The following is a 55,666-nucleotide window of genomic DNA, read 5'->3' on the forward strand; positions in this document are numbered from 1 at the left end:
GCTGTTCTTCCGCGGGGTGCTGTGCAACTTCCTGGTCTGTCTGGCGGTGTGGATGGCGACCCGGACCAAGTCGGACGGTGCGAAGCTGGCGCTGATCTTCTGGTGTCTGCTCGCCTTCATCGGCTCCGGGTTCGAGCACGTCGTGGCCAACATGACGGTGTTCTCCCTGGGCCTGTTCGAAGGTGTGCCGAATGCGACCTTCGGTGCCTTCGCGCTCAACCTGGTGCTGGTCGGGCTGGGCAACCTGGTCGGTGGCGGAGTGCTCGTCGGCGCCGGGTACGGCTTCCTTGGCCGGACCCGCCGGGCCGACGCCGCCGCGTCGGCCGAGCCTGCGGAGGTACTCGAGCCGGCTTCGGCCTAGAGCCTGTTTTGATGTGCTGACCAGCGGAGCTTGTGGTCGGCGTTGTGGGGTGTGGCGTGTCTTGGGTGAGATAGACGAGGTCTCCGGTAGACCGATCAACGACCAAGCTGATCAAGTACACCGGAGACCTCGTGCCCAGCCTAGCGGCGACGGGGCGAGCCGATCTGACCGACGCGCAGTGGGCGATTCTGGAACCGCTGCTGCCTGTCGGCAAGAAGCCCGGCCGCCCGCCACTGTGGAGTAAACGCCAGCTTTTGGACGGTATCCGCTGGCGGGTTCGTGTCGGTTCGCCGTGGCGTGACGTCCCACCTGTGTATGGCTGCTGGCAAACCGTCTATGGCTTGTTCCGGCGCTGGCAGCGCGCTGGTGTGTGGGCGTTGATCTTGGCGGCGTTGCAGACTCGGGCCGACGCCGCCGGGTTGGTCACCTGGGAGGTGAGCGTGGATTCCACGATCAACCGGGCGCACCAGCATGCCGCAGGCGCCCGCATCGAGGGCGACCTGCAGAAAGAACCGCCAGGCGGTATCGGCGAGCCCGAACCGGCCGACCACGCGCTGGGCCGGTCGCGGGGAGGCTGGACGACCAAGCTGCATCTGGCCACCGAGCAAGGCCAGAAACCACTGTCGTTGCTGGTGACCGCCGGTCAACGTGGTGATTCACCGCAGTTCGAGGCGGTGCTGGCCAGGGTCCGGGTCGCCCGGGTTGGTGGTGGGCGAGCCCGGACCCGGCCGGATCGTGTCCTGGCGGACAAGGCCTACAGTTCCCGCGCCAACCGGGCCTATCTGCGGCGGCGCGGGATCGCGTGCACGATTCCCCAGCCCTCTGATCAAGTCCGGCATCGCCGCAACCGCGGCCGGGCCGGTGGGCGGCCACCAGCATTCGACCCAGAGATCTACAAGCAACGGCACGCGGTCGAGTGCGGCATCAACCGGCTCAAACGCAACCGAGGCGTCGCCACACGGTTCGACAAACTCGCGGTTCGCTACGAGGCGACCGTGCACATCGCGGCGATCAACGAGTGGCTACGACATTGAAACAGGCTCTAGTCTGCCGGCCAGGTCAACCGCGACGGGGTTCGCACGGGCCACGTTGAGTGCCGGACGCGGTGCCGGCTCACGGAGCAGAGCAGCATCCCCGTCACGGCGCCGGCGTGCCCGTCCGCGTGGTGGATCGCCGAAGGCGTGGGCCGACTCTGGTCACGGTGGCTTCGAACGGGCGGCGTGCCGTTTCGGCCCAGTCGACGTCTTCGTAGATGACCGGGTGATCGAAGTTGCCGGGAGTCTCCCAGCCGGTGACGGTCGTGACATGCGAAGGACTTCGATGCTGCGGCGGCCGTTGCGGTGAGCCGGGGCACTCAGCTGTCGGTTCTCCCGCTAAGTGTTGCGTACTGCAATGGTGTCTACAGGAAACGATATGCCGGTCGGCTGCCGGTCCCGGACCGGCAGCCGCTCGGGCGATGTGAGCGCGGTGAAAGCCTTCGCCTCGGCGCTGACCATCGGGTCCGGTGGCTCGGTCGGACGGGAAGGCCCGATCGTGCAGATCGGCTCGGCGCTCGGTTCGACGCTGGGGCGGGTGATGACCGGCTTGCCGGTCCTGGCCGGCGAACACCAGATGACCGGGTGGATCACCCACCAGTCGGTGCTGTCCGCGCTCGCCCCGGCCCGTGCGAGCCGATGACCGATGCTGGGCGATGCGGTGAAGGCCACCGCCCCGCCGCCGGGGTCGTCGGCATGCTGCTGAGTGCGGCTGTGGGGACTCGCCCTCTTCGCCGAGGTCATCCTGGTCTTCAACCCATGAGCGAACCGCCCCCGTTCCTCCCGGCACCTCGGACGCGGGCCGCCGCGAGAAGGATTCCGGGTCGCCGCCGGGGCGCCGGCCCGGCGGCGCGGTTTACCGTTGTCACGCGCCGCGCCGCACTGCTGATCTGGCCCGGAGCCGGGCAAGATTCACTTCAGAGTGCCGGGACCGGCAGACTCGCGTAGTCGACGTCGCCGGTCTTCTCGAGCAGTTCGATGTGGGTCTTGATGTAGTCGCCCGCTACTCCGGCGAACGGCCGGACCAGGGTGTTGCGGGTGTCGGCCCGGACTGTCGAGACGAGGATCAGGGCTTGGGCGTGGGCCGTCCGGAGCGTGTTCACGTAGTCGCGGTCGAAGACGTCGCCGGTCTCCGTCTGCATCCGGGTGATGCCGACCTGCATGTCGGGGCTCGGCTGGCCGGGGATGGGCAGGTTCATCCTGGTGCTGATGTCCTTGTCCCGGGTTTCCAGGTCCTTGTGCTGCTCGATGATCACGCGGGCGGCCTCGCGGACGGCCGGGTTCGCCGAGCGCTCCTGTGCCCAGATCGACGTGGTGATTTCGCGGAGGCTGGTCTGCTCGACCAAGCTGAGCAGCTTCCGGTCGACCGGACTCAGCGCTCCGAACGGTGTCTCCGACAGGGTCCCTTCGTCCGCGGCCGCGTCGGAGCGAGAGGCCGGTGCCGTCGAATTGGATCCCGGCTGTCCTTGAAGCACGCCCGGGTTCGCGGCCGGCTGTGCGTTTGGCGGCGCGCACGCTGCGAGCCCGAGTGTCAGCGAGGCGAACAGCGCGGTCGTCACCCGGCGGAGCTTTCGGTCGGTCATCTTCAGCCTCCTGGAAGGGGAACAGGCCACCCACCCGCCGCCTGGCGGCGGCTCCCACTGGGACATACGCGGGAACGAGACTGTCGGTTCATCCAAATCGGTGCCGGACAAGCAAGTTGTATCAGACAACACTTTCCTGGTGCTCGGGGACGTACCGCTCGCGGCCGTCCACAGCTCGGATTGCGTCGCGCTCGCCGAGCGGCCTGCCTCTCCACCGCTGCAGGCGTCTTCGACTGGAGCGTAAGGGCGTGCCTGGTTCAGTTGTCCGTCTTGGCGGCGCGCCAGCGGTCGATGACGGCGGGGAGTTCGCGCATCATGTATGGCATGGACGTCGCCATCGAGCTCGACCACCTCACCAAGACCGTAGACGAATGCCTGTCCTTCCTGGCCCACCTGCGTGGTGGTGTGCCCCGGGCCCGGATCGTCGCGCTCGCCGACCATCGCGCGAGACGCAGGGGATGAAGCCGGCATCCTGCGGGTCGTCGAGAGAGCCAGCGACGGCGCACGGCAACTGCTGGTCGCCGACGCGGCCCGCGCACTGGCCACGCCTGGCGTCCGCGCCCGCACTGAGCACGCGCTGCGGAAGTTCCTCCCGCTGCTGCACTCGAACCCGCGGAACGTCAAGAAGTTCCTGAACATGTATAGCGTGCTCCGGGCCGTGCGGATCCTGGAGAACAACACGGTGCCCTCCGACTCCCTCGCGCTGTGGACGATCGTCAGGGTTCGGTGGTCGGCGATGGCCGACGCCTTGGAAGCTGATCCTGATGCGGTGCGCGGCATCGTGGAGCCGCTCTGGGCATCCGAATGCTTCAGTCGGGAGCTCAAAGAGCTCGCGTCCGACCCGCACTCGCCAAGTCCGATGGCGGCCGGTTGTCGGCCGACCCGGCCTGGACGTATGCGTACAAACTGGACGGTTACCGCGCCTGCATGGCCCGCACGTGCCCGAAGTGCTGAAGCGCATCGGGGACGGATCCCTGGACCCGTACCCGATGCTGTCCGGCCCGCTGGACTACGGCGACGTGGTCGAGGTGCTGCTGAACCCACCGCCGGGCAAGCCGGTCTTCACGCGAAGCGGGCGGTGAAACCCTGCGGCTGCAGCCATTGACGCTCGCGCCTCAGTGTGCTCTAGTGATGTAACTAGTTACTGAAACTAGTTACATCAGACAAAACGGAGGTAGCCGGCGTGGTGCAGCAAGTGGTGGTGATCGGTGCCGGGGTGTACGGCGCCGCGGTCGCTTCGGAGCTGGCGCGGCGCGGGGCCGGGGTGACCGTGGTCGACTCCGGCGCACCCGCGGGCGGCACCTCGGGGGCGACGTTCTCGTGGACCAACTCCAACGGCAAGGAGCCGCGGCCCTACCACGACCTCAGCGTCGCGGCGATGGAAGCGCACCGGAAGCTCGCCGCCGCGGCCGGCGGCGACTGGTACCACGAGACCGGCAACCTGGAGTGGGCCGCGGACGAGGCGGAGCTCGAACAGCTGCGCCGGAAGGTCGACTCGGTCACCGGGTACGGCTACGGCGCACGCTGGCTCACCCGCGGCGAAGCACTGCGACTCGAGCCGGACATCGACCCGGACGGGCTGCCCGCCGACGGGATCGCGTACTTCCCGGACGAGGGCTGGATCGAGCCGGCCCGGATGATCGGGTACCTGCTGGCCGCGTCCGGGGCCGAACGCGTCTGGAACGACGCCGTCACGCAGATCGACGTCTCCGGTGACCGGGTGCGTGCCGTCCGGCTGGCCTCCGGGCGGGAGCTGCCCGCCGACGCCGTCGTGAACTGCGCCGGACCGGAGGCGGCCGACATCGCCGCGCTGGCCGGGCTGGCGCTGCCCATGCGCAACACCCGGGGTGTGCTGATCTACACCTCCCCGGTGGCGGTCGCGGTCGGCCGGGTGATCCACGCGCCGCACGTGCACCTGCGGCCCGACGGCGCGGGCCGGCTCCTGCTGCACACGCACGAGGTGGACGGCGCGGCGCACGTCTCGGACTCGGGGGAGATGAGCGTCGACCCCGCCGCCGTGGACGAGGTCGTCACCGCGGGGCGCGCGCTGTACCCGGGTCTCCACGCCGCGAGCGTGGAGAGCGTCCGCGTGGGCGTCCGGCCCATCCCCGGTGACGGCCTGCCGGTGCTGGGCCGGGCGGCCCGGCTGCCGAACTTCCACTTCGCCGTCTCGCACAGCGGCGCGACGCTCAGCGTGCACGTCGGCGCGCTCGTCGCTGCCGAGGTGCTCGGCGAAGACCATTCCGCCGAACTGGCCGCGTTCCGGTTCGAACGCTTCTGAAGGAGGACGTCGTGCGCACCACGGTTCTGCACGCCTGCGACCTCGCCGACGGCACCGGTGACCCGGTCCGGCCGTCGGTCGACGTCGTGGTCGAGGGCGACACGATCCGGGAGATCGTGCCGACCCGCCCCGCCGAGGAGTACGGCCGGGTCGACGAAGTGGTCGAAGCCGCGGGCCTGCTCGCGCTGCCCGGCCTGATCAACAACCACACCCACGGCACCGCGTACGGCCCGCTGTTCCCCAGCGGTCACGAGGCGCTGCCCGCCGCGCAGGTCCGGGCGAACCTGGACCGGCACCTGGCCGAAGGCACCACCACCGTGCTGTGCGTCGACGGATTCGTCACCGCCGACGCGGTGGCCAGGACCAACGACGACCACCCGGTGACCGTCCGGCTGGCCTCCTGCAACACGCCGGCCTGCCTGCACGCGGCGGCGACGGCCGACGGTGGCGGGCTCACCGACGAGAGCCGGGCGTTCACCGCGCCCCGTGCGGTCGAGGCCGGCGCGGTGGCGCTCGGCGAGATCGGTGCCGGCCACACCCTCGGCGGTGGTGGCGCGAGCTACATGTACATCCCGGCCGAGATCGCCCGGCGCACCGGCACGACCATCACGCCCCGGCAGGCGGACGCGCTCAAGGTCGCGGTGCTGGGCAGGCACATCGCGGCGGCGTCGTTCGACCGGGACGCCCTCGAGCAGGCGCTGGCGGACGCCGGGCTGACCGGCAAGCTGTCGGTCGACGAGGTCCGTGAGCTCGTTTCGGAGATCATCCTGCCCGCGTTCGACATCGCCCTCGACGGCCTTCGCGAGGCGGGGGAGTACGCGGCCCGCGCCGGTGTCCCGGTGCTGGTGCACAACGCGGCCGCGTCGATGACGCAGGTCGCGGCGGTCGCCCGCACCGGGGTGCCGCTGATCGCCGGGCATTCGAACCACTCCAGCTTCGAGCTGCGCGAAGCCCTGCGGCACGCCGAGCGGCTCAAGGAGCTGGGCGCGACCGTGGACGTCTCCACCCTGGACACGTTCGGCGCGCGGCGGCTGACCAGCGGGCCCGACCTGCTGTTCGCGCTGTTCGAGGCCGGGCTCGTCGACACGATCTCCACCGACTACGCCGGCGGGTTCCACGACCCGATCCTGCTGGCGATCGACCGGGCGGTCGCGGCGGGAGTGGTGACCCTGCCCGCCGCCATCGCGATGGCCACCGGCAACGTCGCCGACGCCATCCCCGGCGTGGCACCGCGGCGCGGCCGGGCCGCACCGGGCATGATCGCCGACCTGGTGCTGACCGACCCGGCGGACCTGCCGCGGGTCCGGACCGTCATCATCGGTGGCCGGACGGTCGTGCGCGACGGCGAGTGCGTCGCGGCCTGACGGCGCGGCGGGGAAGGGGCGCACGGTGAAGCGGACGACGATCGGGGACGTCGCGGCGGCGGCCGGGGTATCGGCGGCGACGGTGTCGCGGGTGCTCAACGGCGGCGCCGTCAAGGAGGACACCGCCACCCGGGTGTGGGCCGCGGCGGCCGAGCTGGACTACACACCGAACGCCCTCACGAAGAGCATCTTCGCCGGCCGGTCCAACACCATCGGCGTCATCATCGACGACCTACGCAGCCCGTTCTACCTCGACCTGATGCGCGGGATCGACGAGGTCGCCGACGCCAACGGCAGCCTGGTCATGTTCGCCAACACCTTCCACCGGTCCGGCCACGAAGCCGCCCAGGTGCAGACGATGGACGAGCAACGGGTCCGCGGGCTCGTGGTCACCACCGGCGACTCCACCGACGAGCGGACCGGGCGCATGGCCGTGGGCGGCACCCCGTGTGTGATCGTCGCCCGGCCGGCGCCTGGGACGCAGGCCAACCTGCACTCGGTCGCCCTGGACAACGTCGCGGCGGGCCGGCTGATCGCCACGCACGTGCTCGCCTGCGGGCACCGGTCCGTCGGCGTGGTCACCTCCGGCGGCCGGCTGTCCCAGCGCGACCGCACGGAAGGGTTGCGCCGCGGCCTCGCCGAGGCGGGTGTTCCGCTTCCCGCCGTCGGCGTGGTCTCCGTCGAGACCGACGACCACGCCGACGCCGCGCTGGCGACCCTGCTGCGGCAGCCGGTCGACGTCGTCGTGTGCCTGACCGGACGGCGGACGGTGGCGGTCCACACGGCACTCGTCGCGCGTGGACTGTCCATTCCGGACGACATCGGCTTCCTCACCATGGACGACTTCGCCTGGGCGCCCGCCCTCGGCATCACCGTCGTCGCGCAACCCTCCTACCGCATGGGGCAGCGGGCGGCCGAGCTCATCATCGACAACCCCGGTGAGCCCGCACGGCTGACCTTCCAGCCTGAACTGCTCGCGCGCACTTCCTGCGGCGAGCGGCACTGACCCGGGACGTCCCGGACACCAACTTCGCACAGCGCGTCACCACCCACCGGCGCACGTTCCGGTGTGGTGCGCGGCCGCGCGGAAACAGGGGTCAACGATGCCCACCTCCCCGACCCGCACCCCGCGGCAGCTCACCGTCCGCCTCGGCGGCGCGGCGGGTCAGGTCATCGAGTGGTACGACTTCACCATCTACGGCTACTTCGCGGTGTTCCTCGCTCCGCAGTTCTTCCCGGCGCACAACGAGGTGGCCGGCTTGCTGGCCACGTTCGTCGGCCTACTGTCCACGTTCGTCACCCGCCCGCTCGGCGCGGTCGTGGTCGGCCACTTCGCCGACCGGCTTGGCCGGCGCCGGATCCTCGCGGTCACGATCTTCGGCGCTTCGCTTTCGGCGGCGGTGATCGGCGTCCTGCCTTCGGCGTCGTCGATCGGCGTGGCCGCGTCGGTGCTTGTCGTGCTCTGCCGGCTGACCCAGGGCATCTTCACCGGGGGCGAGGTCCCCGCGGCCGGTTCGCTCGTGCTGGAGCACGCTCCCGCCCGCCGCCGGGCCTTCTCGGCCAGCTGGGTCCAGGTGGGCGCGGCCGCGGGCAGCGTCCTGGCGTTGCTGGTGGCCACCCTGCTGTCCACTGTGCTGCCGCACGACGCGCTGGCCGAGTGGGGCTGGCGCATCCCGTTCCTCGTCGCAGCGCCGCTGGGCGCGGTCGGCTGGTTCGTCCGGGCCCGGCTCACCGAGACTCCGGAGTTCGCCAAGCTGGCCGAGCACGGCGAGGTGGTCCGGGCACCCATCGTGGAACTGGTGACCAACCCGCGGCACCTGGGCCGGATCCTCCGGCTGCTCGGAGTGTTCCTGTGCGGCAGCTTCTTCGCGTTCTACATCTTCCTGACCTACGTGCCCACGTACCTGCTCGGCCACGCGCACCTCGGCGAGCGCGCGACCTTCGCCAGCGCGTTGATCGCGCAGTGCTTCATGATGTGCGTGATCCCGCCGGCCGGGCGGCTGGCGGACCGGATCGGCCGCCGCCCGGTGCTCTTCGCCGCCCAGATCCTGTTCGTGGTGCTCTCGGTGCCCGTGTTCCTGCTGATGGGGCTCGGGACGTTCGGGTTCGTCCTGCTGGCGCAGCTGGTCATCGTCATCCCGATCGGCTTGCACCAGGCCGTCCAGATCCCGATCATGCTCGAGCTGCTGCCGACCCGCGTCCGGGTCAGCGGCGGCGGGCTGGCGTTCGGGATCGCCTCGGCCCTGTTCGGCGGCACGGCGCCGATCTTCGCGGTGTGGCTGGTGGGCCGCACCGGAACGGGCACCAGCGTGGCGATCGCCGTCGTGGTGGCCGCGCTGATCAGCATGGCCGCCACGGTGGCGACACCCGAGACCGGGCGCCGGGAACTGGAGGCCTGAGTGGACACGCACCCCCGCGACACCGTTCCGGAAGCCGGAACCAACCGGCTGTTCGCGCGATCGCCGTGATCGACCGGGCGGGCAACAAGCTGCCGCACCGGGGCCAGAGCCGGAAGGAACCGGAACATGAGGACCGAGATTCGTCGCGGTGAGCGGGTGCTGCGGGATGTGATGGTTCGGGCAGGCGGTGTGGTGGGGCGCCCAGCGCGTTGCAGGCGAACCAGGCGTGCACGATCTCCGGTCCGTTAGGCAGCATCACCAGAACGGTGTCGCCCTCGGTGACCCCCAGTTCGCGCAACCCGCCGGCGAGGCGCGCGTTCGCTCGTGGAACTCCGCGTAGGTCACGGGCGACCCGTCCCTCCACTGGAACGGGTTGTCCGGGGTGGTCGAAGCCCAATGGTCGAGTGCGTCGAGAACGGACCACGGGCGTGTGCTCGGCTCACTCGCGCCGTCGGCGGCGCGGCCACCGCCGCCGACGTGGTGATAGGGGTTCCGCCCGGCCGGGTGTCGAGGACGGCAGTGGTTACGGTGTTTGTTCGGAACGGGCGAGCAAACGGTCGGTCAGTTCGAGCGTTGCCAGGTACCACCAGGCGATCTGGCGGCCGTGGTGGCTGCGGGCGGCGTGCAGTGGACGGTCAACACCGCACTCGTCGGCGCGGTCATCGCCTGGACGGTGACCATCGAGCACCCGCGTCAGGTGCTCGGCAGCGCATCGGACAACCTGCTCGAGGTCGCCCAGCTCGCACTCGGTGTGTTCGTTGCGCTGGCGCTGCTGATGATCGTCCCGACGTTCGCCTGCACCAGTGCGTCCAGCTCGACCAGTACAAGCTGGCCGCCCGTACCGACCAGCGCACCGGGCTGCTCAACGCCATCACCTGGCACGAGCAGGCCAGGCATGCTCTGGAACGGGCCCAGGCCACGGCGGCCCGGGTTGGCCTCCTGATGATCGATCTGGACTGGTTCAAGCGCATCAACGACAACCACGGCCATCCCGTCGGCGACGAGGTGCTCGCGAAGGTCGCCACCGTGGTCACCAAGGCGGTTCGCCAGGGTGACACTGTCGGCCGCTACGGCGGGGAAGAGTTCGCCGCCCTCCTGCCCGGCGTCGAGGAGGACGAACTCCGCGCGATCGCCGAACCCATCCGTACCCGTATCCGCGCGCTTCGCATCACCGCGCCTACCGGTGAACTCATCCCGTTGACGGTCACCGTCGGCGCTGCGCTCCATCCCGAGATTCCCGAACCCAGTCTGGATGGGCTCGTCCGAGCTGCCGACAACGCGCTTTACGCGGGCAAGCGGGCCGGTCGCGACCGGGTAGCCCTCGCCAGCTGTTGAGGCGGCCACAGCAGGTGTCCGCTGCGCGATTCGTCGTGTGACCTCTGGGGAGCAGTATTCGCTGGCCTGTATACACCGGCTACGCGGGCTGGAGCCAGGTGTTGACGTCTCCTGGCACCCGCAGCAGCTACGCCACGCGCGGCTCGTCCAGGCCATAGCGCAGAACGGGCATCAGTGCGGCTGCATCACGTCGTAGAACGCCTGGGCGATGGCTTTTACCCTGCCCTTGCAGGCTTGTGTGTCGTCTGCGGGCATTTTCCAGTCGGAGATTCCGATCTTGAACGTCGCGTTGCTGTCCAAGACGACCAGGTCGCACATCGTTCCCCGCGGAGCTGGCCCCCACGCCGCGCTCTCGCCCAGGTGCACCGCCGGGTCGAGCACGTAGCCGCCGGAGGAGGTGTAGACGTCGAATCCGGTGCGCTGGCGCTGCACGCTGTTCACCTCGAGATCGAGGTGAACCGGTCCATGGAGTCCGACCGTCACCGCCCCGTCGCTGGGCCATTCGAGTGGTCGACAGTTCGCGCAGGAACGGGCGGATCGGCGAGCCGGACACGACAAGCCTGTCGAACAGCGTAGTCAGAACTGGCCGGCGTCGGCGGCTACCAGCGGAATTGGCAGAGCTCCGCTCACGATCCTCGCTGTCTCCTCCGGCGACAGCTCATTCGCGCAGGACGCGGAGATGCTGGGAGACGGCTCGGCGTCATGACGAAGACCCGGGCCAGGCCGGTGGTCGCGGCGGGTGAGCGGCAGGGGTCAGGTCCGGTTTGCGATGTGCTGCGCGCCCAGCTGTGAACGCAGTGTGCTCAGGTCGCAGTACGCCCGCGGCGGCAGCCCGAAGCGGCGGCGGAACTCGTTGATGAAATGCGACGCGCTCGGGTAGCCGACCGCCCGGGACACCGACACGACGGTGCCGTTGCCCCGCACCAGCAGGTCCCGCGCCCTGGTCAGCCGCATCTCTTTGACGAACTGGTACGGCGACTTCCCGGTGGATTGCCGGAACAGCGCGGTCAGCGCCGACGGGCTCATCGCCACCTGCTCCGCCATGTCGGTGACGGTCAGCGGCTCGGCCAGGTTGTCCTGGATGAACGTGATGACCCGCGCGACCGGATCGTGGTTCTGCTGCGCCGCGGCGATTTCCAGCAGCCGCTCGTACTGCTCGGCCTGCAGCACGCGGTAGACCATCTCCTGCAGGTACGCGGGCGCCAGGATCCGCCGGTCCGGCCCGGTGGACAGCGCGCGCAGGAACCGGATGACCGAACTCATCAGCCCGGAGTCCAGCGCCGAGACGAACGCCTTCGACGGATCCGGCGGGCTGTCGACCAGCATTTCCGCACGCCGCTGTTCCAGCATTTCCACCGACACCCGCCGGACCACCGCGGGGTCGATCTGCAGCACGAAGGAGAGGAAGGGCTTCGTGACGGTGGCCTCGAGGATCTCGGCCTGGAAGTGCAGGTGGCTGTTCAGAACCAGGTAGTTGAACGGGTCGTACCGGTAGGGCTGCCCGTCCACCGTCACGCACTTACGACCCTGGCTGACCACGCACAGTGACAGCGATTGGACCTCTTCCCAGCTGGGCGCGGTGGGCTCGTGGAAGCGGTAGATCGTCAGCCCCGGCCACAGCCCGGTGTTGCCACCGACCTCCGGTGCGCGTCCCGCCAGCTCGGAGATCAGGTCACCGGGCGTCATCCGATCTTCCAGCGGCGGAACGGACCGCACCATGCCTGCCTCCGACGTCACGGAGCCGCCCCGACCGCACCGGCGACTCGGCCGTTTGGACCCACGAGTTTACGCTGCGCAGCCGAGCGAAGCGAGTCCTGTCCGAGCCCGCTCACCCGATGGTCTCGAACTCCCGCACGCTCCGCTCGGCCAGGTTCGGGATCGCTTCGCCGAGCACATGCTTCTGGAACGCGTCGGTGGCGCGGTGATCGGCGTACCCGGAGGCGTCGACGTACTTCTCGTACAGCACAAAGGTGTCCGGGTCGTCCCGGCTCACGTGCGCCTGGAACTCCAGCATCTTCTCCTCCGCCCGGTTGCCGGGCGTGACGGTTTCCAGGATCTGCCGAATCTTCTCCGCCTGCCCAGGCTTCGCGACCCAGGTGGCGATGACGACATAAGCCATGAATCCTCCGAAGTGCTCAGAGCTGCTCAGAATTTGCTGAAACCGATGGCGCGCAGCTGCTCTTGGCCGGCGTCGCTGATGTCCGACGGCCGCCACGACGGGGACCAGACCCACGCCACCCGGAAGTCCGCGACGACGGCGGCGTCCTCCAGCAGCGCCGTCCGGATCTGGTCCTCCATGATCCCGGTGAGCGGGCAGGCGGGTGAGGTCAGCGTCATGGTCAGCGTGGCGACGTTGTGCTCGTCCACCGTCACGCCACGCACGAACCCCAGGTCGACGACGTTGACCCCCAGGTCGGGGTCGAGCACGTCGTAAAGCGCCTCCCGCACCGGAACCGACCGCGCGTCCGCCGGCGCACTGTCGACGACGGGTTCGTCCGCGGCCACGACGGGCGCCGGTACGGCGGCGGCTTCGTACGCGCCTGCCGGTTGCAGTTCGACACGCACGTCGGCTGTCTCGCTGCTGATCCAGTCGGCCTTGCCGTGCGCCTTCCGCCGCACCCGCACGATCGGCTCCGCGGGTGTGGCGGAACCGCCGGCCACGATCAGCTGCCCGGCAGAAAGCCCGGCTCGGCCGGCGTTCGCCAGTGCCTTGTCGAGCACCCGGGCGACCGGCTCACACGTACGACCGGGCCCGCGCCGCAGCTTCGCGACCGCGTCCACCACGCTCAGCCCACGCACGCGCGCCAGCGCCGTCCGGGCGTCGGCGGCTGTCACCCGCGTCTGGGGCGCCACCGTTTCCAGCACCGCAAGGGTCGTCACGACAGTTCCTCCTCGGTGATCTCACCGGGCTCAGGCCCGGGATGCTGTCTTGGTGCGCGGCATCAGCCGTTTCAGCGGCAACGACTCGTCGGCGAGCTGCTCGGCCGTCACCTCGTGCGGTGCGAACAGCATCCGGCGGGCCGCGAGCACGTCACCGGGCCGGTTGAGCGAGATGACACCCTGAATCCGGCCGTCCACCAACGAGAACGCCGAGAAGCTGCGGTCGGCCAGGCGTCCGCGGAGCACCACCGAATCGAAGGCGCCCATGCGGCCGGTCGACTGCAGGCTGTGCTCGTACTGGTCGGACCAGAACCAGTGCGCCTCCTCGAAGGGCGTCACCTCGCCCGCCAGGTTGGCGGCGACGTTCGCGCCCTGGCGCACGGCGGTGTCGTGGTGTTCGACCCGGATCCGCGTGCCGTAACGCGGGTGGTGCTGGGCCGCGACGTCACCGGCCGCGTACACGTGCGGCGCCGACGTCCGCCCGTACTCGTCGACCGCGAGCCCGCCGTTCGCCACGGCGAGCCCGGCGTCCTGCCCCAGCTCAACGTTCGGCACTGAGCCGATACCGACCACCACCAGATCGGCCTCCACGCGGTCGCCGCGGCTGGTGGTCAGCACGAAACCGTGCCGACCGCGGTCGAGGGCCGTGACGTGCTCGCCCGGGCGGATTTCCACGCCGCGTTCGCGATGGATGTCCATCAGTACCGCGCCGATGGCCGCGCCGAGCACCCGCGCGAGCGGAGCGGGCTCGGGCTCGAACAGGGTGACCTGGGTGCCGAGCGCGGTGGCGGACGCGGCCACCTCGCACCCGATGAACCCGGCGCCCAGGATCGCGATCCGCCGCGCCGTCGCCAGTTCGGCACGCAGTCGTCCGGCGTCGGCGGCCGTGCGCAGGTAGTGGACACCCTCGCCGTCGAACCCGGAAAGGCGTCGCGGCCGCACACCCGTGGCCAGCACCAGGTCGTCGTAACCCAGACGCTCCCCTGTGGACAGTCCCACGCTCCGGCCGGCCACGTCGAGGGCCACGGCGCGCACGCCGAGCCGCAACTCGACGCCGTTGGCCGCGTACCAGTCCGGTGTCAACGGCCGCACCAGCTCCGGCGGCCCCGTCAGGAACTCCTTCGACAGCGGCGGCCGCTCGTACGGCGCCGCCGTCTCCTCGCCGACCAGCACGACGTCACCGTCGAAGCCCCGCTTGCGCAGGTGGGCGGCGGCCGACGCGGCCGCGACACCGCCGCCCACGAGCACACAACGCTTGGTCGTCATCCGACGTCCACCCGGATCGTGCCGTCCTCGTCCACCCGGCAGGGGAACGAGGTGAGCCGGCAGTTGTCCGGGTTGACCCCGGAGCCGCTGCGGGCGTCGAACACCCACAGGTGCCGGGAGCACGTGAGGGTCTCGCCGTCGAAGTCGCCCTCGTCGAGCGCCCAGGCCTGGTGCGGGCAGCGGTTCCGGTACGCCCGCACGTCGCCGTCGATGTTCATCAGCAGGACTTTCTCCCCGCCGACCTCGACGCCCGCCATCTCGCCTTCCCACAGCTCGTCGAGTTGCATGGCCTCCTGCCACTGCCCGGTCATCGCTCCGTTCACCGCGCCGCACGCATCCCTTCCGGCTCGAAGATCGGCTCGTGGAACGCCTCGCGGGCGGCCTTCGCGCCGGCGGCCACCTCGCTCGCCGGACGGCCGTGCTCCGGCCGGGTCTCGAGCAGCTCACCCAGCCCGGCCGCCGCCGCGTCCGCGATCGGCGACCAGCGGTCGATCCAGCGCCGCAGCACGTCGGCGTTCGACGGCCGCTGCTCGACGGCGAACCGCGCCAGCGCCGAACTCCACCGGTTGCGCCGGTTGTTGTCCTCCTGCAGGAACGACAGCAGCAACCAGGACTCTTCGTCGCGGTTCTCGCGCGAGACCTCTTTGAACTGCCGCACCAGCACGTCGTCGAACGTCGGCGCGAGCACCAGGTTCAACGCAACGAACGCCTCACCCCAGTCGTAGCTGACGAGCGCCTTCTCCACCGCGCGCCGGGCCGGCTGCCAGGCGTCGAGGTTCTCCCAGATCTGCCGCTCGGCGGTACCGGCCCTGCTGTCCGGGTGCGCGATCTGCAACTCGCGGGTCCGGTACGCGATCAGCGTGACCCGGCGCAGGTAGTCGGCCGTGGCGAAACCCGCCGTGTTGGTCACATACGAGGTCGGGGCCAGGTAGCCGAGGTACGCCTGGATCTGCTGACAGCCGTGCAGGAGGTAGCGCGACGGCGTGAACAGCGAGGTCAGCAGCGCCAGCTGCCCGGGCGCGAGCGCGGCGTCCGAGCCCGCGTACTCTTCGAGCACGCCACCGGTCTTCGCCTCGGCTTCGGCCTGCACCGTGACGTATGTCTTGTAAGTCAACGCGTCCGGGTCGCGGAAAGCGTCCCAGTCGTCGACCTGCAACGGCGACTTGTCGCGGTAGGTCAGGAACCACAGGTTGGCCGGCGAGGACGGGTTCTGCTCGAACGCGCCCGTGCGGTTCTTGCGCAGCGTCCAGTTCTGGGCGTGCGTGACGATCTCGTAGTCGCTCGGCATCCGGCGGATGTCGCCGAACGCGCTGAACGTCTTGCGCGGCCTTGCCTTCTTCGGCTGTGTCATGCCCTCACCTCTTCACCGGCCGACGCGGCCTTGCGCGCCGAGATCCGTTCCCACACGATCGAGCCGCTCGTGGTGATGGCACGCCCGGCGAAGGACGACATCATGGTTTCGAGCGAGCGGATCTCGAACTCGCTGCCGAGGTAGCGCCGCAGCGTCTCCTCGGTCAGCACCACCCGGTCCTCACCCTGGATCCGGACGTACGCACCCCGGTCGATGACTTCGATCTCCTGGTCCGGGTTGTCGTCCTCGATCGCCGCGATCACCTGCTCCACCTCGTCGCCCATGCGCAGGATCGGGCCCACTGGGTTCTTCACCGTGCTCCCTCCTGCAGGTCGTACTCGACGCGGACGTGGTCCAGCGGCCCGATGCCCGCCTCGGCCACGGTCAGCTCCGGCGGCAGTCGCCGTCCTTTGTGGAACACGACCTTCTCCGCGTCGCGGGCCCGCACGCGCTTGCCCTCGACGTGGTGGGCGACCGCGGCCGCCACCTCCCGGATCGTGTCCGCGGTGGTGACCGGCACCAGGATCTGCACGAAGTCGTCCGCGAAGATGGCGTTGAGCGGCACCAGCTGCGGGGCTTGGTCCTCAGGCCCCAGCTCGACGGTTCCGGCCATGGCTCAGTCCTCCCCGTGGCCGGCGGCCAGCGCCAGGCCCGTCGCGGGACGGCCGACGTAGTCCCTGGTCCAGGCCTCGTAGTCCGGGTCGTCGCCCATCACCTCGGGCGTGAGGCCCATGTGGGTGAGGATGCCGCCGACGTCCATCGGCTGGATCTGCCCGGCGAGGAACCGGTCGATCAGCGTCTCGTGGTTGACGTTGTCCCGGTCCTTCCACCAGATCTGGCGGCAGGCGTTGGTGCAGAAGTGGTGGGTCTTGCCGTCGTAGTCCAGCTGGTAGGTCGGGATGCGCCAGCGGCCGGACCGGGTCTGCTCGGCGTTGCAGCAGGGCAGGTTGCACATGCTGCACAGCCACGGCAGCGTCTCGGGGAGCGTGGCCTCGACGTTGTTGGCGTTGATGTTGTCGATGATCACGTCCCACTTGTCGCCGTAGACCTGCTCCCAGTTCGGGTACTTCTCGCGCAGCCAGTCGCGCTCGTCCTTGCTGACGGCGGCCTTCGGGCGCCACCACAGCGTCGGGCGCCAGGTCCACAGGCCCATGTGCAGCCCGTGGTGCCAGGTGTCGAGGCCGCGCATGAACTCGTCCCAGAACCACGGCTTCTTCAGCCCGTAGTCCTCGATCGTGTGGACGAACTGGTCGACGATCCATTCCTCCATGAACTCCCGGTAGGACTGCTTCCGGTGTTCCAGCGGGGTGTAGTAGTCCATCGCCGGGCCGGTGAGCGCGGCGAACGCGCGGGCCGAGCCCCAGAAGTTCTTGTCGATGATCCACTGGGCGCGCACGGGGTCGTGCTCGACGAGGATCTCCATCGTGGGGCCGCCCTGCTGCGAGTGGCGGGCCTCGTCGGTCTGGATCGAGGAGATCATGTTGGCGAAGTTGACGTCGCCGGCCTCCAGCGCGTCGGCCGAGAGCGCGATGAACTGCAGGTTGGTGAACCCGGTCTCGAAGGTGAACGGCAGCGCGATCGCCAGGTCCACCACGTTCGGTGCGATCATCATGCCGTCGAACAGGTTCCGCAGCGAGATCGGCACCCAGTTGTCCATGTGGAACGTCTTCTGGGTCCAGTCGTACTGCGGGTCCTTCTTGATGAACTCGTGCCCGAAGAACGTGGTGATCTGCGCGTGCCGCAGCTCGTCCAGCTGGCCGAAGGCGGCCATGTTGCGCCAGGCCGCGTTCAGCCCGAACCGCGCCATCTTCAGCTCGCCGAGCACGGCCGCGTACTCGACCAGCGCCACGCCGCCGAAGTGCATCTTGGTGGAGGACTTCCAGCCCTCGTCGAGGTGGTCGAACGTGGTCGAGCGCTGGAGCGCGGCCTTGACCGCGTACGCGGACTGCTCCTTGTCGCGCTGGGTCGCCACGTAGTCGGGGTAGGTGACCTTGTAGTCCTCTTCCCAGCCCAGCCAGGCTTCCCGTGGCACCTTGCCGGTTCCGCTGTGCCATTCGGGGAACACGGCTTCGTCGTCGACGTAGCTGTAGGTCCAGTCGACGTCGCGGACGAACCCCTGCCACTCTTCCCGCTTCAGCAGCGTCATCGGTGCTTCCCTTCTCAGTCGACTTCGAGGTGGCCGAGCTGGCGGTTGATGCCTGCCCCGTCCCAGTAGGCGGAGATCCGGTCGATGAGCCCGTCGCCATCGACGTGGAAGAGGAACAGGTGGGGCTCGCTGAACTTCTGTCCGCGAGGTTCGGCGGCACCCCAGGCGAGCTGTTGGGTGCCGCCGATGTCGCAGCGGACCACCACGTCGCCGGTGTCGTTCGCGTCGACGGTGTGGACGTCGGTGAACAGGTCGGGGAAGGAGGCGATCAGCCCAACCCAGATGGTCTTGCCGACCGTCTTCACCTTGCCGTCGCCGCGCAGCACGCGCTGCTTCCCCCACAACTCGAACGGCACGTAGAAGAAGTCGGCGTTGTCGGCGCACAGGTCGGTCATCGCGTCGACGTCGTGGCGCCGGTAGGCGTCGAAGAAGGCCGTGACCCGGCCGGCCGCTTCCCGGCTGCGGCTGCGCGGTTCGGTTGTCGTCATCGGATTCCCCTCACACGAGCGAGATCTGGTCGAGGCGCTTCACGGCGAGCCGCCGGTACAGCTGGTTCTGGCACCAGTACGCGTCGACGCCGGTGATGCGGTCACCGGATACGGTGAACCGCCAGGCCTGGTCCACGTCGAGGTGCTTCTCCTGGTTGATCGCGCCGAGGTAGCCCGCCGCCTGCGTGCCCTCCACCTTCAGCTCCGCGGTGACCACGGAGCCGGTCTCGATCAGGTTCTTCACCGTCACGAGCAGGTCCGGAAACGCGGTGGCGGTCTCGGTGAGGAAGGCCCGCAGATCGGCCGGTCCGCCTTCGCGCAGCCCGGTCGGGTGGATGTCCACGCGCGCGGAATCGTCCACAACGGACAGCGCGGCTTCGACGTCAAGACTGCCGAAGGCGGTCAGGAAGGCCGACACGGTCTGCGCCGGGGTCGCTTCCGCGGCGGTCTCGGCCTGAGCTTCGGCCTGGTCCCTGCGGGTGAAGAGTTTCATCGCTGTCCCACCGCCTTCAGCAGCGCATCGGCCGTCGCCTCGGTGGAGGCGGGGTTCTGGCCGGTGATCAGGTTCCGGTCCACGACCACGTGGGAGACCCACGCCGACGGCCCGTCGTCGAACACCGCGCCCGCGTTCTTCAGCGCCGTGTCGACGTACCAGGGCAGGCCCAGCTTGCCCGGCACCGTCTGGTCCTCCTCTTCGTCGGTGAAGCAGGTGAGGCGGTACCCGTCGAAGAGCCACTGCCCGTCTTCGCGTTCGGGGGCCGACAGCAGCAGCGCGGGCCCGTGGCACAGCGCGGCGATCGGGGCCTGCTTGTCGTGCAGCACCTTCAGCAGCCTTGCCACGTCGGGGTTGTCGGCGAGGTCGACCATCGGCCCGTGGCCGCCCGGGGCGAACACGGCGTCGAACTCGGCGAGCTGTGCGTCGCTCAAGCCGGCCAGCGAGGTGGGCTGCCGGAAACCCGGGATGGCGTCCAGCCTGGCCTTCCGGTCGGCGGCCAGTTGCCGGCTCGCGGCGTCCAGCTCGGCGACCGCGGCCCGGATCTCCTCCGCGGGCAGGCCGCCGTCGAGACCGTCGTCCACCATCACGTCGGCGAGCTGCCGGTCCTGGCGCCAGGCGATCTTGGCGGCCTTGCTGACCAGTGCGTGGGCCTCGGCGGGTGAAAGCCCGCGGGCCTTGAGCCGCTCGGCGATCCGCCGCGCGGCGACCAGGCCCAGCTCGGTGTTCTGGTGCAGCGTGATCCGGATGTCGTCCGGGTCGTGGTGGAACGTGCGGGCCACGGACGCGAAGAAGTCCTGGTCCTCTTCGGGGTAGTGGAAAAACGACTCCAGCCCGTAGGGATCCGCGAACGGCGGCTCGCCGTCGGGCGTCAGCACCACCACCTCGGCCCCGGCGTCGACGAACCGGTCGTACGGTTTGACGGCCTCTTCGGCGAAGTAGCCAGTGGTGTGCCGGCTGCCGTCGGCGAGTTCGATCTCCTTCGCACTCGAGACGAGGTAGGCGATGCGCGCCATGTGACCTCCAGGTGAACGTGCGGTTTCGGTGGGCGTGCCGAAACGCTAGCCGCCGGGTGATCCCGGCCGCATCGAAGATTCCTGCGGAAGATGTGCGGATTCCGGCAACCGGTGCGGGTTCCGGTCGAGGTCTGCAAGATTCGTGCACGAACCGGCTCGCAGTACGGCCGCGGCGGCTACTTTCGGGGCGGTCTTTCCGGCCGACGGCGCCGGAGTCAATCCTCATCGAGAGCGAGGTCTTCCCCATGACACGCGTACTGTTCGCGGTGTCCGGCTCGGCCCACTGGACACTGGCCGACGGCACCCGGCACCCGTGCGGCTTCTGGCCCGAGGAGCTGGCGGTGCCGCACGAGATCTTCCGCGACAACGGTTTCGACCTCGTGATCGCCACCCCGGGCGCGGTGGTCCCGACGGCCGACGAGGCCGGTTTCAGCCCCGAGATGAACGGCGGCTCGGCCGAGCCGGGACAACGGTTCCGCGCCTACCTCGAAAGCATCGCGAGCGAACTCGGCGCACCCGCCGACCTGAACGAGGCCGACCCCGCCGAGTTCGACTTCGTGTTCGTCCCGGGTGGACACGGGCCGATGGAGGACCTGGCTGCCAGCAAGGAGTTCGGCCGGCTGATCGCGGAGTTCGACGCCGCGGGCAAGCCCGTGGCCGCGGTCTGCCACGGGCCGGCGGCGCTGCTGCCGGCGACGGGCGCCGACGGCCGGTGGCTGTTCGCGGGCCGCCGGGTGACCGGCTTCAGCAACGTCGAGGAGGGGCAGGTCGGGTTCGCCGACAAGGCACCGTGGCTGCTGGAAGATCGTCTCGTCGACGGAGGCGGACGGTTCGAGAAGAGCGCCGGCGCTTGGGAACCCCACGTGGTGGTGTGCGGAAACCTTTACACCGGACAGAACCCGGCCTCGTCGGCCCCACTGGCCGAGCGGCTCGCCGAGGCGCTGAAACCGGTCGAGACCGTCCACTGAGCCGTGACGGGGGTGCCCGCGGGGTCACCCCCGTCACCCGTTCCGGACGTCGAACTCCTCGCGAAGCGCGCGAAGATCGGAATACGCGCGCGGGGTCGCCCCGAATCGCGCGCGGAACTCGTTGATGAAATGCGACGCGCTCGCGTAGCCGACCGCCTTCGACACCTGCGTGACACTCAGCCTTCCTTCGATCAACAAGTCGCGCGCGCGGTGGAGCCGCATCTCCTTCACGAACTGGTACGGCGATTTCCCCGTCACCTCACGGAAGAGGTGCGAAAACGCCGATGGGCTGAGCGAAACCCGTTCCGCCAGGTCGCTCACCGTCAGCGGCTCGGACATGTTGTCCTGCACGTAGGAGACGACCTCGCTCACCGGGTTGCGCGCCACCTCCGACGCCGCGATCTCCAGCAGCCGCGAGTACTGCTCGGCTTGCAGGATCCGGTACACCATCTCGGCCAGGTAGATCGGCGCCAGCACCCGGCGGTCCGCGCCGGTGCCCGTCGCGCGGAGAAACCGCAGGGTGGCCGACATCAGCGTGCAGTCCAGCGGGGTGACGAACGCCCGCTCGGACTGGTTGTGGGCCACCCGGTCGAACGTGGTGGCCCGCCGGTCGAGGACGTCGGCCGACACCCGCCGCACCAGCGCGGGGTCCACCTGCAGCACCAGCGAAAGAAACGGCCTGGCCGGCGTGGCTTCGAGAATCTCCGCGGTGAAGTGCTGGCGGTCGCTCAGCACCAGGTAGTTGAACGGGTCGTACGCGTGTGCGCGCCCGTCGGCGACCACGCACTTGCGCCCCTGCGCGATGATGCACAGCGACAGGGACCGCACCTCTTCCCACTGCGGGGCGACGGGCCGGGTGTAGCGGTAGAAGGTCAGGCCCGGCCAGCCACCGGGGTTGCCACCGAGTGCGGGCGCGCGGTCCGCGATTTCGGCGAGCAGGTCACCTGCCGTGTGGCGTTCTTCGAGGGGCCGGAGCATGTCCGTCACGTCGTTCGCCTCCCGTCCGTGGACCCTCGTCGGCCCAGAGCTCCACGGTAGGCCGCAGCCGATCCCGCGGGACTGCGGATTCCGGGCGGCTATCTGTGGATTCGCGTGCGGCCTGCTCGGCGGGCCGGTGAACGCGCGGGTCGTCACCACGTTCGGCGCGCTGCCCGCTCTGTCGGCCGAGCTGCCGCGCTGCACGACGCCGAGGACCCGGCGCACGTCGAGGACTACTGGAGCCCCCCGGACCGAGACTCCAGAGCAGGCTGTTGACCGCTCCCAGAGCGGAAGTACCCGCTCAGGTCGACTTCGACGGCGCGCGTCTCGACGACCAACTCCGCTCAAGAAGCAAAGGAGACACCACGACACCAAGTTGTAAGATCATCTGGTTCGGCGGCGCGGCCGTCTAACACTAAGTGGCCGACCTAGTTCGGACGCGATCAACATTTTCGTCTCCATCCGACCGCAAGGCCCTTGCTCCGCGACGACGCCCAGGGACTGCGACCTGCGGCTCAACTCGCGTGCGAAGGTCGGCGTCGTCGGATGACCTCTTCCGCGTCAGGGAAGTGGGCCACGTGGCTGGACCAGGTCAAACGCGTAGCCGCGCAGGTCGTGCGCTCTCGTTCCTTCCCGAAGGGGCGGCTTCAGCGTCATTAGTTCAGGGCGCCGTCGCCGGACGATCGCCAGGCAAATTTGGTGCTGCCAGTGCAACGCATGCTCGTAACCGCCGATCAGGTGTCGGGCGGGCTGGCGGTGACTCGACTGCGTTAACCCGAGAGTGCTTGGGTGGACCCCAATTCGGGAGACAAGCCCCGGCCGCACGGCCTGGGCTTGTTGAGTTCGGGCTGCTGATCCGAGTCGACGTGCTGCTGACGATGGAGCGTCGGACGCGGAGGAGCGCGCGGTGTGCAGGGCGGACCGGGTCGAGTCTTTGGGATGGCGCCACCTAGACTGTCCCGCCTCTGAGCGGTCGGTTTCTGCCGGTACGTTGGCCGTCGAGGGCAGTTTCCGGCTCGACGGCCAGGGTGGGCAGGCATGATGAGCGCGCCGACCTGCGGGCCGCCGGTCGAGGAACGCACCCTGAAGTCGACCGGGACGAGTCCGAAGTGGACGATTACGTCGCAGACCCGTTGTGCGGGTTCGATCCGGTGAACACGAAGGCGATGTTCGCGGGCGCCCGCTGGCTCGCCGACCCGGCCGCGGTCTCCCGGATGCACCCGGATCTGCCGATGTACCTGGCGGTGGGGGATCAGGACCCGGTGAACGGCAACCTCGCGTTGTTCGACGTGCTCGTGCAGCGGTACCGGGACGCGGGGATCAAGGACCTGACGGTACGGGTGTACCCGGGCGCCCGGCACGAGATCCTCAACGAGACGAACCGCGCCGAGATCGTCGCGGAAATGCTGGCGTGGGCCGAAAAGATCTCGCTGTACAGGCCCGCGCGCCGCTCGCGGAGCGTAGCCCGCCCAGATGCTCGCGGCAGTCGGAGGCGAGCAACCCGCTGGGCACGCCGACGTAAGTCATAGCGAGCGCGCCCCCGCCCGTGGACCAGCATCGTGAGAGCGGTCAGATGCAGGCCCGGGTGCGCCTCGGGGCACCGCCGGACAGCTGGGACGAACCGAGCTCACCGGGTGCGGCGGGCCGTGGGCACGGGGTGCACGGGATCGCCGGCGATGACGGAGTTCTCGATGGTGCCCAGCCCGGTCACCTCCATGGTCACGGTGTCGCCGATCGCCAGCGGCGGGGGTACGCGCTCGCCGCCGTTGCGGCCCCACAGTTCGACGAGGCAGCCGCTCCCGCAGGTGCCGGAGCCGACGAGGTCAGAGGCGCGCACTTCGGTGCCGCGGCTGGCGTAAGCGACCATCTCCGGGAACGACCACGCCGAGTTGGCCAGCGAGTCCTTGCCGATGGAGGTGCCGTTGACCGACACCGACATGGTCAGGTCGAACCGGTCGCCTTGGCGGTAGGGCTCGAGCTCGTCCGGGGTCACCAGGTAGGGCCCGAGCGTGGAGGCGGTGTCCTTGCCCTTGGCCGGGCCGAGGCCGATGCGCATTTCGTGGATCTGCAGGTCGCGCGCCGACCAGTCGTTGAAGATGCTGTAGCCGGCGATGTGCCCTTCCGCTTCTTCGACGCGCAGGTTGCGGCCGCCGGTGCCGATGATGGCGGCGACTTCGAGTTCGAAGTCGAAGACGGTGCAGCCTGGTGGCATCGGCACCGGGTCGGCCGGGCCGATCAGCGCGTACGGGTTGGTGAAGTAGAACGTGGGGATCTCGTACCACTCCGGGACGACCGCCGGGTCGCGGCTGCCCTTGAACGAGCCTTCGACGTGCTGCTCGAACGTGATGAAGTCGCGGATGGACCCGGCCTGGACGGGAGGCAGGAGCCGTTGCCCGGCGAGCGCGACGGGCGCAGCGCACCGGCGCACGACCTCGTCTTCGCCGGGGCGGGCGGCCAGCAGTTCGAACAGGTCGGTGCCGGGCGGGAGCGGGTGCAGCAGGTCGTCGTGCACGAGCGCTTGCCGGTACCGGCCGTCGATCTGCAGTGCGGCGAACTTCATGCGTTCTCCTCGTGGTGCGAAGGGGTGTCGTCGATGATGGCCACGGCCCTGGTCCAGCCGGCGGAGGCGGCGTGGATCTTGTGGGGGAAGCAGGAGATCCGGAACCCGCTGGCGGGCAACGCTTCCAGGTTGTGCAGCTTTTCGAGGTGGCAGTAGCCGATCTCCCGGCCTGCCTGGTGGCCTTCCCAGATGATCGAGCCGTCGCCGGTTTCGGCGAACCGGCGGGCGGTGTGGACGAACGGCGCGTCCCAGCTCCATGCGTCGGTCCCGGTGACCCGGACGCCTTGGCGGAGCAGGTGCAGCGTGGCGTCGCGGCCCATGCCGCAGCCCCGGGCGAGGTAGTCGCCCTCGCCGTAGCGCGTCCCGGCGGCCGTGTTGACGACGACGATCTCGAGGGGGCTGAGCGTGTGCCCGATCCGCTTGAGTTCGAGGTCGATGTCGTCGGGTGTCACGACGTAGCCGTCGGGCAGCGCCCGGAAGTCGAGCTTCACGCCGGGCTGGAAGCACCATTCCAGCGGTACTTCGTCGATGGTGATGGCCCGCTGTCCATTGTCCATTGTGGACGCGTAGTGGTACGGCGCGTCCAGGTGGGTGCCGCAGTGGGTGGTCAGCTGGATCCGCTCGATGGCCCAGCCCTCGCCGTCGGGCAGGACGTCGGGGCCCGCGCCGGGGAAGTGGGCGAGCATGCCGTCGACGGTGTCGCGGTGGCTGAGGTACTCGATCTGCGGGCGCGACCCGGGTGGGTCGGAGGCGATGCCGTCCCGCAGCGCGACGGAGATGTCGACGAACGTGGGCATGGGGTTCTCCCGGGGTCTCAGGTGGCCAGCGCGGGGACCGGAGCCGCGCTGCGCAGATTGGGCAGGAAGGTCATGACGACCGCCGCGCAGAGGATGATCCCGGCGCACACGAGCAGGCCGGTGCCGAGCCCGGCGCCGGTCGCCAGCGCGCCCAGTGCCAAAGGCGCCAAGGCGGACACGCCGCGCCCGACGTTGAAGCAGAACCCGGCGCCGGTCGCCCGGACCCGGGTCGGGAACAGTTCGCCCAGGTAGGCGCCGAAGATCCCGCTGAAGGCGGCGAAGAACGCGAACAGCGGGCCCAGCCAGAGCAGCGCCGTGCGGTCGGCGGCGACCACGTACAGCGGTAGCGTGAGCCCCACGCCGGCCAGGGACAGGAGCAGCGCGTACTTGCGGCCGATCCGATCGGCGATCAGGCCGAAGACGTTGTAGCCGACGAACATCCCCAGGTTCAGGACGGTCATGAACAGGGCGACGGTCGCGGCGGGGATGCCGCGGTCGGTGTGCAGGAAGGTCGGCAGCCAGGTGGAGCCGCCCCACCAGCCGAACAGGGCCAGCGCGGCCACCGCGGTGCCGAGGAGGGTTTGCCGCCGCAGCGCGGGGGGAGAAGATCTCCGCGATCTTCACCGGAGTGCTCTTCTGCTCGGCCCATTCCGCCGACTCGGTGAAGAACAGGCCGACGATCAGCATCGGTACCACCACGCCGGCGCCGGCCAGGAAGAACAGCAGGCGCCAGTCCGGCAGCAGCGCGCCGGCCAGCAGCGCCGCGATCGCCCCGCCGATCGGGAACGAGCTCAGCACGAAGGCGACCGCCCGGCCGCGCTGGGCCGCGGGCCACGTCTCGACCACGTACGTCGAGACGGCGCCCCAGACCCCGCCGAGTCCCAGTCCCGCGGCGAAGCGCAGCAGCAGGAAGACCGCGAAGTTCGGCACCAGCGGGAGCGCCGCGGTGAAAACGCCGAACACCGCGAGCGAGAGCAGCAGCGCCCGTTTGCGGCCGTGGTTGTCGGCCAGCCAGCCGACGGTCACGCTGCTCACCCCGATGCCGAGCAGTGTCGCGGTCGCGAGCAAGCCGCCCTGGGCCGCGGTGAGCCCGAACGTCGCGCGGATGTCCGGCAGCGCGTAGGACAGCAGCAGGATCTCGAGCGCGTCGAACATGTAGGCCACGAACGCCCCGGCGAGCACGACCCCTCTGATGGAAGTCCTCATAACGGACCAGTCCCTTCGGTGAACTTCTTCGTCCCCGTTGGCGACTGACTGTACGTACGTACAGTAGGATGGGGCAAGAGCGGGTTTCGGCGATCGGTAAGGATGTGCCCGGTGACGAGTGACGGCGGACGCCGTGCGGCGATCCTGCGAGCGGCCGAAAAGGTGTTCGCGCGAGAAGGCTACGACGGGGCGACGATGCGTCAGATCGCCGCGGAGGCGGACGCCAAGCTCTCCCTGGTGGTCTACCACTTCACCTCGAAGCTCGGCCTCTACGTGGCGATCTTCGAGAACCGGCAGTACGTCAACGAGGAGCGGCTCGCCCGCCTCGCAGCGATTCCGGACCTGCGTGCCGAGGACGCGGTGGAGCAGATCGTGCACGCCTTCGCCGACCCCGTGCTGGCCCTGCACGACGACCCGGACGACATCTGGTTCGCCCGGCTCGTGATGCGCGAGGCCTCCGACCCCTCGAGTCAGGAGCGGCCGGTCATCGCGGAGTTGTTCGACCCGATGGCACGCGAGTTCATCAAGGCCCTACGCGCAGCGCTGCCCGGCAAGCCGGACGGCTTCCACCACTGGGCCTACCTGTTCGCCGTGGGCGCGCTGACCAAGTCTTCCTACGAAGTCAGGGTGAGCAACCTGACCGACAAGCCCTTGATCGACCGGAAGCAGGACATCCTGCGCTCGTTCATCGTCGCCGCCCTGCGCTACGGCTGAGCTACCGCCTCAAGGCGTCACGAGGGGAGCGCGGTGCAGCGCTTCGCGCATCGTCTCTTCGGATTCGAAGCTGATCTGGACGATCGCGTCGATCGGCGGTTCGTAGGCCGGCCCGTAGACGTTCTTCAGGAAATACCGGAAGTCCTCGGTCGTCACGGTCGATTTCTTCCGGACCACCCCGGCTGACGGAAACCAACGTTTTCGTTTAGACTGGGCGAATGCCCCGCCTGAGCGAAGAACTCCGGGAGGAGCGCCGCCGGCACATCCTGGTCAGCGCTTGGAGCTGCTTCTCCCGCAACGGTTTTCACGTGACCTCGATGGACGACATCATCGCGGCGACCGGAATGTCCTCGAGCGCGGTCTACCGGTACTTCCGCAGCAAGGACGAGCTCATCGACGCCGCGGCCGACGAGGCGCTCGTGCTCGTCCGGGACATGTTCGACCGGCTGCTGGAGCGGCGTCCGACGCCGACGCCGGCGGAGGTCATCGAGGCGATGCTGGTGGGGGTCGCCTCGCGGACGGCCAATTCCGACTACGACCTGACCCGGATCGCGATCCAGGCCTGGGGCGAGGCGCTGCGCCGCCCGGCGCACGGGGAACGTACCCGGTCGTTCTATCTGAGTGTGCAGCAGAAACTCGCCGAGTTGTCCGCTCGGTGGCGAGCGGAAGGCGTCGTGCCGGAGGGGACGGACGACGCGCAGCTCGCGACCGTCCTGATGAGCTTGATGCCGGGGATCCTGGTCGGGCACAACCTGGTGGCGGAGGTGTCCGCGGATCACCTGATCGGTGGGTTGGCTTCGCTAGGGGTGGCACTGGCGAAAGGCTGAACCCGCGGGGTTCGGTCGACGGGGGTGAGCCATCGGTCGAGCGCGGGCAGGTCGGCCACCTTCGCCGGTGCGGCCGGGAGACGGCGATCTTGCGGCTTCCGGAGAAGGGGTCCTGACGTTCGCCTTGACCGACGACCCAGACGCGGAGGTCCCGGCCGGCCTGGCGGCGTAGCCGATTGCGTCGCCAGGCCGCAGCCCGGCGTCGATGAGCCCGGCCGGCCGGGAGTGCGCGGATCCTGATCGCGGCGAGCGTGATGCCTGCGGGACCGCGGCGATCGGCGTGCGAGTGTCGGCGCCGTGGGCGCGGCGGCTTGCCACGGGAAATTCCGGGGACGCGCCGCTGTCCCGGACTCCGTCTTCGGCGGAACGGCCGGCATCGAGGGCCCTTCTCTTGACTGTTCCGGAGTCAAACGAAAACGAGCGTTGCGCTATGGCGAACCGGGCAGTAGTGTCCTGGTTACGAAAACGTACGTTTTCGTTTGTGCTGTACGGGCTGATCGGGGCCGGTGCCGACAGGAGGGCTTCAGTGGAGTTCAAGACAGTCAACCCGCAGGTGATCGAGCAGTTCCGCGGTGGCGGTGAGATCGTGGCCGCGCCCGGCGTCGGCCGGGAGAACCACATCCTGCTGACCACGGTCGGCCGCAAGAGCGGTCGCGAGCGGACGACCCCGGTGAAGGTGTTCCTCAAGCAGGACGACCGGGTGATCGTGGTGGCGGGCAACGGCGGCCGGGCGTCGAATCCGGCCTGGTACCTCAACCTGGTGGCCGAACCGCGGGTGCGGATCGAAGACGCCCAGGGATCCTACGTCGCCGTGGCGACGGTGCTCAGCGGGGACGAGCGGGACGATCTGTGGGGTGTGATCCAGGAGCAGAACCCCGGCCTGGTGGGTTATCTGGCCGGTGCCGGCCGTGAAATCCCCATCGTCGCCTTCACCGGGGAAGGGGCGTCGAAATGACCGGAAAAGTCGTTTTGATCACCGGGGGAGGGTCCGGCATCGGCCAGGCTGCCGCGGACCTGTTCACCGAGCGCGGCTGGCGGGTGATGATCGGCGGCCGGCGCGAGGCCCCGCTCGCCGAAGCCGCCGCGCACAACGGGGCCAACTACTTCGTCGGTGATATTTCCGAGCCGGGGCAGGCGAAAGCACTGGTCGAACGCACCATCGCGGTCTTCGGGCGGCTGGACGCCGTCGTCAACAACGCAGGATTGCTCGCCGTCGCGACCCTCGAGGACGCCGATCCCGACGACGTCGCCGGGTTGTTCCGGACCAATGTGCTCGCGCCGACCCAGCTGGTGCGCGCCGCGCTCCCGTATCTCAAGGCGGCAGGCGGATCCGTCGTCAACGTCACCAGTGCCGTCGCACAACGCCCACACGGTAAGGGGGCGGCGTTCTACGGTGCGTCCAAGGCCGCTCTCGACTACTTGTCGAAATCCTGGGCCGCCGAATTGGCGGGAGACAAGATCCGCGTCAACGCCGTCGCGCCCGGCCCGACCGACACGCCCATCCAGAACAACGCCGGGTCGCCGGAGGGTGTGGCGCTGAGCAAGAAGATCCAGGCCGAGCGGCTCCCGCTGAAGCGGATGGGCGAGCCGGGCGAAGTGGCGCGCTGGATCTATCTGCTGGCCGAGCCGGCGTCGAACTGGGTGACCGGACAGATCGTCGCGGTGGACGGCGGAATGGCCGTAGCGTGACGCGTTTTCTCGGTAATACCAAGGAAAATCACTATCAAGGGGTGGATTCGAAATGCGTATTCTCATTATCGGCGGCGGTTTGACGGGGTTGGCTCTGGCGAACGGGCTTCGCCACTACGGGGTGGACCCGGTGGTGGTCGAGCAGGCGCCGATCATCACCGAAGCGGGCTGGGCGATCGGGCTGAGCCCACGCCATCTCGCGGCGTTGGACCGGCTCGGCGTCACCGACCGCACCGCCTGGCCCGCTTACCAGGCCAAGCGGTACCTGATGTTCGACGCCAAGGCGGGACTGCTCGACGGGATCGTGACGGAGGCTCCGCTCATGTTCAGCCGGTCGGCGCTGCAGCTGGCTTTGCTGGACGGGGTTTCCGACCTGGTGCGAACCGGCGTCCGGCCCAGCGACCTGAACGACCACGGTGACCGCGTCGACGTCGAATTCGACAACGGCACCAGCGGGACCTTCGACGCGGTCATCGGCACCGACGGTATCCACTCGTGGACCCGCCACCACGTGTTCGGCGGACCGGAAGCCACCTACACCGGAACCTCGGTGGTGCGGTTCCAGGCGCCGTCTCCGGACTCCTCGCTGTCGGTGGCGGCGATGGCCGCGGGCGGGGACGACGCGACCATCGCGTATTTCCTGGTGGACGGCGGGAAGAAGATGCACGGCATCGTGTTCCTGCACGGCGAGGAGGGCAACCGGGCCGAACTCACCCCCGCGGAACTGGCGACGCTGTTCCCCGAGCTGCCCGGTCCGTTGAGCCTGCTGACCGAGGTGATGCGCACCAACCCGGAGAGCTACTTCACCGGGATCAACCAGGCCGTGGTGGACACCTGGGCCCGCAACCGGGTCGCGCTCGCGGGCGATGCCGCGCACGCCATGTCCCCGGTGCTGGGGCAGGGCGCGGGCGCCGGGTTCGAGGACGCCGCGATGCTGGCGGAGCTGCTGACCACGCCGGGGATGGCCGTGGCGACCGCGCTCGCCAGTTTCGAACGGATGCGCAAGCCGGAGGCGCAGGCGCTGCAGCGGCTTTCCTACGAGACCAGCCGGATGATGACCACGACGTCGGCCCCGAGCGTGATCTACGCCCAGCGCGGGAACATGCCCGGCGGGGTCCAACCGCGTCCGACGACAAGGTGAACTGGCCACCGCGAGCGTTGTGGCTCGCGGTGCCCGGCTTGGTCACGGCAAGGTTACCGGTGCGCTCCGGGGATCCCAGCAGGTCAGGCTGTTCCGAGAAGAACTCGACGTACCTCTTGCGGGAACTAATCATGCATGTTTAATATATCGACTATGCCCGTTCGGGGGTCGGGTCCAACGTCGGGCCGAACCCGTCCGGAGAAGGTGGCAACCATGAAGTCTCGCCGCACCGCCGCGGTCGTAGTCGCCGTATCAGCACTGACAGCCGCCGGATGCACGGCGGCAGGGGAGGCGTCGAACCCGAGTGGGGGCGGCGGGTCGCTCACCGTCCTGGTGGCCGCCGACGGCGGGCAGAACTACGACCCGCAGACGAACGCCGCCCCGTCCAGCGGCGAGTTCATGATGCCGGTGTTCGACACCCTGCTGAAGGAAGACGCCCAGGGCGCTCTGTCGGCGGGGCTGGCCACCGCCTGGAAGTACTCCCCGGACGGCACCACGCTCACCCTGACCCTGCGTGGCGGGGTGACGTTCCAGGACAGAACTCCCTTCGACGCCGCCGCGGTCAAGAGCAACATCGAGCGGGGCAAGACCAACCCGAAGTCGGTGATCGGCGGCCAGCTGGGTGCCATCGGCTCGGTCGACGTCCCGGATCCGGCCACGGTCGTGCTGCACCTGAAGTCGGCCGCCGGTTCGCTGCTCGGCTTCTTCGCCGGCCCCGCCGGGATGATGGGCAGCCCCAAGGCCTGGCCGAACGCGAACTACGCAACTCATCCGGTCGGGACCGGGCCCTGGCAGGTGTCGGACAGCTCCCAGCCGGGCAGCGACATGGTCTACACGGCGTACCAGGGCTACTGGAACCCGTCGGTGCAGAAGGTGCCGACCATCCACGTCCGCGTCGGTGCCGAGTCGACCTTCGTCCCGGGCCTGACCGGGCAGAGCGTCCAGGCCGTGATGCTGACCGGCGCGCCCACCGACGGCAAGACGCTGTCCGCGGCGGGCCTGCCCGTCGCCGACTCCGGCCTCAGCTACCTGCATCTGTTGTACCTCAACAAGTCCGGGGTGTTCGCCGACCCGAAGGTCCGTGAGGCCGTCTCGCTGGCCGTCGACCGCAAGACGATCTGCGACTCGCTGCTGGGCGGCGCGTGCACTGTCACCGCGCAGCCGGTGCAACCGAAGTCGTGGGCCTACGACTCCGCACTGGCCGCGCCGACGCCGGACGTCAACCGGGCCAAGGCGCTGCTCGCCGAGGCCGGGCATCCCGGCGGGATCTCTTTCACCGCAGTGGTCTCCTCCGCCGGGACCCAGCTGCAGACCGAGCTCACGGCCATCCAGCAGATGCTGGCCAAGGCGGGTATCACGATGACCATCTCCCCGATGCCGGTCGCGCAGCTGCTCCCGACCCTCGACGCTGGTAAAGCGCAGGCGTACTACTCGGTGAACACCGGCGGGGCCGACCCGGCCATCCCACTGGCGACGATGTCCGCGCCCGCCTACAACCCGGGCGGCTACCACGACCCGGCCCTGACGAGCGCACTGGCCGCCGCCGACGCGGCCACCACCCCAGCGGCCCGGGCCACGGCTTACCAAAAGGTATCCGCGGCCTACCAGGACTCGGCGTTCAACGTGGTGATCCTGAACCAGAACCTGCAGTACGCCACGGCCAAGGGCGTCTCCGGGGTCAGCGCGCGCGACCCGCTCGTGCTGGACACCAGCGCGGCGAGCGTGTCATGAACGCGGTCGCGCTGGTGACCGGGGCCTCCTGCGGGAGGCACCCATGGTGAAGATGATCGGCCGCCGGGTCGCCATCGCGGTGCCGCTGCTGTTCGTCGTCAGCTTCCTGGTGTTCGCCCTGACCGCGGTGTCACCGACCGATCCGGCGCGAGCCATCCTCGGGGAAGGTGCGACGCCGGACTCGGTCGCCCGGCTGCGTCACCAGCTCGGCCTCGACCAGCCGACCCTGCAGCGATACGGGCACTGGCTGGCGCAGCTGTTCCACGGCGACCTCGGTCAATCGTGGTACGGCAACGTCCCGGTCACCACGAAGATCGCCCAGGGGCTGCCGGTCACGGCGGCGCTGGTGCTGGCGTCCCTGGTGGTCACCGCGGCGTTCGCCGTGCCGCTCGGCCTGTACGCCGGGATGCGGCCCGGTGGCCGCGTGGACCGGGTCGCCGGTGCGGCCGCGGGGTTCCTGCTTGCCATGCCGGAGTTCTGGGTCGCCCTGCTGCTGGTGCTGATCCTCAGCCAGAAGCTGCACCTGCTGCCCGGCACCGGCACCACGGTGATCACCGCGGACGTCTGGCGGGACAGCCAGTTCCTGGCCATCCCGGTGATCGCGATCAGCCTGCCCCAGATCTGCGCGCTGTACCGGCAGACCAGGGCGTCGGCGGCGACCGTGGCGCGGCAGGACTACGTGCGGACCGCGCGCGCCGGGGGCATCGGCGAGGGCGAACTGCTCCGGACGCGGGTGGCCAAGAACGCGCTCGTGCCCTCGGTGACTCTGCTGGGCCTGCAGCTCGGCCGGATGATCGGCATCGCGGCGGTGGTCGAGTCGGTCTACGGCATGCAGGGCATCGGCTCGATGGCGGTGCAGGCCGCGCTGAGCTCCGATCTGCCGACCGTGCTCGGCATCGTGCTGGTCACCGCGGGCGTGGTGATGGCGGCCAATCTGCTGGCCGACGTCGCCTGCCACTACCTGGCTCCGAAGGCGAGGAAAGCATGATCGACAACGCAGTCGGTCCGTCCGCCCTGGTGACGACGTCGACGCCGGCCGGCGCCTGGCGCGCCTTCGGGCGCCATCGGCTGGCCGCGACCGCCCTGGTGGTGTTCGCCGTGGTCGTGCTGGCCGCGCTGCTGTCGACGGTGCTGCCGCTGCCCGATCCGAACGCCCAGGTCCTGCTCGATCGCCTGCAAGCACCGAGTCCCCACCACCTGCTGGGCACCGACGAGCTGGGGCGCGACCAGCTGGCGCGCCTGCTGTCGGCTACCCGGATCTCGCTGTGGGCGGCGCTGCAGGCCACGGTGGTCGGCGTCGTCCTGGGTGTGCCGGTGGGTCTGCTCACCGGCACCGTCGGCGGGCGGCTGGACGCCGTGCTCAGCCGGGCGTTCGACGCGATCCAGAGCATCCCCGCGCTGATCCTGGCCATCGCCGTCGTGGCGGTGCTGGGCCGCCAGCTGACCCCGGCGATGATTTCGATCGGGATCGCGTTCTCGCCGACGTTCTACCGCGTCTCGCGCGCCGCCGCGTCGACGGTCGCGGGGGAGACCTATGTCGAGGCGAGCCGGGCGATGGGCCAGAAGACGATCCGGATCGTGGCCGACCACGTGCTGGGCAACGTCGCCGCCGCGCTCGTCGTGGTGATCTCCACTACCTTCGCCTTCGGGATCCTCGCCGAGGCCGCGCTGAGCTACCTCGGCCTGGGCGTGCAACCGCCCAGCGCCAGCCTGGGCAGCATGCTCACCAGCGCGGCGAACCTGCTGAACTCCGCGCCCCAGCTGACCGTCGAGCCCGGTCTGGTGATCGTCCTGCTGGTGCTGTGCGTCTCGTTGGTCAGTGACGCCGTGCAGTCCCTGACCTCGGCCGAAGGGGGTCGCTGACATGGACGACACGGCACTTTCGGTGCGGGGCCTCGAGATCTCGCTGGTCGGTGGCGACCGGCCGGTGCAGGTGGTGACCGGCGCGAACCTCACCGTCGCCGACCGGGAGATCGTGGGCGTGGTCGGCGAGTCGGGGTCCGGCAAGTCACTGACGAGCCTGGCCATCACCCGCCTGCTCGATCCGCTGGTGGCCCGGGTGACCTCGGGCTCGGTCAAGCTGTTCGGCCGGGAGCTGCTCGACCTGCCCGAACCGGCGATGCGCGCGGTCCGCGGCAAGGAGATCGGCATGATCTTCCAGGACCCGATGACCTCGCTGGATCCCGCCTTCACCACCGGCTACCAGCTGACGTCGGTGCTGCGGCGGCACACCGACCTCGGGCGCCGCCCGGCGCGCGACCGCGCCCTGGAGCTGCTCGGGCTGGTCGGTATCGCCGACCCACGCCGCCGTGTCCATCAGTACCCGCACCAGCTCTCCGGCGGAATGCGGCAACGCGTGATGATCGCGATGGCCATCGCCTGCGAGCCGAAGGTGCTGATCGCCGACGAACCGACGACCGCCCTGGACGCCACGACCCAGGCCCAGATTCTCGAGCTCATCAAGAGTCTCGCGGCGACGATGCGGATGTCGACGCTCATCACCACGCACGATCTCGGCGTGGTCGCCGAGCTGTGCGACCGGGTGGCGGTGATGTACGCCGGTCAGGTCGTCGAGCAGGCCGGCACCGAGCAGCTGTTCCACCGGCCCCGGCACCCCTACACCGAACGCCTGCTGCAGTCGCTGCCCCGGGTCGGCGCCGCCCGGCACCTCGTGGGAATCCCCGGCCAGCCACCGCGGGCCGGGAACTTCCCGCCTGGTTGCCGTTTCGCCGCGCGTTGTGGCTATACGACACCGGAGTGCACCGTGGACGTTCCGGTGCTGCGCCCGCTGGAGGGCGCGCGGGCCGCGCGGTGCGTCCGGACGACCGAGCTGGACCTGATGGGAGTCGGCGCATGAGCCCCTTGCTGTCGGTGCGCAATGTCAGCCGGAACTTCGTGGTGCGCCGGGACATTCTGGGCCGGGCGCGCGAGCTGGTGCACGCGGTCGACGACGTCAGTCTCGACGTCGACGCCGGTGCGACGCTGGGGATCGTCGGCGAGTCCGGCTCCGGGAAGTCCACCCTCGGCCGGCTGGCGTTGCGGCTGATCGAGGCCGACGAGGGCCGGATCACCTTCTCCGGGCGAGATCTGCGGGCTCTGCCGCCGCGGCAGCTTCGCGCGCTACGACCGGACATGACGATGATCTTCCAGGATCCGTACTCCGCTCTCGATCCACGATGGACGGTCGGGCGGATCGTGGCCGAACCCCTGCGCGTCGCCGGCCCGACGAGCGCGGCCGAGCAACGCGCCGCCGCGGTCGAGATGCTCGGCCTCGTCGGGCTGGACGGCGACGCCGCGGATCGGCGGCCCGGCGCGTTCTCCGGCGGACAACGCCAGCGGATCGTGATCGCGCGGGCGCTGATCACCCGGCCGCGCCTGGTGTTCTGTGACGAGCCGGTGTCCGCATTGGATGTCTCCACCCGGGCGCAGGTGCTGGGACTGCTACGGGACCTGCAGCGGGAGCTCGGGCTGACCTACCTGTTCGTCTCGCACGACCTCGGCGTCGTGGAGGCGGTCAGCGACCGGATCGCGGTCATGTACCTCGGCTCGATCATCGAGGTCGGCCCCGCCGAAGCCGTGGCCCGTCGCTACCGCCACCCCTACACCGCTTCGCTGGTCTCAGCGTCGCCCGCGCCCGATCCGGTGGCGCAGCGGTCGCGCCGCCGGGTGGTCCTCGCCGGGGATCCGCCGTCCCCGGTCGAACCCCCGACCGGGTGCGCGTTCCACCCGCGCTGTCCGCTCGCCCAGCCGATCTGCGCCGAGCGGAAACCGCCGCTGCGGACCGGGCCCGACGGACACGCCGTCGCCTGCCACGTCACGGCCGGCAACCCCCAGCTCGCGGGTGAGGCACTGCTCGCCCGCATGACCGGCAGCGCGCTGTCGCTGAAAACCACGCTGCCGAGTCACCATCCCCTAGCGGAAGGAACGTCACGGTGAAGATTGCGTCCATAGTGACCGATGAGGGGCCGTCCCTCGGCATCCGCGACGGCGACGGCTCGGTGATCGACGTCCGATCTCTCGATACGGAGACACCGGCCGACCTGCGCCAGGTACTCGAACTCGGCCCGGCAGCCCTGGCCGACATCGGCGAACGCGCCCTGGCCGGCGGTACGCGGCTCGGCCCGGAGCAGGTCCGGTTCCGGCCGGTGATCCCGCATTCCCAAGCCGTGTGGTGTGCCGCGCTGAACTACCCCGCCCACGTCGCGGAGGGGAACTGGGAACCGCCGACGCGACCTCCGTTCTTCCTCCGCGTGGCCGGCAGCCTGTGCGGACACCTCGAGCCGATCGTGCAGCCGACGGTGTCCGACCGGCTGGACTACGAAGGAGAGCTGGCGGTGGTGGTCGGCCGCCGGGCCCGGCACGTTCCCCCGTCGGAGGCCTACGACGTGATCGCCGGTTACTCCTGCTTCAACGACGGCTCGGTCCGGGACTGGCAGCGGCACACCGCGCAGATCACCTCGGGCAAGAACTTCGCCGGCACCGGCGCGTTCGGTCCGTGGCTGACCACCCGGGACGAAGTCGCCGACATCGACGACGTCCAGCTGACCACCCGGCTGAACGGCAAGGTCATGCAGCAGACGAAGATCGGTGAAATGATCTTCGGGATCCCGGAGCTCATCGCCTACCTGTCCACCATCTCCGAGCTGCTGCCCGGCGACGTCATCGTGACCGGCACCCCCGGCGGCGTCGGCGCGCGCCAGACCCCGCAGGTGTTCATGGGCCCCGGCGACGTGGTCGAGGTCGAGATCGACCAGGTGGGCCTGCTGCGCAACCCCGTCGTCCGAGAGGAGACCCCGTGACCGGGACACCGACCCGCACCCCGGACCCGGTGGAGCGGCAACCGGACCGCTCCGCACGCACCGGCGAGTCGTACGACGTCGGCGGCGTCCGGCTCGAGCGGCCCTTCAAGATCCGCCGCCTCGGGCACTTCGGGTACAACTGCGTCGACCTCGACGCGATGCTCGACTTCTACGTCGAGGGCCTCGGCTTGATCATCTCCGACCAGTCCGGGACGATGCCGTCCCGGCTCCCGGCCGAGGAGCAGGCGAACCTCACCCCGAACGAGAGGCTGCTGCACTTCACCCGGTTCGGCAGTGAGCACCACCAGCTGGTGTTCATCAGCCAGCGGGTGTGGGACTGGGTGGGCCAGGCCAACGGCTCGGCCGGCGCGTCCATCAACCAGGTCACCTGGCAGGTCGGCAGCCTCGCCGAGGTCGTCGACGGCGCGGAGTGGATCTGGGGCCGCGGCGAGCGGCTGCTGCGCTCGGGGCGGGACATGCCGGGCTCGAACTGGCACACCTACCTGTTCGACCCCGAGGGCCACATCAACGAGCTGTTCTACGGCATGGAACAGATCGGCTGGGACGGGCTGAGCAAGCCTCGTCCCATGTGGACCGGGGTGCTCAACGAACGTCCGTCCCTGCCGCAGCCGTCGGAAGCCAGCGAGATCGCCGGCGCCCGGGACGCGGGCGTCGACATCCTGTCCGGCCACCGCGCGGGAACGACGGCACCGGCCGGTTTCCCGGTGGACGGCGTGCTCATGGAGCGTCCGTTCAAGATCGTCGGCATCGGGCCGGTCAGCCTGTTCGTCACGGATCTCGACGAGGCCCGACGTTTCTACACCCGGGTGCTCGGCTTCGAGGTCCGGCGGACCCTCGAATGGAACGGCCACCGCGGCGTCCTGCTCAGCTGCGGGACCGACCACCACAACCTGGCGCTGTACGAGGCAAGCCTGCGGGACGCCCTCGGTCTCGACCCTCGCGCGGACTCCCTGGCGCTCGGGTTCCGGCTGGCGAACTACCGCCAGCTCCGCGCGGCGGTCGCCCACATGGTGGCCAGGGGCGCCGAAGAGATCCACATTCCCGGCGAGCTGGTGCCCGGCTTCGACTATGTCGCTCACCTGCGCGACCCTGACGGGAACCTCGTGCAGCTGTACTACTACCAGCGCCAGTGCGCGCCCGATGATCCGTTTCCGGCGACTGTGTCCGGTGCGGCGGACGGCTGGCCCGAGCTGATCGACCCCCCGGGCGACGTCTTCGGCGGCCAGCAGTTCCTGGGGCCGTGGGAATGAGCGGCGCCGTGACCTCCTCCACCGTCCAGACGCTGCTTGCCCACCGGCAGATCGAGGAGCTGCTCGTCCGGCGCGGCCGGGCCGCCGACGCGAAGGACCCGGACGCGATCGTGGCCGAGCACGTGCCCGGCTCCCGGGACGAGCACGGCATTTTCGGGGGCACGATCGAGGAATTCGCAGAATACCTGCGTCGCAACAACTACCGCGACCGCCGGTACGGGCTGCAGCGGCACACGATCTCCAACGTGCTGGCCGACTTCGACTCGCCGGACAGCGCGCGCGTGGAGTCCTACCACTGGGCCTATCACCGGCTGGTGCTGGACTCCGGCGAGTACGACGTGGACATCGGCGGCCGCTACCTGGACGTGTGCGAGCACCTGGACGGGCGCTGGCTGCTGCGCAGTCGCACCGTCGTCTACGACTGGTCCCGAGCGAGCCTCGCGACCGGCACCCACCCACAGCCGCCTTCCGCTGGAGGACGCATGACGACCGACGGGGACACGACTACCGATATCGCGGCCGCAGTGGCCGAACTGGTGGCCAAGCAGCAGATCACCGAGCTGCTGTACCGCCGGGCCCGCGCCGGCGACCGCCGCGACGTGGACCTGGCGCTGAGCTGCTACCACCCCGGAGCGACCGAGAACCACGAGGGATTCGACGGCACCGCGGCCGGCTTCATCCGCGACGTTTCGATGATCTCGCCGAACTCCACCGCGCCGGTGACCGGGCTGTGGCACTTCATCTCCAACGTCCTGATCGAGCTGGACGGCGACCAGGCCGACGTGGAGAGTTACCACATCGCCGTGGTGATCCGGGAGGAAGACGGGGTCGAGACGCAGAGCCGGATCGGCGGCCGCTACCTGGACAAGATGGAATTCCGGGACGGACGCTGGGGGATCGCGCACCGCGACGTCGTGTTCGACTGGAGCCGGGTGGACGATTCGGGCCTGCCGTACTGGGACCTGATGGGCCTGGACGAAACGAAGCTGCTGCGCGGCGAGTTCGGGGCGGGAGATCCGCTCTACTCCCACCTGAAGGTCGCCAGGGGTAGCTGAGGTGCTGGATCTCCTCGTCCTCGGGTGCGGACCGGTCGGCGCGATGGCCGGCAACCTGGCCGGCCAGGCCGGGCTCACCACGGCCGTCCTCGACCGCGCGCCCGGCGTGTTCGACCTGCCGCGGGCGATCCACTTCGACGCGCACATCATGCGGATCCTGCAACAGGTCGGGCTGGCGCGCGAAGTCCTGCCGGCCGTCCGGGTGTGGAAACGCAGCACCTTCTACGGCGCTGACGCCGAGCCGATCCGCGTACACGACTGGCCCAGCGACAAACCCTACGGCTGGGACGCGCACTACCTGTTCTACCAACCGACACTGGAAGCGGTGCTTCGTGACGGACTGACCCGACTCGACGACGTCGACGTCCAGCTCGGCGTCGAGGCCGTCGCCGTCGATCAGCTCGACGACCACGTCACGGTGACCATCCGCGACCCCGGCGGCGAGCTGAGCACGCTGTCGGCGCGGTACTTGATCGGGGCCGACGGAGCCTCGAGCTTCGTGCGCAGCAGCGCCGGAATCCGGTTGCTGGACGGCGATTTCGACGAACCGTGGCTGGTGGTGGATCTGAGCTGCGCCCGCGAGATCGGCCGGCCGGACGAGTCGGAGATGTTCTGCGACCCGGCCCGGCCGGCCACCCGGGTGCCCGGCCCCGGCCGCCACCACCGCTGGGAGTTCATGCTGCTGCCGGGCGAGACACCGGAGGAGATGCAACGCCCGGAGCGCATCCGGGATCTGCTCGCCCCCTGGGTCGGCATGGACGAGGTCGAGATCATCCGCGCGTCGGTCTACCGGTTCCACTCGCTGATCGCCGAGACCTGGCGGCGTGGTCGCGTCTTCCTCGCCGGGGACGCCGCACACCAGACCCCGCCGTTCCTCGGTCAAGGCCTCTGCCACGGCCTGCGCGACGTCCAGAACCTGGTCGGCAAGCTCGCCGCGGCCCGAGCCGGCGGCCCGTCCCAGCAGCTCCTGGACAGCTACGAGGCGGAGCGGCGTCCGCACGTCGAACGCATCATCGGCATGGCCGTCGCCGCCGGGCTCGAGATCTGCGTGCTCGACCCGGCCGAAGCGAAGAAGCGAGACCGCCGGCTGCGGCAGGCGGCGCAGTCCGGCGACCTGCCACGAACCACGTTCCAAGGCATGCCACCACTCACCGGCGGACTGTTCGACGGCACACCCGGGGCGGGGGAACAGTTCCCGCAGCCCTCGGTGCTGGACGGGCAGGGATGGCTGGGGATGTTCGACGACGTCGTGCCGCCGCAGGTCGTGGTGGTGGCGCGCGGTGCGGCGGTGCCCGAGATCCGGGCCGTCACCGATCAGCTCGGAATTCCGCTGGTGGCCGTCGGCGACCCCGGCACCGGTCACCTCTTCACCGTGGACCAGTCGGTCAGCGAGTGGTTCGACCGGCACGGTGCGCGGTTCGCCCTCGTGCGGCCGGACCGGTACGTGCACGGCGCCACGGATTCGGCCGATGCGGCGAAGGCGATGATCAGGGTCGTGTGCGAGTACTTTCCGGGCTCCCGCTGACTGGTTCAGAGGCGCCGGGCGACGACCGCGCGACCGTGTTTCGCGTGCGCCCGGGCCGCCGCCTGCGCCGCCTTCACGTCGCCGCGGACGATCGCGTCGGCGATGTCGGCGTGCACCTTCGTCCGCCCGTCGCGCAGCTTCTGCGGGTCCTGGCCGGGCAACGGTGTCAGCCGTGGGGCGCTGGCCTGCACGATCTCAAGCAGGCCGCAGTACAGGGTGCGGAGCATTTCGTTGTCGCACAGCTCGGCGATTTCGGCGTGGAACTCGAGGTTACGGCGATAGAACTCGGCGGTGTCCGTCGCTGCCCGCATTCGATCCAGCGCGCGGAGCATCCCGTCGAGCCCGGGCGCAGGATGTCCCGCCTGGGCGGCGTGGACGATCACCGCACTTTCCAGGATATCGCGCACTTCCAGCGCTTCGACGACCTGGTTCTCGGACCCGGACACCGCCATCATGCTGCGCGCCAGCCGGACCCCGACCGCCGGCTCGGCCACGAAGACGCCCCCGCCGGGCCCGGTCTTGGTGACCACCCGGCCCCGGTCCTCCAGCAGCTTGATCGCTTCGCTCACCGTCTGCGGCGCGACACCGAGCAGCTCACCGAGCTCCCGTCGGGTCCCGAGCCGCACACCGGGCTCGAGCCGGTCCTGCACGATCCTGCGTTCGACGGCCTGTGCGGTCGCCTCCGCCCGCGATTCACGCCGCGGCATGTCGAACGCGAGGTCAGCGACTTCCTCCATCCACCGAATATATCAGACATATCGAATATGCGTATATCGTGTTCTGGTCGCCCGAGCCCGCGCATGAGTCGTCGTTCGTGCGGCGGTGGACGACGACTACCTCAACGGCTGAGGCCGGCCCGGGTCGAACAGGGCCTGGGCGGAGTGGATGCACTCGAGGATGTCGCGGCTCAGCTGAACCGCGGGGCGGGCGGTCACGGTGTCGGCCGGCTGCAGGTCGCGCACCCGGCCGTCGTGGGTGACCACCACGGCGATCGCGCCGTCGTGGCTCACCTGGACGGTGCTTCGGCGGGAGCGGACGTGTGGATGTCGGGGTCGGCTGCCAAGAAGAACTCCCGGGACGAGAATCGGATCGGGACAGGCGAAGGCGTGGTCGTTCAAGAGCGGCCTCGAATTTCTGTCGCGGCCAGCCGTTGACCTTCCGAGTCCCAGTTGTAGCGAGTACGGAACGGACACGGGGAGTGTGCACGGCGAATCGATTTGCTCGCTTGAACTACCTCGATCGGGCGACCGTCGATCCGCTGCGTAGCCACTCGCGTCAAGGACGCGTCAATGCGCGCTGAAGACGCATCAAGGGTCTGTCAGGTGGCATATGGTCAGGAATTCCGGCAGGCACGCTTCCGCCAGCTGGGTCACCATTCGGTCGGCCTCGGCCTGTCTTGGATGAGAAAGGAGCAGTCGCATGGCCGATCTGGCCTATGTGCTGCTGGCGATCGTCGTGTTCGCCGTGCTGGCCTTGACCCTGCGTGGATTGGAGCGGTTGTGAGCGGCACCGGCGTGTTCGCCAACGTCGTCGGGGAGTCCTGGCGCTGGCCCTGATCGTCTACCTGTTCATCGCGTTGATCAAACCGGAGAAGTTCTGATGTCCTCGACCTGGGCCGGCCTGGGACAGGTCGGCCTCCTGCTGCTCGCCCTGGCCGTGGCGTACCGGCCACTGGGCGACTACATGGCCAGGATCTTCACCGGCACGAAGCACTGGCGGCTGGAGAAGGTCGTCTACAAGATCGTGCGGGCCGACCCGGGCACCGAACAGCACTGGAAGACCTACGCCTCCGGCGTGCTCGGCTTCTCGTTCGTCTCGGTGCTGTTCCTGTACCTGCTGCAGCGCCTGCAACCGCTGCTGCCGCTGAACTTCGGCCGCACCGTCGACCCGGGCGTCGCGTTCAACACCGCGATCTCCTTCGTCACCAACACGAACTGGCAGTCCTACGTCCCCGAGACGACCATGGGCGACGTCGTGCAGATGGCCGGCCTCACCGTGCAGAACTTCCTCTCCGCCGGGGTCGGGCTCGCCGTTGCGATCGCGCTCACCCGCGCGTTCATCCGGTCCAAGACCGACCGGCTGGGCAACTTCTGGGTCGACCTGACCCGCGGCACCGTGCGGCTGCTGCTGCCGATGTCGTTCCTGTTCGCGATCGTGCTGGTCGCGCTGGGCACGGTGCAGAGCCTCAAGTCGGGCGTCGCCGTCACGAACATCGACGGCTCGAGCAGCACCATCGCACTCGCGCCGAGCGCCAGCCAGGAAGCCATCAAGGAGCTCGGCACCAACGGCGGCGGCATCTACAACGCCAACTCCGCGCACCCCTTCGAGAACCCCAGTTCGTGGTCGAACCTGATCGAGATCTTCCTGCTGCTGGTGATCCCGGTCAGCCTGACCCGCACCTTCGGCAAGCTCGTCGGCAACACCAAGCAGGGCTACGTCCTGCTGTCGGTGATGGGCGTGCTGTGGTCGGGCGTGCTCGCCCTGATGTGGTGGGCCGAGACGCACCCGAACGGCCCGGCCGCGCTGCTGGCAGGGGCGGCGATGGAGGGCAAGGAGACCCGGTTCGGGATCCCGGCGTCGGTGCTGTTCGCCGACTCCACGACCGGGACGTCGACCGGCGCGGTGAATTCGATGCACGACAGCTTCACCGGCCTCGGCGGCTTCGGGCCGCTGCTCAACATGATGTTCGGTGAGCTGTCGCCGGGCGGCGTCGGGACCGGCCTCTACAGCATCCTGGTGATGGCGATCATCGCGATGTTCCTGGCCGGGCTGATGGTCGGGCGGACGCCGGAGTACCTGGGCAAGAAACTCGGCAAGCGCGAGGTCACCTGCGCGTCGATCGCCATGCTGGCGATGCCGGCCGCGGTCCTGCTCGGCACGGGCGCGGCGCTGCTGATCCCCGGCAACACCGACGCGCTCAACAACCCAGGCGCACACGGCTTCTCGGAACTGCTGTACGCCTACACCTCGGCCAGCAACAACAACGGCAGCGCGTTCGCCGGGATCACCGTCACCAACGACTGGTACCAGGCCACCCTCGGCGTGTGCATGGCGCTCGGCCGGTTCGTCCCGATCCTGGCCGTGTTGTGCCTGGCCGGTTCCCTGGCCGCGCAACGGAAAGTTCCGGAGACCGAGGGCACGCTGCCGACCACCAGCCCACTGTTCGCCACGATGCTGACGGGCACGGTCGTGCTCGTCGCGGCGCTCACGTTCATCCCGGCGCTGGCTCTCGGGCCGATCGCGGAGGCACTCGCATGACCACCACCGAACAGTCCCCACGGCGCACGCCGGAGGAGGACACGCAGCACCACGTCGAGAACGCGGGCCGGGTCGGCGCGGGCGTGTTCAACCCGCGCCAGCTCTGGACGTCGCTGCCGGACGCGCTGCGCAAGCTCAATCCGAAACACCAGCTGGCCAACCCGGTCATGTTCGTGGTGTGGGTCGGCTCGGCGCTCGTCACGGTCTTCGCAATCGCCGACCCCAGCGTGTTCAACATCGGGATCGCACTCTGGCTGTGGTTCACCGTGCTGTTCGCCAACCTCGCCGAGGCCGTCGCCGAAGGCCGCGGCAAGGCACAGGCGGAATCCCTGCGGCGTACCAAAAAGGAAACCGTGGCCCGGCGGCTGCGGGCCGACGGCACCATCGAGGAGGTGCCCGGGGCCGAGCTGAAGATCGGCGACCGCGTCGTCGTCGAGGCCGGTCAGGTGATCCCGGGTGACGGCGACGTCGTCGAGGGCATCGCGACCGTCGACGAGTCGGCCATCACCGGCGAGTCCGCTCCGGTGATCCGCGAGTCCGGCGGCGACCGGTCCGCGGTCACCGGCGGCACGACCGTGCTGTCCGACCGGATCGTCGTCCACATCACGACCAAGCCGGGCGAGTCCTTCGTGGACCGCATGATCGCGCTGGTGGAAGGCGCTTCGCGGCAGAAGACGCCGAACGAGATCGCGCTGACGATCCTGCTGGCCGTGCTGACCATCATCTTCGTGCTCGCCGTCGTGGCGCTGCAGCCGATGGCCGCCTACTCCGGCTCCCAGCAGTCGGTGATCGTGCTGACCGCGCTGCTGGTCTGCCTGATCCCGACGACGATCGGCGCGCTGCTGTCGGCGATCGGCATCGCCGGGATGGACCGCCTGGTGCAGCGCAACGTCCTCGCGACGTCCGGCCGCGCGGTCGAGGCCGCCGGCGACGTCTCGACGTTGCTGCTGGACAAGACCGGCACCATCACCTTCGGCAACCGGCAGGCGACCGAGCTGCTGCCCGTCGGGTCGTCCACAGTGGACGACTTGGCCATCGCGGCCCGGTTGTCCAGCTTGGCCGACGGCACACCCGAGGGCCGCAGCATCATCGACCTGTGCGCCCGCGAGCACGTCCTGCCCACCGAAGCGAGCGAGGCCGAGAAGTCCGGCGAATTCGTGCCCTTCACCGCGCAGACCCGGATGAGCGGCATCAACCTGGGCGGCCGGATCGTGCGCAAGGGCGCGGCCAGCGCGGTGCGCGTGTGGGTCGCCGAGAACGGCGGCACCGTCCCCGATGAGGTGCACACCACCGTCGACCTGATCAGCGCCGAGGGCGGCACCCCGCTCGTCGTCGCCGAGCAGGTCGAAGGCGTCGCCGTGGTGCGGGGCGTGATCCGGCTGTCCGACGTCGTCAAGCCCGGCATGCGGGAACGCTTCGCCGAGCTGCGCACCATGGGCATCAAGACCGTCATGATCACCGGCGACAACCCACTGACCGCCAAGGCGATCGCCGACGAGTCCGGGGTGGACGACTTCCTCGCGGAAGCCAAGCCCGAGGACAAGATGGCGCTCATCAAGAAGGAGCAGGAGGGCGGGCGGCTGGTCGCGATGACCGGCGACGGCACCAACGACGCCCCCGCGCTGGCGCAGGCGGACGTCGGGGTCGCGATGAACACCGGAACGATGGCGGCCAAGGAAGCCGGCAACATGGTCGACCTCGACTCCAACCCGACCAAGCTGATCGAGATCGTCGAGATCGGCAAGCAGCTGCTCATCACCCGCGGCGCCCTGACGACGTTCTCCATCGCCAACGACCTGGCCAAGTACTTCGCGATCCTGCCCGCGATGTTCGCGGCGATCTACCCGCAGCTGGGCGGGCTGAACGTCATGGGCCTGCACTCGCCGGACTCGGCGATCCTGTCCGCGGTCATCTTCAACGCGCTGATCATCGTGGGCCTGATCCCGCTGGCCCTGCGCGGCGTGCGGTACAAGCCGTCGGGCGCCAAGTCCCTGCTGCGGCGGAACCTGCTGATCTACGGCCTCGGCGGGATCGTCACGCCGTTCGCCGGGATCTGGCTCGTCGACCTGCTCGTCCGACTCATCCCGGGAATGTGACATGAAGGTGCTCTTCAAGCAGACCGTGGCCGGCTTCAAGCTCCTGCTGGTGATGACGGTGCTGACCGGGATCCTCTACCCGCTCGGCGTGTGGGCGGTCGCGCGGATCCCCGGGCTGTCGGACAACGCCGAGGGTTCTGTCGTCTACCGGAACGGCCAGGCCGTCGGGTCGAGCCTGATCGGCGTCGACCCGGTGGCGAAGGACCCGGCGCACGACCCGTTCTTCCACAACCGCCCGTCGGCGGGGTCGAAGGACCCGCTCGGCCCCGGCGACCCGGCCACCTCGGGCGGCTCGAACAAGGGCACGGCGAACCAGGACCTCCTCGCGCTGGTCAAGGAGCGGCAGGACCTGATCGCGAAGCGGGAGGGCGTGCCCGCGTCGCAGGTCCCGGCGGACGCGGTCACGGCGTCGGCCTCGGGACTCGATCCGCAGATCAGCCCGGCCTACGCCGAGCTGCAGGTACCGCGGGTCGCGCGGGAGACCGGCGTGAGCCAGGACGAAGTCCGCAAGCTCGTCGCGGACAACACCACCGGCCGCGGTCTCGGCGTGCTCGGTGACCCGGCCGTGAACGTCCTGCAGCTCAACCTCGCCGTCGCGGCGGCCAGGCACTGACTCGTGACGACCGAGGACGCGAGACCGCCCGGCGCTGACCGGAAACGCCGCCGCGGCGGCCTGCGGATCTACCTCGGGGCCGCCCCGGGCGTGGGGAAGACCTTCGCCATGCTCGGGGAGGCCCGCCGCCGGCTCGACCGCGGCACCGATGTCGTCGTCGGCCTGGTGGAGACGCACGGCCGGCGCAGGACCGCCGAACTGCTCGACGGGCTGGAGGTCGTCCCGCGCCGGCAGGTGGACTACCGCGGGCACGCCTTCGAGGAGATGGACGTCGACGCCATCCTCGCGCGGGCGCCGCAGGTCGCCGTGGTCGACGAGCTGGCCCACACCAACGTGGCCGGTTCGCGCAACGAGAAGCGCTGGCAAGACATCGAGGAGCTGCTGGATGCCGGGATCGACGTGCTCTCGACGGTCAACGTGCAGCACCTGGAGAGCCTCAACGACGTCGTCGAACGGATCACCGGCATCGCCCAGCAGGAAACGGTCCCGGACGAGGTCGTCCGCCGCGCCGAGCAGCTGGAGCTCGTCGATATCACGCCGGAGGCGCTGCGGCGGCGGCTCGCGCACGGCAACGTCTACCCGGCCGAGCGGATCGACGCCGCGCTCGGCAACTACTTCCGGCCCGGCAACCTCACCGCCCTGCGGGAAATCGCCCTGCTCTGGGTGGCCGACCAGGTCGACGTCGCGCTGCAGCGGTACCGCTCCGAACGCGATATCACCGACACCTGGGAGGCCCGCGAGCGGGTGGTCGTCGCGATCAGCGGCGGGCGGGAGAGCGAGACCCTGATCCGGCGCGCGCGGCGCATCGCGAAGCGGGCCGGGGCCGAGCTGCTGGTGCTGCAGATCCTGCGTGGTGACGGGCTGGCCGGCGTCTCCCCGCAGGCGATCGCCGAGTACCGCAAGCTCGCCGACGATGTCGGCGCCGCTTTCCACACCGTGGTCGGCGATGACGTGCCGACCGCGCTGCTGGATTTCGCCCGTGGGGTGAACGCGACGCAGGTGGTGGTGGGCACGTCCCGGCGGTCGCGGGTGGCGCGGCTGTTCGACGAGGGCATCGGCGCCACGGTGGTGCAGGAGTCCGGGCCGATCGACGTGCACATGGTCACCCACGACGAATCCGGCGGGCGGCTGCGTGCCAAGCTGTTCCCGCGCAGCTCCCTGGCCCGGCGGCGGCAGCTCCTCGGCTGGGCGCTCGCGCTGGCGCTGCCGGCGGTGGCGACGGTGATCGGCGTGGTGCTGCGGCAGACGCTGATCCTGTCCACCAACGTCATCGACTACTTCCTCGCGACGATCATCGTCGCGCTGGTCGGCGGGCTCGGACCCGCGCTGTTCGCTTCGATCGCCAGCGCGCTGCTGCTCAACTTCTTCTTCACGCCACCGCTGTACACCTTGACCGTGGACGCTCAGCAGAACGTCATCACGCTGGTCGCGATGGTCGTGGTCGCGGTGGCGTTCGCGCTTGTCGTCGACCGGGCGTCTCGCCGGGCGGATGCCGCGGCCCGGGCCCAGACGGAGGCCGCCCTGCTGGCCTCCTACGCCCGGACGGTCCTCGGGCACGACCAGCCGCTGCAGCGGCTGCTGGAGAAGATCCGCGAGAACTTCGGGCTCGAGTCCGTTTCCCTGCTGGAGAAGCAGGACGACGAATGGGTCCGCGCGGCCTGCACGGGGGAGCGGCCGTGCGACGACCCCGACAAGGCCGACGTCGACGTCCCGGTCACCGACGACGTCCACCTCGCCCTGCGCGGCCGGACGCTGCCCGCGCACGACCAGCGCGTCCTGGAAGCGGCGGCGGGGCAGGCGCTGCTGGCGCTGCGGCAGCAGCGGATGGCCACCCAAGCTCAAGAGGCACAGCGCCGCGCGGAGACCACCGAGCTGCGCACGGCGCTGCTCTCGGCCATCGGGCACGACCTGCGGACTCCGCTGACCTCCATCAAGGCCGTCTTCGGCGGGTTGCGCGCCCACGACGTCAGTCTGTCCGAAAAGGACGTCGAAGAACTGCTCATCGCCGGCGAGGAGTCGACGGACCGGCTCTCCGGTCTCATCGACAACCTGCTCGACTCGTCCCGCCTGGCCACCGGCGCGGTACAACCGGTGCTGCGCCCGGTCGGCTACGACGAGGTCGTCGCGACCGCACTGTCCGCATTGGACGCTCGCGAGCCGATCGAGCTGGACGTCGACGACGGGCTGCCGGCCGTGCTGGCGGACGCGGGTCTGCTCGAGCGCGCGGTCGCGAACGTGATCGACAACGCGTTGCGGCACGGTGTCACCGGACGGACGCCGTCGGCGATCGCCATCCGCGCCAGTGCCTACGCCGGCCGGGTCGAGCTGCGCGTCGTCGACCACGGCCGGGGCCTGCCGAAGGGCGCCGCCGACTCGGCGTTCGCCCCGTTCCAGCGCCTCGGGGACCGCAACACCACGACCGGCGTCGGGCTCGGTCTGTCCGTCGCGAAGGGCTTCGTCGAAGCGATGGACGGGACCATCCGCGCCGAAGACACCCCCGGTGGCGGGCTGACGATCGTCCTCTCGCTGCCGGTCGCCGCCACCCGGGAAAGCGAGGCCGTGCGTTGACGTCCGTGCTCGTGGTCGACGACGAAACCGCCCTCGTGCGGGCGCTGCGGATCAACCTCACCGCCCGCGGCTATTCCGTGGTCACCGCCGCCGACGGCGCCTCCGCGCTGCTGGCGGCCGCCACCGAGCATCCCGACCTGGTCCTGCTCGACCTCGGCCTGCCCGACGTCGACGGCATCGAGGTGATCCGCGAACTGCGCACCTGGAGCGCGATGCCGATCATCGTGCTCTCCGCCCGCCACGACTCCGCCGACAAGATCCGGGCCCTCGACACCGGCGCCGACACCTACGTCACGAAGCCGTTCGGGATGGAGGAGCTGTTCGCGTGCCTGCGCGCCACCGAACGCCGGCTGGCTCTGGGGGCGCCGCCCGACCCGGCCCTCGTCGTCGAGACAGCCGCGTTCACGGTGGACGTCGGGGCCAAGATCGTCCGCCGGGGCGAGGTCACCGTGCACCTCACCCGCACGGAATGGGCCATCCTCGAACAGCTCGTCCGCAATCCTGAATCGCTGATCAGCGGCACGCACCTGCTGACCACCGTCTGGGGACCTGACTTCGCGGACCGGGGGCACTACTTGCGCGTCTACATGGCCCAGCTGCGCCGTAAGCTCGAACCCGAGCCGTCCCACCCGCGGTACCTGATCACCGAAACCGGCATCGGGTACCGCTTCGTCCCGGAGGAGTCGCCGTGACCGATCCCGAGGAAGCCATCGAGCTGGCGGCCGAGCGTGGCGATTCCACCGAGCTGCGGAAGTGGGCTGCCGAGGGGTACTCCGACGCCGTGGACCTGCTCGTGGAGCTCGCCACCGAGCGGGAAGACCTCGACGAACTCCGTCGGCTCGCCAGGGACGGCAGCCAGACCGCGGCCGAGGTGCTGGCCGAGCTCGAGGACGAGTAGCCAGGAATCCGTAAGTTCGCCTCCGCGCCTGTTCGCGGCGCCGCGGTGGGCTTGGCTTTCCCATGGGCAGAAGCGGCGCGCGCGGCTATCCGCGCGAGGTACGCCACGACCGGCCGCCTGATCCCGGGCCGGCCGGCGATACGACGATCCCCGGCGGTCCCTGCTGGACGCTGATCCCTGGTGGTTTCGGCTCTCGCGTCGTGAAGGCGAGCAGGTCGGCCAGCTGACCCGGCGGCCAGGTCGGGGACGTTTTGCGATCGTCATTCCTCGGGAGGGCTATTTTCAGATCGGGTATGTCGCGCGCAAGGGTACCGACAGCCGGCTGCGTGCCCGCGGCATCGATGCGTTCCGGTGTGATGTGGCCGAACTCCTCCCGGAGTACGCCGACCGAGTCGTCGAGCTGGTCTTGATGGACGACGTCAAACTGCTCGATGTCCGGCTCAACCGGCTGCGCCGATGGCATGTCGAGGGCTTGCTGTGCATCGGGGACGCCGCGCACGGCGGCCGCGTCCGGAGCAACGTTCATTTCAGCTCGTGACATGCGTGTCGGTGATTTGCGGTTGGCAAATCGCGCCGGCCAGTTCGGTGGGATGAGTCAGCGGTAGTAGGTGGTTCGCGCCCGCGATCGTCGTGACGCGGGCGTCCGGCAGCGCGGCCGCCAGGCGGGCGATCAGCCGGTGGGTCGGGCCGGGGCTGGCCGCGCCCTGGACGAGCAGCGCCGGGGTGCTGATCCGCGCCGGGTCGGGCGGTGTCCACCGGCCGAGGGCGGGAACCTCGTTGGTGAAGAAGAACTCCGCGTCGCGCTCGGCGCGCGCGATGCCCTCCTGGCCGAGGACGTCGGTGAGCACCGCGCGGTAGCCGCGGCCGCAGACGACGGTGTTGAACGTGTCGAACGCCGCCGGGATGTCGCCGCGGGCCGCGGCCGCCATCGCCGCGCCCAGCGCCGGGCCGATCGTGGTCCGCACCTCGGGCAGGTCGGCCGGGTCCAGCAGCTCGTCGATCAGCGGTGGCTCGGACAGCACCAGGCGGGCCACGAGATCCGGCCGGTCGACGGCGAGCTGGAGCGCGATCGCGCAGCCGGAGGAGTGGCTGACCACGGTGGCCGGCCCGGTGCCGAGCAGGTCGAGCAGGGCCGCGGCGTGGGCCGCGTGCGCGGCCAGCTCGATCGGCTCGCGCGGGACCTCGCCGCCGGTGTAGCCCGCGCGCAGCATCCGGATCACCCGGCCGGGCAGGTGCCCGGCCAGCGGCTCGAACCACGCCCCGAACACGCCGGCGTGCACGAGCAGGGTGGCGTCGCCGGCTCCGGTGTCCGTCCAGCCGATGGTGACGCCGTCGATCGTTGTCGTGGACATGACTCGTCTCCTCAGTTCGCGTAGAGCCGGATCTCGATGCCGTCGGGGTCGTGCAGCCCGACCAGTACCTTTCCGCCGCCGTGGCCGGTCACGAGACCGCCGTGGGGTTCGCCGGCCTCGTCCAGGGCGGACTTCCAGGTCTCGACGTCCGCCCGGGCCGGCACGAGCAGGGCCAGCGCGTCGAAGCCGGAGAGTGCCTTGGCGCGGACGGGGTCGTGGCGCAGCGCGAGCTGGGGCGAGCACCCGTCGCGGCGCAGGGCCAAGCCGCGGACCTCGCCGTCCTCGGTGAACTCGATGGCCACCTCGAAGCCGAGGACCCGCTCGTACCAGGCCCGGCTGCGGGCGATGTCGCTCACCGGCAGCTTGACGTGGTGGATTCCGGCGATCTCCATGCCGACCCCATTTCGTTGTAGTCCAACTCTAGAGTTAGAGTGCAACGTGTGACCGAGAACGTCAAGCCCCGCGCGGCCCGCACCCGGGCGACCCGACGGCGCATCGTGGCGGCGGCGGGCGACCTGTTCGTCGCCGACGGCTACGCGGCCACCACGCTCGAGCAGATCGCGAGCCGGGCCGAGGTGGCCGTCCAGACGGTGTACTTCCACTTCGGCAACAAGCGGACGTTGCTCAAGGAAGCGGTCGACCTCGCGGTGGTCGGCGACGACGTCCCGGTCGGCATCCTCGGCCGGCCCTGGCTGGAGGAGGCCGCCGCCGAGCGGGAGCCGCGCCGCGTGATCGAGCTGTGGACGGCTTACGGGCGCGGCATCCTGACGCGGATCGGTCCGATCATGCGAGTGGTCCGCGACGCGGCCGTCGTCGACCCCGACATGGCCGCCCAGTGGACGGCGAACATGGCCGAGACGGCGACGGCCTTCCGCGTCCTGGCCGGGCAGTTGGATGCGCTGTCCGCGCTGCGCGTGCCGGTCGAGGAAGCCGTGGACATCCTGTGCGCGTTGTCGGGGCTGGAGATGTACCTGGTGCTGGCCGACCGTGGCTGGCCGCCCGAGCGGTGGGAACGCTTCGTCGTCGACTCGCTCGCCCACGCGCTGCTGAACGGAATCTGACCCCGGGTACGCACCGGCTGACGTTCGTCACGGGCGGCGGTAGATCGTGATGGAGTGGCCGACTTCGTCGATCGGGGCGCTGCCGGAGATCAGCGCCGCCAGGCGGCCGTCCGCCTTGGCGATGGCGGAATCCGACACGGCGAGCAGCCCGTGCACCTCGGCCGCGGGCACGGCGAGCGGGTCGGCGGCGGCGATGCCGTACGCGGACGGCACGCCGCTTCCCTTGTAGACGAGCCAAATCCGCTCGCCCGGGTGGTCCCGGCTCAGCCGGCCCGCCAGCCGGCCCAGGTCCTGGCCCCAGTCGACGTTCGAGTCGTGCAGGCGCAGGTGGGTCCGGGCCGGGCCGCCGAACGCCTCGTTGGAGTAGGGCAGGTAGTAGGGGAACGTCCGCAGCGAGCTGACGGCTGCGAAGACGACCAGGACCGCCACCGCGGCGTGCGCCCGGCGCCGGGGGATCGCGACGACGCCGGCCGCCGCGATCGCCAGGAACATCGGTACGAAGATCGCGTACCGGACACCGAGGTCGCGGGTGCTGGTCATGGCCGCGGCCAGCAGCACGGCCGCGGGGACGAGGACGTACGGCGCCGCCGGGCGCAACCGGGGGATCGCCACCAGCACGACCGCGCCGGCCAGCCCGAGGGCCAGCGCGCCCAGCGGCGTCTTCACCAGCAACGCGGCCGGCAGGTAGTACCACAGCGAACCGGCGTGGTAAGTGCCGAAGAGGAAAGTGCTCCACGTCCGGTCTTCGAAGGCGAACTGGACGCGCATCCCGTCGAGGTAGGGCCTCGGCAGCGGTAGCCATTCGGCGACCGCGCGCAGGCCGTGGACGGCCGGCAGGTTCGGCGGCGTCGTCCAGTGCAGCCGCGGATCGACGGCGAGGTAGGAGGCCCACACCACGGCGACCGCGAGCAGGGCCACGGCCACCGCCGCCGCGACGCCGAGGACCATCCTTTGTGGACCGGTGCCGCGGCGGGCGTGCCAGACGGAGAGCACGACCAGGAGCAGCAGCACGGGAACCGCGGCCAGCGCACTCATCTTCGTGGCCACGGCCGCACCGAGAGCGAGCCCCGCGAGGGGAAGGTACCGAAGCGGCCGTCGTCGCGCCCGCCACACGAGCCAGACCGACGTCAGCAGGAACCCGGCCACCGGCACGTCGAGGGTGGCCAGCGACCCGTGCGCGATGAGGTCGGGGGAGAACGCGTACAGGGCCAGTGCCGTCACCCCGCCGGCCGGGCCGGTCAGGTCGCGGGCGAACGCGAAGACGACCAGTCCGAACAGGAGCGTCAGCACGATCACCGGCAGCCGCGCCGACAGCAGCAGCCGTCCCGGGTCGTCGCCCGACTCGTACAGCACATGCCGGCCGAGCTGCGTCTGGTCGCCGGCGAAGGCGGGATCGAGGTGCGCGCCGGCGAAGGCGAGCCCGGTCGCGATGATCAGCTTGCCCAGCGGCGGGTGCTCCGGGTTGTACCGCAGGCTGTGCTGCTCCAGGTAGACCACCGCCGTGCCCACGTAGACGGGTTCGTCGATCGTCGGGGTCTGCTCGACGGCCGTGGTGATCATCGCGATCGCCATTTCCGCGAGCAGCGCGACCACCACGAGCGCGAACCACCACCGCCGCGGCCGTTTCTCCGCCGCCACTTCCGTGATCGCCTCGACCGCGCACGGCGACCGGTTCGTCACGAGGGACATCCCGCGATCCTTCCGTCCGAACGAACGGGATCACTCCATGGACGTCCGGTCCGCCTGGTGGTTCCGCAGCCGGGGCAGAAAGAGCTCGTCGACGATCACCCCGGATGCGGGCCGCGGGAGTTCGAGCTCCATGAGCAGGTCAGCTAAGGCTCGACCAGCCGCCGCACGGCTTCCACGATCGTGGCCCGTCTGGCGGCGTGCTCGCGCGGGCCCAGGTCGCTGATCTCCGGGGTTTGCAGTGTCCACATGGAGGCGGTGTTGATGATGAGCACCAGCAGTTCCGCGGCGGTGAAGCGGGTGGAAATCCGGCCTTCCTCCTGGGCCTGCCGGATCGCGTCGACCTTCGCCTGGTTCGCCTTGGTGATGGCCTCGATCGCCGACCTGCCTTCGCGCTGTTCCAGGCTGTGCCAGGTGGCGAGGCGCATCACGTCCGGGTGGGCGGTCTGGCCGTCGAAGAGGGCGCCCGCGTACTCCGGCAGATCGTCCACCGAGATCGGGGCCTCCTCGGTCGCCTGCACGACAACCTGGTCGAACACGGCCTCGAAGAGCTTTTCCTTGCTGGCGAAGTAGGTGTAGACGAGGCCCGGGCTGCACCCGGCCCGGCCGGCGAGCCGGTCGATCCTCGCGCCGGCGATGCCGTGTTCGGCGAACTCGGCCAGCGCGGCCTCCAGCAGTGCGCGGCGCTTGGCCTCGGGGTCTCGGGGTGCCATGCGGCCCACTTTATTGAGTGAACGTTCATTTGACAACTGGGGGCGGTCGTGGTTACCTGAGCCCACCGAACTAAATGAACGTTCACTTAGGAGTTGGGATGGACATCCCCTCGCAGGTCGGCAGGCGTGCACTGGTCACCGGTGGCACCGGCGGGATCGGGTT

61 protein-coding genes and 3 pseudogenes (2 of these 64 running past the window's edge) are annotated in these 55,666 nt (G+C 69.9%); 37 read left to right on the top strand and 27 right to left on the bottom strand.

The features are described from left to right. From OG738_RS29415 to OG738_RS29425, 3 genes and pseudogenes are all read left to right on the top strand, one after another. A protein-coding gene (locus tag OG738_RS29415; RefSeq protein ID WP_329045694.1) for a formate/nitrite transporter family protein crosses the window boundary here: on the top strand, positions 1-361 show its final stretch. The gene continues 491 nt to the left of window position 1, outside the view; only the last 361 of its 852 coding nucleotides appear in the window; its start codon lies beyond the left edge, outside the window; the stop codon is at positions 359-361. Between the two features lie 131 nt (positions 362-492). After that, positions 493-1,395, top strand: coding sequence for an IS5 family transposase (locus tag OG738_RS29420; protein ID WP_329045696.1), 903 nt, complete (start codon positions 493-495; stop codon positions 1,393-1,395). Between the two features lie 421 nt (positions 1,396-1,816). After that, positions 1,817-1,936 (top strand): annotated as a pseudogene (locus tag OG738_RS29425) (chloride channel protein); the annotation flags it as partial. Positions 1,937-2,312: 376 nt separating this feature from the next. On the opposite strand, the gene OG738_RS29430 reads toward OG738_RS29425, so the two are convergent. Further along, positions 2,313-2,978: a DUF4142 domain-containing protein gene (locus tag OG738_RS29430; RefSeq protein ID WP_329045698.1), complete on the bottom strand. Its 666-nt coding sequence runs from the start codon at positions 2,976-2,978 to the stop codon at positions 2,313-2,315. 324 nt (positions 2,979-3,302) lie between these two features. On the opposite strand from OG738_RS29430, the gene OG738_RS29435 reads away from it, so the two are divergent. From OG738_RS29435 to OG738_RS29460, 6 genes are all read left to right on the top strand, one after another. Then, positions 3,303-3,440, top strand: coding sequence for a hypothetical protein (locus tag OG738_RS29435; RefSeq protein WP_329045700.1), 138 nt, complete (start codon positions 3,303-3,305; stop codon positions 3,438-3,440). A 476-nt stretch (positions 3,441-3,916) separates the two neighbouring features. Further along, the gene (locus tag OG738_RS29440) at positions 3,917-4,060 is read left to right on the top strand and encodes a hypothetical protein (RefSeq protein ID WP_329045701.1); all 144 of its coding nucleotides are present in this window, start codon (positions 3,917-3,919) and stop codon (positions 4,058-4,060) included. A 101-nt stretch (positions 4,061-4,161) separates the two neighbouring features. After that, the gene (locus OG738_RS29445) at positions 4,162-5,259 is read left to right on the top strand and encodes an NAD(P)/FAD-dependent oxidoreductase (protein ID WP_329045703.1); all 1,098 of its coding nucleotides are present in this window, start codon (positions 4,162-4,164) and stop codon (positions 5,257-5,259) included. An 11-nt stretch (positions 5,260-5,270) separates the two neighbouring features. Further along, positions 5,271-6,623 carry an amidohydrolase family protein gene (locus tag OG738_RS29450; RefSeq protein ID WP_329045704.1) on the top strand — a complete coding sequence of 451 codons (1,353 nt, stop codon included), beginning with the start codon at positions 5,271-5,273 and terminating at the stop codon, positions 6,621-6,623. A 25-nt stretch (positions 6,624-6,648) separates the two neighbouring features. Then, on the top strand, positions 6,649-7,629 hold the full coding sequence (locus OG738_RS29455; RefSeq protein WP_329045706.1) for a LacI family DNA-binding transcriptional regulator: 981 nt from the start codon (positions 6,649-6,651) through the stop codon (positions 7,627-7,629). A 97-nt stretch (positions 7,630-7,726) separates the two neighbouring features. Then, positions 7,727-9,022 (top strand): MFS transporter, encoded by a 1,296-nt coding sequence (locus OG738_RS29460; protein ID WP_329045707.1) that lies wholly within the window; start codon positions 7,727-7,729, stop codon positions 9,020-9,022. On the opposite strand, the gene OG738_RS29465 is transcribed toward OG738_RS29460, so the two are convergent. Next, positions 8,964-9,446: an AMP-binding protein gene (locus tag OG738_RS29465; protein ID WP_329045708.1), complete on the bottom strand. Its 483-nt coding sequence runs from the start codon at positions 9,444-9,446 to the stop codon at positions 8,964-8,966. The two genes, OG738_RS29460 and OG738_RS29465, sit on opposite strands and share 59 nt — an antisense overlap. Before the next feature lie 108 nt (positions 9,447-9,554). On the opposite strand from OG738_RS29465, the gene OG738_RS29470 reads away from it, so the two are divergent. Continuing rightward, positions 9,555-9,965: a hypothetical protein gene (locus tag OG738_RS29470; RefSeq protein ID WP_329057074.1), complete on the top strand. Its 411-nt coding sequence runs from the start codon at positions 9,555-9,557 to the stop codon at positions 9,963-9,965. After that, positions 9,893-10,357, top strand: coding sequence for a GGDEF domain-containing protein (locus tag OG738_RS29475; protein ID WP_329056885.1), 465 nt, complete (start codon positions 9,893-9,895; stop codon positions 10,355-10,357). Before OG738_RS29470 ends, OG738_RS29475 begins: the two co-directional genes overlap by 73 nt. A gap of 171 nt (positions 10,358-10,528) precedes the next feature. Here the strand turns inward: OG738_RS29475 and OG738_RS29480 are convergent, their stop codons facing one another. From OG738_RS29480 to OG738_RS29540, 13 genes are all read right to left on the bottom strand, one after another. Further along, positions 10,529-10,840, bottom strand: a complete 312-nt coding sequence (locus OG738_RS29480; RefSeq protein WP_329045710.1) for a hypothetical protein — start codon at positions 10,838-10,840, stop codon at positions 10,529-10,531. Positions 10,841-11,110: 270 nt separating this feature from the next. Beyond that, the gene (locus tag OG738_RS29485) at positions 11,111-12,076 is read right to left on the bottom strand and encodes an AraC family transcriptional regulator (RefSeq protein WP_329045711.1); all 966 of its coding nucleotides are present in this window, start codon (positions 12,074-12,076) and stop codon (positions 11,111-11,113) included. Between the two features lie 109 nt (positions 12,077-12,185). Then, complete coding sequence (locus tag OG738_RS29490; protein ID WP_329045713.1) at positions 12,186-12,476, bottom strand: putative quinol monooxygenase; 291 nt, start codon at positions 12,474-12,476, stop codon at positions 12,186-12,188. 26 nt (positions 12,477-12,502) lie between these two features. After that, the gene (locus tag OG738_RS29495) at positions 12,503-13,237 is read right to left on the bottom strand and encodes an iron-sulfur cluster assembly protein (RefSeq protein ID WP_329045715.1); all 735 of its coding nucleotides are present in this window, start codon (positions 13,235-13,237) and stop codon (positions 12,503-12,505) included. A 30-nt stretch (positions 13,238-13,267) separates the two neighbouring features. Next, on the bottom strand, positions 13,268-14,503 hold the full coding sequence (locus OG738_RS29500) for an NAD(P)/FAD-dependent oxidoreductase (RefSeq protein WP_329045716.1): 1,236 nt from the start codon (positions 14,501-14,503) through the stop codon (positions 13,268-13,270). Then, on the bottom strand, positions 14,500-14,814 hold the full coding sequence (locus OG738_RS29505; RefSeq protein WP_329045717.1) for a Rieske 2Fe-2S domain-containing protein: 315 nt from the start codon (positions 14,812-14,814) through the stop codon (positions 14,500-14,502). Before OG738_RS29505 ends, OG738_RS29500 begins: the two co-directional genes overlap by 4 nt. Before the next feature lie 8 nt (positions 14,815-14,822). Next, entirely contained in the window at positions 14,823-15,854 is a 1,032-nt protein-coding gene (locus OG738_RS29510; protein WP_329045718.1) for a toluene hydroxylase, read from the bottom strand. After that, complete coding sequence (locus OG738_RS29515) at positions 15,851-16,168, bottom strand: MmoB/DmpM family protein (RefSeq protein ID WP_329045719.1); 318 nt, start codon at positions 16,166-16,168, stop codon at positions 15,851-15,853. Before OG738_RS29515 ends, OG738_RS29510 begins: the two co-directional genes overlap by 4 nt. Further along, positions 16,165-16,467, bottom strand: coding sequence for a toluene-4-monooxygenase system B family protein (locus OG738_RS29520; RefSeq protein ID WP_329045720.1), 303 nt, complete (start codon positions 16,465-16,467; stop codon positions 16,165-16,167). The genes OG738_RS29515 and OG738_RS29520 overlap by 4 nt, the downstream gene beginning before the upstream one ends. Before the next feature lie 3 nt (positions 16,468-16,470). Next, complete coding sequence (locus tag OG738_RS29525; RefSeq protein WP_329045721.1) at positions 16,471-18,000, bottom strand: toluene monooxygenase; 1,530 nt, start codon at positions 17,998-18,000, stop codon at positions 16,471-16,473. A 14-nt stretch (positions 18,001-18,014) separates the two neighbouring features. Beyond that, positions 18,015-18,488: a nuclear transport factor 2 family protein gene (locus tag OG738_RS29530; RefSeq protein WP_329045723.1), complete on the bottom strand. Its 474-nt coding sequence runs from the start codon at positions 18,486-18,488 to the stop codon at positions 18,015-18,017. Positions 18,489-18,498: 10 nt separating this feature from the next. Next, positions 18,499-18,981 carry a nuclear transport factor 2 family protein gene (locus OG738_RS29535; RefSeq protein ID WP_329045724.1) on the bottom strand — a complete coding sequence of 161 codons (483 nt, stop codon included), beginning with the start codon at positions 18,979-18,981 and terminating at the stop codon, positions 18,499-18,501. Then, on the bottom strand, positions 18,978-19,997 hold the full coding sequence (locus OG738_RS29540; protein ID WP_329045725.1) for a type 1 glutamine amidotransferase domain-containing protein: 1,020 nt from the start codon (positions 19,995-19,997) through the stop codon (positions 18,978-18,980). Before OG738_RS29540 ends, OG738_RS29535 begins: the two co-directional genes overlap by 4 nt. Positions 19,998-20,242: 245 nt before the next feature. Between OG738_RS29540 and OG738_RS29545 the strand changes: the two genes are divergently transcribed. Continuing rightward, positions 20,243-20,965 carry a type 1 glutamine amidotransferase domain-containing protein gene (locus OG738_RS29545; protein ID WP_329045726.1) on the top strand — a complete coding sequence of 241 codons (723 nt, stop codon included), beginning with the start codon at positions 20,243-20,245 and terminating at the stop codon, positions 20,963-20,965. 33 nt (positions 20,966-20,998) lie between these two features. Here OG738_RS29545 and OG738_RS29550 read toward each other — a convergent pair whose 3' ends face one another. Further along, complete coding sequence (locus OG738_RS29550; protein WP_329056886.1) at positions 20,999-21,943, bottom strand: AraC family transcriptional regulator; 945 nt, start codon at positions 21,941-21,943, stop codon at positions 20,999-21,001. Between the two features lie 1,028 nt (positions 21,944-22,971). Here OG738_RS29550 and OG738_RS29555 point away from each other — a divergent pair. Next, positions 22,972-23,472 (top strand): serine aminopeptidase domain-containing protein, encoded by a 501-nt coding sequence (locus OG738_RS29555; protein WP_329045728.1) that lies wholly within the window; start codon positions 22,972-22,974, stop codon positions 23,470-23,472. A 98-nt stretch (positions 23,473-23,570) separates the two neighbouring features. Here the strand turns inward: OG738_RS29555 and OG738_RS29560 are convergent, their stop codons facing one another. From OG738_RS29560 to OG738_RS44765, 4 genes and pseudogenes are all read right to left on the bottom strand, one after another. After that, on the bottom strand, positions 23,571-24,503 hold the full coding sequence (locus OG738_RS29560; RefSeq protein ID WP_329045729.1) for a fumarylacetoacetate hydrolase family protein: 933 nt from the start codon (positions 24,501-24,503) through the stop codon (positions 23,571-23,573). Beyond that, complete coding sequence (locus tag OG738_RS29565; protein WP_329045730.1) at positions 24,500-25,300, bottom strand: cyclase family protein; 801 nt, start codon at positions 25,298-25,300, stop codon at positions 24,500-24,502. The genes OG738_RS29560 and OG738_RS29565 overlap by 4 nt, the downstream gene beginning before the upstream one ends. 17 nt (positions 25,301-25,317) lie before the next feature. Then, on the bottom strand, positions 25,318-25,863 hold the full coding sequence (locus OG738_RS29570) for an MFS transporter (protein WP_329045731.1): 546 nt from the start codon (positions 25,861-25,863) through the stop codon (positions 25,318-25,320). Between the two features lie 115 nt (positions 25,864-25,978). Continuing rightward, positions 25,979-26,506, bottom strand: a pseudogene (locus OG738_RS44765) (MFS transporter); the annotation flags it as partial. Between the two features lie 111 nt (positions 26,507-26,617). On the opposite strand from OG738_RS44765, the gene OG738_RS29580 reads away from it, so the two are divergent. After that, on the top strand, positions 26,618-27,220 hold the full coding sequence (locus tag OG738_RS29580) for a TetR/AcrR family transcriptional regulator (protein WP_329045734.1): 603 nt from the start codon (positions 26,618-26,620) through the stop codon (positions 27,218-27,220). A 9-nt stretch (positions 27,221-27,229) separates the two neighbouring features. Here the strand turns inward: OG738_RS29580 and OG738_RS29585 are convergent, their stop codons facing one another. Further along, positions 27,230-27,376 (bottom strand): hypothetical protein, encoded by a 147-nt coding sequence (locus OG738_RS29585; RefSeq protein WP_329045735.1) that lies wholly within the window; start codon positions 27,374-27,376, stop codon positions 27,230-27,232. Positions 27,377-27,438: 62 nt separating this feature from the next. Here OG738_RS29585 and OG738_RS29590 point away from each other — a divergent pair, with 62 nt between their 5' ends. From OG738_RS29590 to mhpA, 13 genes are all read left to right on the top strand, one after another. Beyond that, the gene (locus tag OG738_RS29590; protein ID WP_329045736.1) at positions 27,439-28,047 is read left to right on the top strand and encodes a TetR/AcrR family transcriptional regulator; all 609 of its coding nucleotides are present in this window, start codon (positions 27,439-27,441) and stop codon (positions 28,045-28,047) included. A 430-nt stretch (positions 28,048-28,477) separates the two neighbouring features. Continuing rightward, complete coding sequence (locus OG738_RS29595; RefSeq protein ID WP_329045737.1) at positions 28,478-29,002, top strand: nitroreductase/quinone reductase family protein; 525 nt, start codon at positions 28,478-28,480, stop codon at positions 29,000-29,002. Beyond that, positions 28,999-29,736, top strand: a complete 738-nt coding sequence (locus OG738_RS29600; protein WP_329045739.1) for an SDR family NAD(P)-dependent oxidoreductase — start codon at positions 28,999-29,001, stop codon at positions 29,734-29,736. Before OG738_RS29595 ends, OG738_RS29600 begins: the two co-directional genes overlap by 4 nt. Before the next feature lie 52 nt (positions 29,737-29,788). Further along, entirely contained in the window at positions 29,789-30,877 is a 1,089-nt protein-coding gene (locus OG738_RS29605) for an FAD-dependent oxidoreductase (protein ID WP_329045740.1), read from the top strand. A 213-nt stretch (positions 30,878-31,090) separates the two neighbouring features. Further along, positions 31,091-32,608 (top strand): ABC transporter substrate-binding protein, encoded by a 1,518-nt coding sequence (locus OG738_RS29610; RefSeq protein WP_329045741.1) that lies wholly within the window; start codon positions 31,091-31,093, stop codon positions 32,606-32,608. A gap of 43 nt (positions 32,609-32,651) precedes the next feature. Next, positions 32,652-33,596, top strand: coding sequence for an ABC transporter permease (locus tag OG738_RS29615; protein ID WP_329045743.1), 945 nt, complete (start codon positions 32,652-32,654; stop codon positions 33,594-33,596). Further along, positions 33,593-34,471 (top strand): ABC transporter permease, encoded by an 879-nt coding sequence (locus OG738_RS29620; protein ID WP_329045745.1) that lies wholly within the window; start codon positions 33,593-33,595, stop codon positions 34,469-34,471. The genes OG738_RS29615 and OG738_RS29620 overlap by 4 nt, the downstream gene beginning before the upstream one ends. 1 nt (position 34,472) lies before the next feature. After that, entirely contained in the window at positions 34,473-35,465 is a 993-nt protein-coding gene (locus OG738_RS29625; protein ID WP_329045746.1) for an ABC transporter ATP-binding protein, read from the top strand. Continuing rightward, positions 35,462-36,544 (top strand): ABC transporter ATP-binding protein, encoded by a 1,083-nt coding sequence (locus OG738_RS29630; protein ID WP_329045748.1) that lies wholly within the window; start codon positions 35,462-35,464, stop codon positions 36,542-36,544. Before OG738_RS29625 ends, OG738_RS29630 begins: the two co-directional genes overlap by 4 nt. Then, positions 36,541-37,407, top strand: a complete 867-nt coding sequence (locus OG738_RS29635) for a fumarylacetoacetate hydrolase family protein (RefSeq protein WP_329045750.1) — start codon at positions 36,541-36,543, stop codon at positions 37,405-37,407. The genes OG738_RS29630 and OG738_RS29635 overlap by 4 nt, the downstream gene beginning before the upstream one ends. Continuing rightward, on the top strand, positions 37,404-38,678 hold the full coding sequence (locus tag OG738_RS29640; protein WP_329045751.1) for a VOC family protein: 1,275 nt from the start codon (positions 37,404-37,406) through the stop codon (positions 38,676-38,678). Before OG738_RS29635 ends, OG738_RS29640 begins: the two co-directional genes overlap by 4 nt. Before the next feature lie 8 nt (positions 38,679-38,686). After that, entirely contained in the window at positions 38,687-39,733 is a 1,047-nt protein-coding gene (locus OG738_RS29645) for a nuclear transport factor 2 family protein (protein WP_329045752.1), read from the top strand. Position 39,734: 1 nt separating this feature from the next. Next, positions 39,735-41,258, top strand: a complete 1,524-nt coding sequence (gene mhpA / locus OG738_RS29650) for a bifunctional 3-(3-hydroxy-phenyl)propionate/3-hydroxycinnamic acid hydroxylase MhpA (protein WP_329045754.1) — start codon at positions 39,735-39,737, stop codon at positions 41,256-41,258. 5 nt (positions 41,259-41,263) lie between these two features. Here mhpA and OG738_RS29655 read toward each other — a convergent pair whose 3' ends face one another. Together OG738_RS29655 and OG738_RS29660 are read right to left on the bottom strand one after the other, a co-directional pair. Further along, positions 41,264-41,995 carry a FadR/GntR family transcriptional regulator gene (locus OG738_RS29655; protein ID WP_329045756.1) on the bottom strand — a complete coding sequence of 244 codons (732 nt, stop codon included), beginning with the start codon at positions 41,993-41,995 and terminating at the stop codon, positions 41,264-41,266. 96 nt (positions 41,996-42,091) lie between these two features. Then, positions 42,092-42,268 carry a hypothetical protein gene (locus tag OG738_RS29660; protein ID WP_329045758.1) on the bottom strand — a complete coding sequence of 59 codons (177 nt, stop codon included), beginning with the start codon at positions 42,266-42,268 and terminating at the stop codon, positions 42,092-42,094. A 489-nt stretch (positions 42,269-42,757) separates the two neighbouring features. Between OG738_RS29660 and kdpF the strand changes: the two are divergent. From kdpF to OG738_RS29700, 8 genes and pseudogenes are all read left to right on the top strand, one after another. Beyond that, a pseudogene (gene kdpF / locus OG738_RS29665) lies at positions 42,758-42,858 on the top strand (K(+)-transporting ATPase subunit F). After that, positions 42,858-44,516 carry a potassium-transporting ATPase subunit KdpA gene (gene kdpA / locus OG738_RS29670; RefSeq protein ID WP_329045760.1) on the top strand — a complete coding sequence of 553 codons (1,659 nt, stop codon included), beginning with the start codon at positions 42,858-42,860 and terminating at the stop codon, positions 44,514-44,516. Before kdpF ends, kdpA begins: the two are co-directional and overlap by 1 nt. Continuing rightward, positions 44,513-46,612 (top strand): potassium-transporting ATPase subunit KdpB, encoded by a 2,100-nt coding sequence (kdpB, locus tag OG738_RS29675; protein WP_329045761.1) that lies wholly within the window; start codon positions 44,513-44,515, stop codon positions 46,610-46,612. The genes kdpA and kdpB overlap by 4 nt, the downstream gene beginning before the upstream one ends. A gap of 1 nt (position 46,613) precedes the next feature. After that, positions 46,614-47,225 carry a K(+)-transporting ATPase subunit C gene (kdpC, locus tag OG738_RS29680; protein WP_329045763.1) on the top strand — a complete coding sequence of 204 codons (612 nt, stop codon included), beginning with the start codon at positions 46,614-46,616 and terminating at the stop codon, positions 47,223-47,225. A gap of 3 nt (positions 47,226-47,228) precedes the next feature. Next, positions 47,229-49,793: a sensor histidine kinase gene (locus tag OG738_RS29685; protein ID WP_329045765.1), complete on the top strand. Its 2,565-nt coding sequence runs from the start codon at positions 47,229-47,231 to the stop codon at positions 49,791-49,793. Beyond that, the gene (locus tag OG738_RS29690; RefSeq protein ID WP_329045766.1) at positions 49,790-50,485 is read left to right on the top strand and encodes a response regulator; all 696 of its coding nucleotides are present in this window, start codon (positions 49,790-49,792) and stop codon (positions 50,483-50,485) included. The genes OG738_RS29685 and OG738_RS29690 overlap by 4 nt, the downstream gene beginning before the upstream one ends. Then, positions 50,482-50,691, top strand: a complete 210-nt coding sequence (locus tag OG738_RS29695) for a hypothetical protein (protein ID WP_329045767.1) — start codon at positions 50,482-50,484, stop codon at positions 50,689-50,691. Before OG738_RS29690 ends, OG738_RS29695 begins: the two co-directional genes overlap by 4 nt. 223 nt (positions 50,692-50,914) lie before the next feature. Further along, complete coding sequence (locus OG738_RS29700) at positions 50,915-51,229, top strand: FAD-dependent monooxygenase (RefSeq protein WP_329056887.1); 315 nt, start codon at positions 50,915-50,917, stop codon at positions 51,227-51,229. Here the strand turns inward: OG738_RS29700 and OG738_RS29705 are convergent. Continuing rightward, on the bottom strand, positions 51,219-52,043 hold the full coding sequence (locus OG738_RS29705; RefSeq protein ID WP_329045768.1) for an alpha/beta fold hydrolase: 825 nt from the start codon (positions 52,041-52,043) through the stop codon (positions 51,219-51,221). The two genes, OG738_RS29700 and OG738_RS29705, sit on opposite strands and share 11 nt — an antisense overlap. 11 nt (positions 52,044-52,054) lie before the next feature. After that, complete coding sequence (locus OG738_RS29710; RefSeq protein WP_329045770.1) at positions 52,055-52,435, bottom strand: VOC family protein; 381 nt, start codon at positions 52,433-52,435, stop codon at positions 52,055-52,057. A 48-nt stretch (positions 52,436-52,483) separates the two neighbouring features. On the opposite strand from OG738_RS29710, the gene OG738_RS29715 reads away from it, so the two are divergent. Then, on the top strand, positions 52,484-53,104 hold the full coding sequence (locus tag OG738_RS29715) for a TetR/AcrR family transcriptional regulator (protein ID WP_329045772.1): 621 nt from the start codon (positions 52,484-52,486) through the stop codon (positions 53,102-53,104). 27 nt (positions 53,105-53,131) lie between these two features. Here the strand turns inward: OG738_RS29715 and OG738_RS29720 are convergent, their stop codons facing one another. Next, positions 53,132-54,793 carry a phospholipid carrier-dependent glycosyltransferase gene (locus OG738_RS29720; protein WP_329045773.1) on the bottom strand — a complete coding sequence of 554 codons (1,662 nt, stop codon included), beginning with the start codon at positions 54,791-54,793 and terminating at the stop codon, positions 53,132-53,134. A gap of 143 nt (positions 54,794-54,936) precedes the next feature. After that, positions 54,937-55,503, bottom strand: coding sequence for a TetR family transcriptional regulator (locus tag OG738_RS29725; protein ID WP_329045775.1), 567 nt, complete (start codon positions 55,501-55,503; stop codon positions 54,937-54,939). Positions 55,504-55,601: 98 nt separating this feature from the next. Between OG738_RS29725 and OG738_RS29730 the strand changes: the two genes are divergently transcribed. After that, on the top strand, positions 55,602-55,666 hold the 5' portion of the coding sequence (locus OG738_RS29730; protein WP_329045777.1) for an oxidoreductase. Its footprint extends 835 nt past the window's final position; 65 of the gene's 900 nt are visible here — the first part of the coding sequence; its start codon is at positions 55,602-55,604; its stop codon lies beyond the right edge, outside the window.

The organism is Amycolatopsis sp. NBC_01488 (assembly GCF_036227105.1).
Classification (GTDB): Bacteria; Actinomycetota; Actinomycetes; order Mycobacteriales; family Pseudonocardiaceae; genus Amycolatopsis.

Bases quoted from the DNA above. Each gene is read 5' to 3' on its own strand.
- OG738_RS29605 (WP_329045740.1), top strand. From the start codon at position 29,789: ATGCGTATTCTCATTATCGGCGGCGGTTTGACGGGGTTGGCTCTGGCG.
- OG738_RS29590 (WP_329045736.1), top strand. From the start codon at position 27,439: ATGCCCCGCCTGAGCGAAGAACTCCGGGAGGAGCGCCGCCGGCACATC.
- OG738_RS29615 (WP_329045743.1), top strand. From the start codon at position 32,652: ATGGTGAAGATGATCGGCCGCCGGGTCGCCATCGCGGTGCCGCTGCTG.
- OG738_RS29720 (WP_329045773.1), bottom strand. From the start codon at position 54,793: ATGTCCCTCGTGACGAACCGGTCGCCGTGCGCGGTCGAGGCGATCACG.
- OG738_RS29655 (WP_329045756.1), bottom strand. From the start codon at position 41,995: ATGGAGGAAGTCGCTGACCTCGCGTTCGACATGCCGCGGCGTGAATCG.
- OG738_RS29710 (WP_329045770.1), bottom strand. From the start codon at position 52,435: ATGGAGATCGCCGGAATCCACCACGTCAAGCTGCCGGTGAGCGACATC.
- OG738_RS29600 (WP_329045739.1), top strand. From the start codon at position 28,999: ATGACCGGAAAAGTCGTTTTGATCACCGGGGGAGGGTCCGGCATCGGC.
- OG738_RS29705 (WP_329045768.1), bottom strand. From the start codon at position 52,043: ATGTCCACGACAACGATCGACGGCGTCACCATCGGCTGGACGGACACC.
- OG738_RS29500 (WP_329045716.1), bottom strand. From the start codon at position 14,503: ATGACGACCAAGCGTTGTGTGCTCGTGGGCGGCGGTGTCGCGGCCGCG.
- OG738_RS29565 (WP_329045730.1), bottom strand. From the start codon at position 25,300: ATGCCCACGTTCGTCGACATCTCCGTCGCGCTGCGGGACGGCATCGCC.
- OG738_RS29520 (WP_329045720.1), bottom strand. From the start codon at position 16,467: ATGGCCGGAACCGTCGAGCTGGGGCCTGAGGACCAAGCCCCGCAGCTG.
- OG738_RS29535 (WP_329045724.1), bottom strand. From the start codon at position 18,981: ATGAAACTCTTCACCCGCAGGGACCAGGCCGAAGCTCAGGCCGAGACC.
- OG738_RS29550 (WP_329056886.1), bottom strand. From the start codon at position 21,943: ATGCTCCGGCCCCTCGAAGAACGCCACACGGCAGGTGACCTGCTCGCC.
- OG738_RS29540 (WP_329045725.1), bottom strand. From the start codon at position 19,997: ATGGCGCGCATCGCCTACCTCGTCTCGAGTGCGAAGGAGATCGAACTC.
- OG738_RS29545 (WP_329045726.1), top strand. From the start codon at position 20,243: ATGACACGCGTACTGTTCGCGGTGTCCGGCTCGGCCCACTGGACACTG.
- OG738_RS29505 (WP_329045717.1), bottom strand. From the start codon at position 14,814: ATGACCGGGCAGTGGCAGGAGGCCATGCAACTCGACGAGCTGTGGGAA.
- OG738_RS29510 (WP_329045718.1), bottom strand. From the start codon at position 15,854: ATGACACAGCCGAAGAAGGCAAGGCCGCGCAAGACGTTCAGCGCGTTC.
- OG738_RS29430 (WP_329045698.1), bottom strand. From the start codon at position 2,978: ATGACCGACCGAAAGCTCCGCCGGGTGACGACCGCGCTGTTCGCCTCG.
- OG738_RS29525 (WP_329045721.1), bottom strand. From the start codon at position 18,000: ATGACGCTGCTGAAGCGGGAAGAGTGGCAGGGGTTCGTCCGCGACGTC.
- OG738_RS29530 (WP_329045723.1), bottom strand. From the start codon at position 18,488: ATGACGACAACCGAACCGCGCAGCCGCAGCCGGGAAGCGGCCGGCCGG.
- OG738_RS29625 (WP_329045746.1), top strand. From the start codon at position 34,473: ATGGACGACACGGCACTTTCGGTGCGGGGCCTCGAGATCTCGCTGGTC.
- OG738_RS29595 (WP_329045737.1), top strand. From the start codon at position 28,478: ATGGCGAACCGGGCAGTAGTGTCCTGGTTACGAAAACGTACGTTTTCG.
- OG738_RS29490 (WP_329045713.1), bottom strand. From the start codon at position 12,476: ATGGCTTATGTCGTCATCGCCACCTGGGTCGCGAAGCCTGGGCAGGCG.
- OG738_RS29560 (WP_329045729.1), bottom strand. From the start codon at position 24,503: ATGAAGTTCGCCGCACTGCAGATCGACGGCCGGTACCGGCAAGCGCTC.
- OG738_RS29620 (WP_329045745.1), top strand. From the start codon at position 33,593: ATGATCGACAACGCAGTCGGTCCGTCCGCCCTGGTGACGACGTCGACG.
- OG738_RS29460 (WP_329045707.1), top strand. From the start codon at position 7,727: ATGCCCACCTCCCCGACCCGCACCCCGCGGCAGCTCACCGTCCGCCTC.
- kdpB (WP_329045761.1), top strand. From the start codon at position 44,513: ATGACCACCACCGAACAGTCCCCACGGCGCACGCCGGAGGAGGACACG.
- OG738_RS29630 (WP_329045748.1), top strand. From the start codon at position 35,462: ATGAGCCCCTTGCTGTCGGTGCGCAATGTCAGCCGGAACTTCGTGGTG.
- OG738_RS29725 (WP_329045775.1), bottom strand. From the start codon at position 55,503: ATGGCACCCCGAGACCCCGAGGCCAAGCGCCGCGCACTGCTGGAGGCC.
- kdpC (WP_329045763.1), top strand. From the start codon at position 46,614: ATGAAGGTGCTCTTCAAGCAGACCGTGGCCGGCTTCAAGCTCCTGCTG.
- kdpA (WP_329045760.1), top strand. From the start codon at position 42,858: ATGTCCTCGACCTGGGCCGGCCTGGGACAGGTCGGCCTCCTGCTGCTC.
- OG738_RS29435 (WP_329045700.1), top strand. From the start codon at position 3,303: ATGGACGTCGCCATCGAGCTCGACCACCTCACCAAGACCGTAGACGAA.
- OG738_RS29610 (WP_329045741.1), top strand. From the start codon at position 31,091: ATGAAGTCTCGCCGCACCGCCGCGGTCGTAGTCGCCGTATCAGCACTG.
- OG738_RS29485 (WP_329045711.1), bottom strand. From the start codon at position 12,076: ATGGTGCGGTCCGTTCCGCCGCTGGAAGATCGGATGACGCCCGGTGAC.